57 protein-coding genes (2 of these 57 only partly in view) are annotated in these 55,148 nt (G+C 64.0%); 34 read left to right on the plus strand and 23 right to left on the minus strand.

The window, feature by feature from the left end:
* From EV686_RS10020 to EV686_RS10035, 4 genes are all read left to right on the plus strand, one after another.
* Window positions 1-515: the end of a sensor histidine kinase gene (locus EV686_RS10020; RefSeq protein ID WP_132476495.1), read on the plus strand. Its footprint begins 916 nt before the window's first position; only the last 515 of its 1,431 coding nucleotides appear in the window; its start codon lies off the left edge, out of view; its stop codon occupies window positions 513-515.
* Window positions 516-575: 60 nt separating this feature from the next.
* The gene (locus EV686_RS10025; protein ID WP_132476498.1) at window positions 576-1,109 is read left to right on the plus strand and encodes a GNAT family N-acetyltransferase; all 534 of its coding nucleotides are present in this window, start codon (window positions 576-578) and stop codon (window positions 1,107-1,109) included.
* 40 nt (window positions 1,110-1,149) lie between these two features.
* Entirely contained in the window at window positions 1,150-2,973 is a 1,824-nt protein-coding gene (recQ, locus tag EV686_RS10030; protein ID WP_132476501.1) for a DNA helicase RecQ, read from the plus strand.
* A 130-nt stretch (window positions 2,974-3,103) separates the two neighbouring features.
* On the plus strand, window positions 3,104-3,475 hold the full coding sequence (locus EV686_RS10035; RefSeq protein WP_132476504.1) for a DUF6746 family protein: 372 nt from the start codon (window positions 3,104-3,106) through the stop codon (window positions 3,473-3,475).
* An 88-nt stretch (window positions 3,476-3,563) separates the two neighbouring features.
* Here the strand turns inward: EV686_RS10035 and EV686_RS10040 are convergent, their stop codons facing one another.
* The 3 genes from EV686_RS10040 to EV686_RS18855 all read right to left on the minus strand — a co-directional run bounded on the left by EV686_RS10040 (window position 3,564) and on the right by EV686_RS18855 (window position 6,254).
* Window positions 3,564-4,538 (minus strand): tripartite tricarboxylate transporter substrate binding protein BugE, encoded by a 975-nt coding sequence (locus EV686_RS10040; protein ID WP_132476507.1) that lies wholly within the window; start codon window positions 4,536-4,538, stop codon window positions 3,564-3,566.
* Window positions 4,531-5,997: an N-acyl-D-amino-acid deacylase family protein gene (locus tag EV686_RS10045; protein ID WP_132476924.1), complete on the minus strand. Its 1,467-nt coding sequence runs from the start codon at window positions 5,995-5,997 to the stop codon at window positions 4,531-4,533. Before EV686_RS10045 ends, EV686_RS10040 begins: the two co-directional genes overlap by 8 nt.
* Window positions 5,998-6,104: 107 nt before the next feature.
* Complete coding sequence (locus EV686_RS18855) at window positions 6,105-6,254, minus strand: hypothetical protein (protein WP_243650857.1); 150 nt, start codon at window positions 6,252-6,254, stop codon at window positions 6,105-6,107.
* On the opposite strand from EV686_RS18855, the gene EV686_RS10050 reads away from it, so the two are divergent.
* Complete coding sequence (locus tag EV686_RS10050) at window positions 6,192-7,103, plus strand: LysR family transcriptional regulator (RefSeq protein ID WP_243650854.1); 912 nt, start codon at window positions 6,192-6,194, stop codon at window positions 7,101-7,103. The genes EV686_RS18855 and EV686_RS10050 overlap by 63 nt on opposite strands.
* A gap of 8 nt (window positions 7,104-7,111) precedes the next feature.
* On the opposite strand, the gene ruvB is transcribed toward EV686_RS10050, so the two are convergent.
* The 7 genes from ruvB to EV686_RS10085 all read right to left on the minus strand — a co-directional run bounded on the left by ruvB (window position 7,112) and on the right by EV686_RS10085 (window position 13,962).
* Window positions 7,112-8,182: a Holliday junction branch migration DNA helicase RuvB gene (gene ruvB / locus EV686_RS10055; protein ID WP_132476513.1), complete on the minus strand. Its 1,071-nt coding sequence runs from the start codon at window positions 8,180-8,182 to the stop codon at window positions 7,112-7,114.
* A 209-nt stretch (window positions 8,183-8,391) separates the two neighbouring features.
* Window positions 8,392-8,967: a Holliday junction branch migration protein RuvA gene (ruvA, locus tag EV686_RS10060; RefSeq protein WP_132476516.1), complete on the minus strand. Its 576-nt coding sequence runs from the start codon at window positions 8,965-8,967 to the stop codon at window positions 8,392-8,394.
* Window positions 8,968-9,116: 149 nt separating this feature from the next.
* The gene (gene ruvC / locus EV686_RS10065; protein WP_132476519.1) at window positions 9,117-9,662 is read right to left on the minus strand and encodes a crossover junction endodeoxyribonuclease RuvC; all 546 of its coding nucleotides are present in this window, start codon (window positions 9,660-9,662) and stop codon (window positions 9,117-9,119) included.
* On the minus strand, window positions 9,662-11,254 hold the full coding sequence (gene purH, locus EV686_RS10070) for a bifunctional phosphoribosylaminoimidazolecarboxamide formyltransferase/IMP cyclohydrolase (RefSeq protein ID WP_132476522.1): 1,593 nt from the start codon (window positions 11,252-11,254) through the stop codon (window positions 9,662-9,664). Before purH ends, ruvC begins: the two co-directional genes overlap by 1 nt.
* Window positions 11,255-11,347: 93 nt before the next feature.
* The gene (locus tag EV686_RS10075; protein ID WP_132476525.1) at window positions 11,348-11,590 is read right to left on the minus strand and encodes a helix-turn-helix domain-containing protein; all 243 of its coding nucleotides are present in this window, start codon (window positions 11,588-11,590) and stop codon (window positions 11,348-11,350) included.
* Window positions 11,591-11,628: 38 nt separating this feature from the next.
* Complete coding sequence (gene dusB / locus EV686_RS10080; protein ID WP_132476528.1) at window positions 11,629-12,651, minus strand: tRNA dihydrouridine synthase DusB; 1,023 nt, start codon at window positions 12,649-12,651, stop codon at window positions 11,629-11,631.
* Between the two features lie 66 nt (window positions 12,652-12,717).
* Window positions 12,718-13,962 carry an FAD-dependent monooxygenase gene (locus tag EV686_RS10085; RefSeq protein ID WP_132476531.1) on the minus strand — a complete coding sequence of 415 codons (1,245 nt, stop codon included), beginning with the start codon at window positions 13,960-13,962 and terminating at the stop codon, window positions 12,718-12,720.
* Between the two features lie 70 nt (window positions 13,963-14,032).
* Here EV686_RS10085 and EV686_RS10090 point away from each other — a divergent pair, with 70 nt between their 5' ends.
* The 3 genes from EV686_RS10090 (at window position 14,033) to EV686_RS10100 (ending at window position 17,039) form a co-directional block, all read left to right on the plus strand.
* Complete coding sequence (locus EV686_RS10090) at window positions 14,033-14,491, plus strand: NINE protein (protein WP_132476534.1); 459 nt, start codon at window positions 14,033-14,035, stop codon at window positions 14,489-14,491.
* A gap of 80 nt (window positions 14,492-14,571) precedes the next feature.
* A complete protein-coding gene (locus EV686_RS10095) occupies window positions 14,572-15,435 on the plus strand; it encodes a cytochrome c oxidase assembly protein (protein ID WP_132476537.1) in 864 nt (287 codons plus the stop codon).
* Between the two features lie 98 nt (window positions 15,436-15,533).
* Complete coding sequence (locus tag EV686_RS10100) at window positions 15,534-17,039, plus strand: M48 family metalloprotease (protein WP_243650834.1); 1,506 nt, start codon at window positions 15,534-15,536, stop codon at window positions 17,037-17,039.
* A gap of 95 nt (window positions 17,040-17,134) precedes the next feature.
* On the opposite strand, the gene EV686_RS10105 is transcribed toward EV686_RS10100, so the two are convergent.
* Window positions 17,135-18,226 carry a YheT family hydrolase gene (locus EV686_RS10105; RefSeq protein WP_132476540.1) on the minus strand — a complete coding sequence of 364 codons (1,092 nt, stop codon included), beginning with the start codon at window positions 18,224-18,226 and terminating at the stop codon, window positions 17,135-17,137.
* A gap of 19 nt (window positions 18,227-18,245) precedes the next feature.
* On the minus strand, window positions 18,246-18,458 hold the full coding sequence (locus EV686_RS10110) for a zinc-finger domain-containing protein (protein WP_132476543.1): 213 nt from the start codon (window positions 18,456-18,458) through the stop codon (window positions 18,246-18,248).
* A gap of 253 nt (window positions 18,459-18,711) precedes the next feature.
* Between EV686_RS10110 and EV686_RS10115 the strand changes: the two genes are divergently transcribed.
* The 3 genes from EV686_RS10115 (at window position 18,712) to EV686_RS10125 (ending at window position 21,309) form a co-directional block, all read left to right on the plus strand.
* Window positions 18,712-19,443 carry an AzlC family ABC transporter permease gene (locus EV686_RS10115; RefSeq protein ID WP_377748148.1) on the plus strand — a complete coding sequence of 244 codons (732 nt, stop codon included), beginning with the start codon at window positions 18,712-18,714 and terminating at the stop codon, window positions 19,441-19,443.
* Window positions 19,440-19,790 carry an AzlD domain-containing protein gene (locus EV686_RS10120; protein ID WP_132476549.1) on the plus strand — a complete coding sequence of 117 codons (351 nt, stop codon included), beginning with the start codon at window positions 19,440-19,442 and terminating at the stop codon, window positions 19,788-19,790. The genes EV686_RS10115 and EV686_RS10120 overlap by 4 nt, the downstream gene beginning before the upstream one ends.
* A 130-nt stretch (window positions 19,791-19,920) precedes the next feature.
* Entirely contained in the window at window positions 19,921-21,309 is a 1,389-nt protein-coding gene (locus EV686_RS10125) for a DEAD/DEAH box helicase (RefSeq protein WP_132476552.1), read from the plus strand.
* Between the two features lie 18 nt (window positions 21,310-21,327).
* Here the strand turns inward: EV686_RS10125 and EV686_RS10130 are convergent, their stop codons facing one another.
* Window positions 21,328-22,209, minus strand: a complete 882-nt coding sequence (locus tag EV686_RS10130; protein WP_132476555.1) for a LysR family transcriptional regulator — start codon at window positions 22,207-22,209, stop codon at window positions 21,328-21,330.
* Between the two features lie 157 nt (window positions 22,210-22,366).
* Between EV686_RS10130 and EV686_RS10135 the strand changes: the two genes are divergently transcribed.
* Window positions 22,367-23,230, plus strand: coding sequence for an amidohydrolase family protein (locus EV686_RS10135; RefSeq protein WP_279389463.1), 864 nt, complete (start codon window positions 22,367-22,369; stop codon window positions 23,228-23,230).
* Between the two features lie 129 nt (window positions 23,231-23,359).
* Window positions 23,360-24,337: a tripartite tricarboxylate transporter substrate binding protein gene (locus tag EV686_RS10140; protein ID WP_132476928.1), complete on the plus strand. Its 978-nt coding sequence runs from the start codon at window positions 23,360-23,362 to the stop codon at window positions 24,335-24,337.
* A 181-nt stretch (window positions 24,338-24,518) separates the two neighbouring features.
* Here the strand turns inward: EV686_RS10140 and EV686_RS10145 are convergent, their stop codons facing one another.
* From EV686_RS10145 to EV686_RS18585, 5 genes are all read right to left on the minus strand, one after another.
* Window positions 24,519-25,502 (minus strand): Bug family tripartite tricarboxylate transporter substrate binding protein, encoded by a 984-nt coding sequence (locus EV686_RS10145; protein WP_132476561.1) that lies wholly within the window; start codon window positions 25,500-25,502, stop codon window positions 24,519-24,521.
* Between the two features lie 166 nt (window positions 25,503-25,668).
* Window positions 25,669-25,992, minus strand: coding sequence for a class I ribonucleotide reductase maintenance protein YfaE (gene yfaE / locus EV686_RS10150; protein ID WP_132476564.1), 324 nt, complete (start codon window positions 25,990-25,992; stop codon window positions 25,669-25,671).
* Window positions 25,989-27,122: a class Ia ribonucleoside-diphosphate reductase subunit beta gene (gene nrdB / locus EV686_RS10155; protein WP_132476567.1), complete on the minus strand. Its 1,134-nt coding sequence runs from the start codon at window positions 27,120-27,122 to the stop codon at window positions 25,989-25,991. The genes yfaE and nrdB overlap by 4 nt, the downstream gene beginning before the upstream one ends.
* 90 nt (window positions 27,123-27,212) lie before the next feature.
* Complete coding sequence (nrdA, locus tag EV686_RS10160; RefSeq protein WP_132476570.1) at window positions 27,213-29,492, minus strand: class 1a ribonucleoside-diphosphate reductase subunit alpha; 2,280 nt, start codon at window positions 29,490-29,492, stop codon at window positions 27,213-27,215.
* Window positions 29,489-29,671, minus strand: a complete 183-nt coding sequence (locus EV686_RS18585; protein ID WP_165972569.1) for a hypothetical protein — start codon at window positions 29,669-29,671, stop codon at window positions 29,489-29,491. Before EV686_RS18585 ends, nrdA begins: the two co-directional genes overlap by 4 nt.
* A gap of 291 nt (window positions 29,672-29,962) precedes the next feature.
* Between EV686_RS18585 and EV686_RS10165 the strand changes: the two genes are divergently transcribed.
* Complete coding sequence (locus EV686_RS10165; protein WP_132476573.1) at window positions 29,963-30,910, plus strand: metal ABC transporter solute-binding protein, Zn/Mn family; 948 nt, start codon at window positions 29,963-29,965, stop codon at window positions 30,908-30,910.
* A gap of 127 nt (window positions 30,911-31,037) precedes the next feature.
* On the opposite strand, the gene EV686_RS10170 is transcribed toward EV686_RS10165, so the two are convergent.
* Window positions 31,038-32,297 (minus strand): MFS transporter, encoded by a 1,260-nt coding sequence (locus tag EV686_RS10170; protein WP_132476576.1) that lies wholly within the window; start codon window positions 32,295-32,297, stop codon window positions 31,038-31,040.
* A gap of 140 nt (window positions 32,298-32,437) precedes the next feature.
* On the opposite strand from EV686_RS10170, the gene trpB reads away from it, so the two are divergent.
* From trpB to accD, 3 genes are read left to right on the plus strand one after another with little or no spacing between them, the layout of a single operon-like run.
* Complete coding sequence (trpB, locus tag EV686_RS10175) at window positions 32,438-33,667, plus strand: tryptophan synthase subunit beta (RefSeq protein ID WP_207901734.1); 1,230 nt, start codon at window positions 32,438-32,440, stop codon at window positions 33,665-33,667.
* A 17-nt stretch (window positions 33,668-33,684) separates the two neighbouring features.
* Window positions 33,685-34,527, plus strand: coding sequence for a tryptophan synthase subunit alpha (gene trpA / locus EV686_RS10180; RefSeq protein WP_132476582.1), 843 nt, complete (start codon window positions 33,685-33,687; stop codon window positions 34,525-34,527).
* Between the two features lie 49 nt (window positions 34,528-34,576).
* Entirely contained in the window at window positions 34,577-35,452 is an 876-nt protein-coding gene (gene accD, locus EV686_RS10185; RefSeq protein WP_132476585.1) for an acetyl-CoA carboxylase, carboxyltransferase subunit beta, read from the plus strand.
* 163 nt (window positions 35,453-35,615) lie between these two features.
* Here the strand turns inward: accD and EV686_RS10190 are convergent, their stop codons facing one another.
* The gene (locus EV686_RS10190; RefSeq protein ID WP_132476589.1) at window positions 35,616-36,035 is read right to left on the minus strand and encodes a winged helix-turn-helix transcriptional regulator; all 420 of its coding nucleotides are present in this window, start codon (window positions 36,033-36,035) and stop codon (window positions 35,616-35,618) included.
* Between the two features lie 119 nt (window positions 36,036-36,154).
* On the opposite strand from EV686_RS10190, the gene EV686_RS10195 reads away from it, so the two are divergent.
* Window positions 36,155-36,766, plus strand: coding sequence for an NAD(P)-dependent oxidoreductase (locus EV686_RS10195; protein ID WP_132476592.1), 612 nt, complete (start codon window positions 36,155-36,157; stop codon window positions 36,764-36,766).
* A 94-nt stretch (window positions 36,767-36,860) separates the two neighbouring features.
* Here EV686_RS10195 and EV686_RS10200 read toward each other — a convergent pair whose 3' ends face one another.
* Window positions 36,861-39,962, minus strand: coding sequence for an Rne/Rng family ribonuclease (locus EV686_RS10200; RefSeq protein ID WP_132476594.1), 3,102 nt, complete (start codon window positions 39,960-39,962; stop codon window positions 36,861-36,863).
* Window positions 39,963-40,466: 504 nt separating this feature from the next.
* Between EV686_RS10200 and EV686_RS10205 the strand changes: the two genes are divergently transcribed.
* The 4 genes from EV686_RS10205 (at window position 40,467) to EV686_RS10220 (ending at window position 43,790) form a co-directional block, all read left to right on the plus strand.
* Window positions 40,467-41,438, plus strand: coding sequence for an RluA family pseudouridine synthase (locus tag EV686_RS10205; RefSeq protein WP_132476597.1), 972 nt, complete (start codon window positions 40,467-40,469; stop codon window positions 41,436-41,438).
* Complete coding sequence (locus EV686_RS10210; protein WP_132476600.1) at window positions 41,435-42,094, plus strand: HAD family hydrolase; 660 nt, start codon at window positions 41,435-41,437, stop codon at window positions 42,092-42,094. Before EV686_RS10205 ends, EV686_RS10210 begins: the two co-directional genes overlap by 4 nt.
* A gap of 72 nt (window positions 42,095-42,166) precedes the next feature.
* Window positions 42,167-43,126, plus strand: a complete 960-nt coding sequence (msrP, locus tag EV686_RS10215) for a protein-methionine-sulfoxide reductase catalytic subunit MsrP (protein WP_132476603.1) — start codon at window positions 42,167-42,169, stop codon at window positions 43,124-43,126.
* A gap of 10 nt (window positions 43,127-43,136) precedes the next feature.
* A complete protein-coding gene (locus tag EV686_RS10220) occupies window positions 43,137-43,790 on the plus strand; it encodes a protein-methionine-sulfoxide reductase heme-binding subunit MsrQ (RefSeq protein ID WP_243650836.1) in 654 nt (217 codons plus the stop codon).
* 9 nt (window positions 43,791-43,799) lie between these two features.
* Here the strand turns inward: EV686_RS10220 and EV686_RS10225 are convergent, their stop codons facing one another.
* Window positions 43,800-44,543 (minus strand): SAM-dependent methyltransferase, encoded by a 744-nt coding sequence (locus tag EV686_RS10225; protein WP_132476606.1) that lies wholly within the window; start codon window positions 44,541-44,543, stop codon window positions 43,800-43,802.
* 71 nt (window positions 44,544-44,614) lie between these two features.
* Window positions 44,615-45,211, minus strand: coding sequence for a Maf family nucleotide pyrophosphatase (locus EV686_RS10230; protein ID WP_132476609.1), 597 nt, complete (start codon window positions 45,209-45,211; stop codon window positions 44,615-44,617).
* Between the two features lie 197 nt (window positions 45,212-45,408).
* Here EV686_RS10230 and EV686_RS10235 point away from each other — a divergent pair, with 197 nt between their 5' ends.
* From EV686_RS10235 to EV686_RS10290, 12 genes are all read left to right on the plus strand, one after another.
* A complete protein-coding gene (locus EV686_RS10235) occupies window positions 45,409-45,930 on the plus strand; it encodes a YceD family protein (RefSeq protein ID WP_165972570.1) in 522 nt (173 codons plus the stop codon).
* A 62-nt stretch (window positions 45,931-45,992) separates the two neighbouring features.
* On the plus strand, window positions 45,993-46,175 hold the full coding sequence (rpmF, locus tag EV686_RS10240) for a 50S ribosomal protein L32 (protein ID WP_132476615.1): 183 nt from the start codon (window positions 45,993-45,995) through the stop codon (window positions 46,173-46,175).
* A 56-nt stretch (window positions 46,176-46,231) separates the two neighbouring features.
* Window positions 46,232-47,299 (plus strand): phosphate acyltransferase PlsX, encoded by a 1,068-nt coding sequence (gene plsX / locus EV686_RS10245; RefSeq protein WP_132476618.1) that lies wholly within the window; start codon window positions 46,232-46,234, stop codon window positions 47,297-47,299.
* Between the two features lie 38 nt (window positions 47,300-47,337).
* Window positions 47,338-48,312, plus strand: coding sequence for a beta-ketoacyl-ACP synthase III (locus tag EV686_RS10250; protein ID WP_165972571.1), 975 nt, complete (start codon window positions 47,338-47,340; stop codon window positions 48,310-48,312).
* A gap of 150 nt (window positions 48,313-48,462) precedes the next feature.
* Window positions 48,463-49,395: an ACP S-malonyltransferase gene (gene fabD, locus EV686_RS10255; RefSeq protein ID WP_132476624.1), complete on the plus strand. Its 933-nt coding sequence runs from the start codon at window positions 48,463-48,465 to the stop codon at window positions 49,393-49,395.
* Between the two features lie 5 nt (window positions 49,396-49,400).
* Window positions 49,401-50,144, plus strand: a complete 744-nt coding sequence (gene fabG / locus EV686_RS10260) for a 3-oxoacyl-ACP reductase FabG (RefSeq protein ID WP_132476932.1) — start codon at window positions 49,401-49,403, stop codon at window positions 50,142-50,144.
* 166 nt (window positions 50,145-50,310) lie between these two features.
* Window positions 50,311-50,547: an acyl carrier protein gene (acpP, locus tag EV686_RS10265; protein WP_132476627.1), complete on the plus strand. Its 237-nt coding sequence runs from the start codon at window positions 50,311-50,313 to the stop codon at window positions 50,545-50,547.
* 157 nt (window positions 50,548-50,704) lie between these two features.
* Window positions 50,705-51,934: a beta-ketoacyl-ACP synthase II gene (gene fabF, locus EV686_RS10270; protein ID WP_132476629.1), complete on the plus strand. Its 1,230-nt coding sequence runs from the start codon at window positions 50,705-50,707 to the stop codon at window positions 51,932-51,934.
* A gap of 161 nt (window positions 51,935-52,095) precedes the next feature.
* On the plus strand, window positions 52,096-52,695 hold the full coding sequence (gene rpoE / locus EV686_RS10275) for an RNA polymerase sigma factor RpoE (protein WP_132476632.1): 600 nt from the start codon (window positions 52,096-52,098) through the stop codon (window positions 52,693-52,695).
* Window positions 52,696-52,709: 14 nt separating this feature from the next.
* Entirely contained in the window at window positions 52,710-53,231 is a 522-nt protein-coding gene (locus EV686_RS10280; protein ID WP_243650837.1) for a sigma-E factor negative regulatory protein, read from the plus strand.
* Window positions 53,228-54,295: a MucB/RseB C-terminal domain-containing protein gene (locus EV686_RS10285; protein WP_132476635.1), complete on the plus strand. Its 1,068-nt coding sequence runs from the start codon at window positions 53,228-53,230 to the stop codon at window positions 54,293-54,295. Before EV686_RS10280 ends, EV686_RS10285 begins: the two co-directional genes overlap by 4 nt.
* 15 nt (window positions 54,296-54,310) lie before the next feature.
* Window positions 54,311-55,148 carry the 5' portion of a DegQ family serine endoprotease gene (locus EV686_RS10290; protein ID WP_132476638.1) on the plus strand. 650 nt of this gene lie beyond the right edge of the window, so only the first 838 of its 1,488 coding nucleotides appear in the window; its start codon is at window positions 54,311-54,313; the stop codon falls past the right edge of the window.

Consider the following 55,148-nt stretch of genomic DNA (forward strand, 5'->3'; position numbering starts at 1 on the left):
ACCAGTTCATAGGATTCGTCCGCGGCTCGGATCCCGGCGCCTATCAACTGGCGCCATTGGCGCTGAACGACTGGCTGGAAGAGCAGGTGTCGTCCTGGGAGACCGCCGGGTGCGATGTGAGGCTGCGGCAGCAATGCCGCCGGCCGCTCGAGCTCATGGCCGATGCCCATGCGCTGTCGCGCCTGCTGGACAACCTGGTGACCAATGCCTTGAACCACGGCGCGCCGCCGGTGGAAATCTCGCTGGCTGAAGACGATGGCCATGCGGTTCTGACGGTCGACGATCATGGCGGCGGCATCAGCCGGGAGCGCCGGGCCGAGGCCCTGAGGCCGTTCTCCCGGCTGGACGATGCGCGCACGCTGACCGGATCCGTAGGCCTGGGACTGGCCCTGGCCGGCGCGATCGTCAAGGCCCACCAGGGGACGCTGGCGCTGCAGGACGCGCCGTCCGGCGGGCTGCGCGTCGAGGTACGCCTGCCTTTGCGGGCCGGCGCCGCAGGGCCGGACGCGGTATGATGCGGTCTGCGCAGGACAATCGCCTCATCGGTCCCGGATGAGCGTCCTGCAAGTGTTGCTATGTTCGAATACCGTCTTCTGAGCCCTGCCGATATCGGCGAAATCTGCAGGCTACAAGAGGTCTGCTACAGCGCGGACTTCCATGAATCCCCCCGATCGCTGCTGGCAAAGGTTCTCGCCGCGCCGCAGAGCTGCTTCCTGGCATGCCGGGAAGGCAGGGCGGTGGCCTATATTCTCGCGCTGCCATGGAAGGCCGGGGAGCCGATCGCGCTGGACAGTGCCTGCTGCAGCATTCCCCAGGCCGCCGATTGCATGTATATCCACGACATGGCGGTCGGCCCCTCCGCGCGGGGCGGCGGGGCCGGCAGGCAGTTGCTGGAGCGCGTGCACGCCGTGGCCGAGCGCCTGTCGCTGCGGCGGCACTGCCTCGTCGCAGTGCAAGGCGCAGCATCCTTCTGGGAGCGGCATGGGTTCCGGCGGCAGGAGGCCGGCTCGGGAATCGACAGTTGTCTTGCGCGCTACGGCCCCGATGCGCTCTACATGGAACGCATTGTCCCGCAGGCCGCATACGGCGGACCGCCTGATATGCTATAAGCACTGGCTTCATCCCCGCACTTTCCCCTGGTTGTTCCGCATGTCCCGTAACCCCCTCGATGTCCTTCAGCAGGTCTTTGGCTATGACGCGTTTCGCGGCAACCAGCAGGCCATCATCGAGCACGTGGTCGCAGGGGGCGATGCGCTGGTGCTGATGCCGACCGGCGGCGGAAAATCCTTGTGCTACCAGATCCCGGCGCTCGTGCGGCCGGGCACGGGAGTGGTGATCTCGCCTCTGATCGCCCTCATGCAGGATCAGGTCGATGCCTTGCTGGAACTGGGGGTGAAGGCCGCCTTCCTGAATTCGTCCCAGGACTGGCAAAGCGCGCGCGAAGTCGAGCGGGAGTTCCTGAACGGCGAGCTGGATCTGCTCTACGTGGCTCCGGAGCGCCTGCTGACCGAGCGCTGCATGAACCTGCTGTCGCGCGGGCGCATTTCCGTATTCGCAATTGACGAGGCGCATTGCGTGTCGCAGTGGGGACACGATTTCCGCAAGGAGTACCTGGGCCTCTCCGTGTTGGCCGAGCAATGGCCCGACGTGCCGCGCATCGCCCTGACGGCGACGGCGACCACGGCGACACGCCAGGAGATCGCCCAGCGGCTGCAACTGGAAAGCGCCGCGCACTTCGTGGCCAGTTTCGACCGCCCCAACATCACCTACCGCATCGTCGAGAAGAACGAGGTGCGCAAGCAGCTGCTGTCCTTCATCCAGGCGGAGCACAAGGGGGATTGCGGCATCGTCTATTGCCTGTCTCGCACCAGGGTCGAGGAAACGGCGGAATTCTTGTGCCGCAACGGTATCGAGGCCTTGCCCTACCATGCGGGCCTGACGCAGGAAATCCGTGCTTCGAACCAGGCGCGCTTCCTGCGCGAAGACGGCCTGGTCATGGTGGCGACGATTGCGTTCGGCATGGGCATCGACAAGCCGGATGTGCGCTTCGTGGCGCACATCGACCTGCCCAAGGCGGTCGAAGGCTATTACCAGGAAACCGGCCGCGCGGGCCGTGACGGACTGCCGGCCACGGCGTGGATGGCCTATGGCCTGCAGGACGTGGTACAGCAGCGGCGCATGATCGATTCCTCGAACGGCGATGACATGTTCCGGCGCCGCCAGGGGTCCCAACTGGATGCCATGCTGGGGCTGTGCGAAACGGTATCCTGCCGCAGGCAGCGCCTGCTGGCTTATTTCGATCAGGAGATCGAGCCTTGCGGCAATTGCGATACCTGCCTGTCTCCTCCTGAGTCCTGGGACGGTACCGTGGCCGCGCAGAAAATCCTGTCGGCGGTCTATCGTTTGTGGAAGGAGCGCGGCCAGCGCTATGGCGCGGCGCATCTCATCGATATCCTGCGCGGCAAGCTGACCGAGCGCGTGCAGCAGTCGGAGCATCAGTCGCTGTCGGTATTCGGCATTGGCCAGGATCTCAGCGAGAATGCATGGCGCGGAGTGCTGCGCCAGTTGCTGGCCCAGGGCATCCTGATGGTGGATCAGGAAGGATATGGGACCCTGGCCCTGACCGAGGCCAGCCGTTCCGTGCTCAAGGGCGAGCACAAGCTGATGATGCGGCGCGAATCCGAAAAGGCGCGCAGCCGCTCGCGTACGTCGGGAACCGGCAAGAAGCCGGTGCTGGAAGACCTGCCGCCCAAAGCTCAGGCAAGATTCGAGGCCCTGAGGGCATGGCGCGCCGAAGTGGCGCGCAGCCACGGCGTGCCTGCCTATGTGGTGTTCCATGACGCCACGCTGCGCGAGATCGCCGTCATCCATCCCGAGACGCTGGAAGACCTGCGCCACATCAGCGGCGTGGGCGTGCGCAAGCTGGAAGCGTATGGCGACGATATCCTGGAGTGCCTTGAAGCGGTGGCATGATCCGGATCCCGACCGATGCATTGCCGGCCGAGGGCGCCGGCAGCAGCGCCCGCATTGCGGAAAATCATGGAAAAGTCAGGCAATTGGTAAGATAATAATGGTTCTCATTATTTTTCTGGGGGAGTGACGCATGAAGATACAGATGATGTCCATCCTGATGGCCGGCATGCTGGCGGTGTCGTCCGTCACGGCCAACGAGCGCGTCGATCATGCGCAGGGCAAGCCGGCCGAAACGCTGGAGCAGGCCGTCGCCAACTTTTCCGAGGGCAACAGACAACTGTCCGAACTGCTGGCGACCAAGCCGATGACGCCGGATGTGTTCCATGAAATCCACATGCTGTCCTACACGCTGGAAAACGCCCTGAAGAAGATCAACGAGGAATTCGCGGCGCTTGCGGATACGCTGGAGGAAGTCCACCTGGGCTCCGAGCGCATGGACGAGGGCGCCGTGGTCATGAACGGCGAGGACTACCTGGCCGTGGCGGGCAAGGTAGTCAAGTAGGTTCTACCCGGCGAGGCAAGCGGGCGCTGCCGTAGTGCCGCAGCATCCAGGCAGGATTGGGGAGTCTGGATGCTGTATCGCGTACGGCTTACTGCAGCTTGAAATTTCCCTTCTGGATGACATCGCGCCAGAGATTCAATTCCCTTTCGATCTGGGCGCTGAATTCGTCGGAGGTATTGCCGATGGGAAAGGCGCCGGCTTCCGCCAGCTTCTGCGCGGTCTCGGGATCGTTCACCGCATCGGCAAAGACACGGGAAAGCGTCTGTGTGACGTCGGCGGGCAGGCCGGCAGGCGCTACCAATCCGTACCATGAAGTGACGTTGTAGTCCTTGTAGCCCTCTTCCTGGAAGGTCGGCAGCGAGGGCAGTTGCGGATTGCGTTCCGTTCCTGTGATGGCCAGGGCCCTCAGGCGTCCGCTTTGAATGTACGGCAGCGAGGAAGGATAGTTGTCGAATATGACCGGAATGGTTCCTCCGATCGTATCCGTCAGCGCAGGTGCGGAGCCGCGATAGGGCACGCTGACCATGCTGCCGCCCATTTCCTGCAGGAACCAGATCATGCCCAGGTCATTGACGCCGCCCGCGCCCGCATTTGCGTAGCTGTATTTTCCCGGATTGCTTTTGATGATCCCGGCAAATTCCTTCAGTGTTTTTGCCGGGAAATCGGGGTGCACGCTGAGGATGTTCGGACTGCCGGCCAGATTGCTCAGCGGGGTGAAGTCCTTGATGGGATCATAGGCAAGGTCCGCATATAAATGAGGCGCCGTGCCATGCGTGCTGACGGTCGCCAGCCCGACGGTATAGCCGTCAGGCCTTGCTCGCGCGATTGCGGATGCGCCGATGGCTCCGGCGGCTCCGGCGCGGTTTTCCACCACGATTTGCTGGCCCAGCAATTGGCCTGCTTTGTTTGCCGCGACTCTGGCGACAGCATCGGTCGGGCCTCCAGGCGGGAATGGAACGATCATGGTGATGGGTTTGTCAGGAAATGCCGCAATGGCGGGTCGGGCGCCGATACAGCCCAGCAGGGCGATGGCGGCAAACAGGGTTTTTGCGGATTTACGCATGGGCTTGTCTCCTTTGCGGTTTGAGTATGTGACCCGGCCTTGCTGCCGGAGTGCTCGGGTATGCGGGCATACCATTGATGAATACGTGTTCGATACCTACGGACTTCAGCGTGGGTTCTTCCCAGTTGGCCCTGTCTGCGACAGTATCAGCGTCGAAGACGACGATATCGGCCTGGGCGCCGGGCGCCAGGATTCCGCGTCCGGTCAGCCCGAATGTCCGGGCGGGAAGTGATGTCATCTTGGCGATGGCGGCCTCGAGCGTCAGCAACCGGCATTCGCGCACGTAGCGACCCAGGATGCGGGTGAAGCTCCCCCATAGCCGGGGATGAGGGTTGGCATCATTGGGCAGGCCGTCGGAGCCCACCATGCAGCAGGGATGCGCCAGGATGCGCTGGACTTCGGCTTCGTCCATGGCGAAATAGATAGCTCCCGCGGGGCTCAGCCGCTGAGCAGCTTCGGCCTTGCTGCATTGCCAGTGGCGGGCAATGTCGGACAGGTATGCGCCGGCCTGGTCCGGGTGAGGAGTTGACCAGGTGATCTTGATGTCGTCGATCTTTTCCGCCCGTTCGGGGATCAGGATGGTGGAGCTGGCGTTGTAGGGATAGACATCGAGCGCGACGGACAGGCCTGCGCGCCGGCTGTCATCGATATTTTTCAGTGTGCGGGCGCTACGCCCCCAGTTGCCGGGCATGAGGCATTTGTGATGGGACAGTACGGTGCTGCACCGTGCCCGGCGGCCGATGTGCAGAACCTCTTCGACGGCGGCCTCTACGTCATCGCCCTCATTGCGGATATGGCTGGTATGGACGGCGCCGTGTTCGGCAAGCACCGCGGCAAGGCCAAGCAGTTCATCCGTCTGGGCCACGGAGCCTGGCGCATAGGCCAGGCCCGTGCTCATGCCGATGGCGCCATCTTTCAGCGCATCGGCCAGTAGCGCTTCCATATGATGCTGTTCTTCCTGTGTCGGTATGGGGGCATGCGGATCGCGCATGGCGCTCAGCCGGAGGTTGGCGTGCCCGACCAGGACGGCGACATTGATCATCGGCTGAAGCCGGGCCACTTGGTCGAAATAGGCCTGGAAGGATGGGAACAGCGGGGAGTCTCCCAGCAATGCCAGCGCTTCCGCCGTATTGCCGGGCAAGGGCCTGGGCGCGGCGCTGATGCCGCAGTTACCCACGACGACAGAGGTCACGCCCTGGCTGGTTTTCCACAGCATGTCCGGGCGCTCCACGAACATGAGGTCGTCATGGCCGTGCGTATCGATGAATCCGGGAGATACGATTCTATCGGTGGCATCGATGAGGCTTGCCGCATGGAAGCGGGACGAAAGGGATGGCCCCATTGCCGCGATCTTTCCGTCGCGGATGCCGATATCTCCTTGCCATCGGGCCAGTCCCGATCCGTCGATGATGGATCCGTTGCGGATCAGAATGTCCAGAGTGTTGTTGTTGCCTGTCATGCCATTCATGTCTCGGAGCTTGCTTTGTGTAATTCTGGCAGCCGCATTGCGACTGTGCAGCGCCATTATGCGTTGGTCTATCAATCATTTAAAATTATTTAATATGATCAATTGATCGTTTTTTTAGATTGATGAAGAGAGTCAGGGGGAAGGGCCGGGTGAATCGCTTGCCGAAACATGTCACGCTCAAGCACTTGCATGCTTTTGTTGCGGTCGCGCAGGAAGGCAGCTTCACCTTGGCCGGAGAGCGCATGCATCAGACGCAATCCTCCATTACGAGCTTGGTGCAGCAACTAGAGCAGGCGCTGGGCTGCCAATTGTTCGAACGTACGAGCCGGCGTGTCCTGCTGACGCATGTCGGCAAAGAGTTCCTGCCGCGTGCAAACCAGATACTCAAGAGCTTCGAAAGCGCGGTCAACGATGTCATACGTTACGGCAATCTCGAAAGAGGGCAGGTGACGGTTGCAGCGGCGCCGTCCGCCATTACGGAGCTGCTGGCGGCCGCCGTCCTGGAGTTCAGCCAGATCTATCCCGGAGTGAGGGTATGCCTCAGGGACGAGAATTCCCGCAAGATCCAGGAGCAGGTCAGCCGCCAGGAAGCCGATTTTGGATTGACGGGCCGGTGGATGGAGGCGCCGGACCTGTATTTCCGGCCATGCATGACGGACGAGTTCGGCGTTCTCTATCCTGATACGTCGCAATGGTGCGAACAGTTCGGGGAACGCGTCTCATGGAGCCAGTTGATGGGTCACAAGCAGATCGGACTGATCGGGGACACCGGCATCCTGAGCGTATTGCGCAGCCATATCGAGCTGCCCAGCGAGGTCACGGCGCCTTTTTACGAAGCGTCCAGCACCACATCGCAAGCTGCATTGGTGCAATCCGGGATGGGTCTGGCGGTTCTGCCCGCTTTGGCTGCCGCACGGTTGCTGGGCCGCGGCTTGCGCTTTTCCTTGCTTGAAGCGCCTGTCATTAACCGCACGTTGTCATTCATCACGCATGCGCACTATGGACTTTCGCCCATGGCCGCGGCGCTGATGGACATCGTGCTGACGCATATCGGGAAGGCTGCACTGCCGGATGGTTGCACCCGGCTGCCTGGTTGAACAGGCTCTCAGCCGAACAGGTCCCCGCTGCCGCCCTGGGCGCCGGGCGGCGGCGTCAGGCCCAGGTGCCGCCAGGTGGTCTGCGTTGCGATGCGGCCCCTGGGCGTGCGCTGCAGGTAACCGTGCTGGATCAGGTAGGGCTCGATCACGTCTTCGATGGTGTCGCGTTCTTCGCCGATGGCGGCCGCCAGGCTGTCCACGCCGACCGGCCCGCCGTCGAACTTGTGCACGATGGCATCCAGCAGCTTGCGATCCATCAGGTCCAGGCCCTGCGGATCGACTTCCAGCATGGCAAGCGCGGCGCCGGCGATGTCGGCGTCGATATTGCCGTTGGAACGCACCTCGGCGTAGTCGCGCACGCGACGCAGCAGGCGATTGGCGATGCGCGGCGTGCCGCGCGCGCGGCGGGCGATCTCGGCGGCGCCGTCCTGCGTCGCATGTGCATTGAGCAGACCCGCACTGCGGGCCACGATGTGCGTCAGGTCTTCCGCGCTGTAGAACTCCAGCCGCGACACGATGCCGAAGCGGTCGCGCAGCGGGTTGGTCAGCATGCCGGCGCGCGTGGTTGCGCCCACCAGGGTGAAGGGCTGGAGGTCGATCTTCACGCTGCGGGCCGCCGGGCCTTCGCCGATCAGGATGTCGATCTGGAAGTCTTCCAGCGCCGGATAGAGGATTTCCTCGACCACGGGCGACAGCCGGTGGATTTCGTCGATGAACAGGACGTCGTTGCGTTCCAGGTTGGTCAGCAGCGCGGCCAGGTCGCCGGGGCGCTCCAGCACGGGGCCCGAGGTCTGGCGCATCTGCACGCCCATCTCGTTGGCGATGATGTGCGCCAGCGTGGTCTTGCCCAGGCCGGGAGGGCCGAACAGCAGGACGTGGTCCAGCGACTCCTGGCGCTTGCGCGCGGCCTGGATGAAGATTTCCAGCTGTTCGCAGACGCGCCGTTGCCCCGTATAGTCGGCCAGGCTGCGCGGGCGCAGGGCGCGCTCGATCGAATCCTCGTTGGGCGAGGCGCTTTGCGGCGTCACCAGGCGGGCGGACGCGGGAGAGCTGGTCAGGGATTCGGAGTGTATGGCCATGGTCGTGAGGTCGATGCGCGGGAATCCAGTCGTATATTACGCCGCCAGGTGACGGACCCGCCGGCCATCGGGCCGGAGGTCGCGCTTGTGGGCGTGAGGGCGCCGCACTGAAAACCGGGCGCTGTGTATTTATCCAGCATTATAGGGTGGCAATGCCGCCCGCGCCATCCTTTGCCGGCCTGGAAGGATTGACGCGCGATCGGATCGGATCAATGGCGCGACAGCGACTTCAGGGCCAGGCGTATGCCTTCGGCGACGTCCACGCCTTCGGGCAGGGTCTTGAGCGCCGATTGGGATTCCGCGCCGGAATAGCCCAGGGACAGCAGGGCGTTCAGGATGTCGTCCCGGCCGGAGGAGACCGTGCCGGGAGCCGAGCCGAAGTCCGCGCCCAGCTTGCCGCGCAGTTCGAGCAGCAGGCGTTCCGCCGTCTTCTTGCCGATGCCCGGTACGCGGGTCAGCATGCCGGTTTCCTGGCGGGTGATGGCGTCGGCCAGATCCTGCACGCTCATGCCCGACAGCACCGCCAGCGCGGTGCGGGCGCCGATGCCCGTGACCTTGATCAGGGCGCGGAAGGCGCTGCGGTCCTGCGCCGACAGAAAACCGTACAGCACGTGCGCATCCTCGCGGATGGCCAGATGCGTGTACAGCGTGACCTTGCCGCCGGTTTCCGGAAGATTGTAGAGCGTGGTCATGGGAACGTCGATTTCATAGCCTACGCCGCCGACGTCGATGCAGACGGTGGGGGGCGTTTTTTCCAGAAGCGTTCCGGTGATGCGACCGATCATGAATGAATCCTGTGGAGAGACTTGCGCCCTGGGCGCGTGGATCGTGCAACTCTGCTGCGTATGGCATTCTAGGCCAGATTGCGCCGGCAAGGACACAGCGGGAGGATCGGAGCGCGCGTCCGATGCCGGGGGAGGCTGGAAGAGGCCGGTCAGCCCAGGATGCGCCCGCCGCGCATGCGGGCGCGGGTCTTGCCCGGCAACTGTCCGGCCGCCTGTAGGCGCTGCGATATCGGGCTGAAATGGGCATGGCAGATGGCGCATGCCAGCGCGTCCGCCGGATCGCTGGCCGGCGCGCGATTCAGGTTGAGCAGGTATTGCACCATCTTCTGCACCTGCTCTTTCTGGGCGTGGCCGTTGCCCACGACGGACTTCTTGATTTGCAGCGCCGTGTATTCATGGACTTCCAGACCGGCATCCGCCAGCGCACACATGGCGGCGCCCCGCGCCTGGCCCAGCAGCAGGGTGGAGGTCGGGTTGGTGTTGACGAACACCTTTTCCATGGCAGCGATTTCCGGCTCGTGCATGCGGGCCACTTCGCGCAGATTGTCGAGGATGACTTTCAGGCGCTGGGCCAGCGGCAGATCGGTGGGAGCGACGATCACGCCGCTGGCCACGTAGTGCGGCGTGGCGCCCTGGATGTCGATGACGCCGAATCCAGTGCGCCTCAGGCCGGGATCGATGCCGAGAATGCGCATCAGTGGCGGAAGTGGCGCACGCCCGTGAACACCATCGCAATGCCGCGTTCGTCAGCTGCCGCGATGACTTCATCGTCGCGCACGCTGCCGCCGGGCTGGATCACGCAGACCGCGCCGGCGTCGGCGACCACGTCCAGGCCGTCGCGGAATGGGAAGAATGCGTCGGACGCCACGGCCGAGCCCTTCAGGCTGAGGCCGGCGTTTTCCGCCTTGATCGAGGCGATGCGGGCGGAGTCGATGCGGCTCATCTGGCCGGCGCCGACGCCCAGCGTCATGCCGTTGCCGGTGAAGATGATGGCATTGGACTTGACGTGCTTGGCGACTTCCCAGGCGAACTGCAAATCGCGCATCTGCTCGGGCGTGGGCGCGATGCGGGTCACGACACGCAGGCTGGAGACGTCCAGCGGCAGGTTGTCGGGTGTCTGGGCCAGCCAGCCGCCGCCGACCCGCTTGAGATCGAAGGGGTTGGCGCCGTCACCCATGGCGACCTTGAGCACGCGCACGTTCTTCTTGGCCGCGAGCAGTTCCAGCGCCTCGGCGGTGTAGTCGGGCGCCAGCAGCACTTCCAGGAACTGAGCGCTGACGGCCTGGGCGGTGGCCAGGTCGACCGTGCGGTTGAAGGCGATGATGCCGCCGAAGGCCGAGGTGGGGTCGGTCTTGAACGCCTGCTGGTAGGCGGCCAGCGTGTCGTGCGAGATGGCCACGCCGCACGGATTGGCGTGCTTGATGATGACGCAGGCGGTCTCCTGGAAGCTGCGCACGCACTCCCACGCGGCGTCCGCGTCGGCGATGTTGTTATAGGACAGTTCCTTGCCCTGCAACTGCGCGTAGTTGCCCAGCAGGCCGGGGCCGCGGGTCGGGTCGACATAGAAGGCGGCGGTCTGGTGGGGGTTCTCGCCGTAGCGCAGCGTTTGCTGGCGCTGGATCTGCAGGGTCAGCGTGCGCGGCCACTCCTCGCGTTCGGCGGGCGCGTCCTGCGCAGGCTCGGCCTGGACCAGGCTGGTCAGGTAGGAGGAGATGGCGCCGTCGTAGGAGGCTGTATGGGCGTAGGCCTTGGCCGCCAGTTCCAGGCGCAGGCCGTAGGAGGGCGTGCCGGCTGGGCTGTCGATGCCCGCGAGCACGCGCTCGTAGTCGGCGGGATCGATGACGACGGTCACGCCGCCGGCTTCCGTGCCGTGGTTCTTGGCGGCGGCGCGCAGCATGGCGGGGCCGCCGATGTCGATGTTCTCGACGGCGTCGGCAAAGGAGCAGCCCTTGCGGGCGACGGTTTCGCGGAAGGGGTACAGGTTGACGACCAGCAGATCGATGCGGGCGATGTCGTGCTGCTCGATGGTCTGCATGTGTTCTTCGCTGTCGCGGCGCGCCAGCAGGCCGCCGTGGATCTTGGGGTGCAGGGTCTTGACGCGTCCGTCCAGGATTTCCGGGGAGCCGGTGTGCTCGGCCACCTCGGTGACGGCCAGGCCGGACTGGGCCAGCAGCTTGGCGGTTCCGCCGGTGGAAAGCAGGCGGATGCCGCGTTGCGCCAGGGCGGTGGCGAACTCGACGATACCGGTTTTGTCGGAAACCGAAAGGAGGGCAGTCTGGATTTTCATGTCGATGAATGGAGGGAAAGTAAGAAAGCGGTTCGGCGGGGATCCGGGTCCGGCGCTGGCGGCGGGGCAAGTGCCCGGCGCAGGCCGGCCGGTTCAGTGCTGGTGATGCATCTGGATTTTCTTGCGCAGGGTGCTGCGGGTGATGCCCAGCATCTGGGCGGCCTTGGTCTGGTTGCCCTGGGCGCGTTCGAGAGCGACGTCCACGACGATGCCTTCGACCCGGTTCACGACCATGGCGAGCATATCGTTGGGCTCGGCGTCGCCCAGATCCTTGAAGTAGTCGTCCAGGCGTTCCCGTACGCAGAGTTCCAGGGAGGAAATGGTTGGTTTATTCATGGTGATGGATAGCTTCTCTTCTCTGTATTCTGTCTTGTTCAGGCGGCCGCCACTTGTGGTTCAGGACTGCCGCCAGCCGCCGTATGCTCGTCATGGCTGTCGAACCACCGCAGGATGGCCGACATCTGCTCGCCGGTGCTTTCAGCCCGGTTGATGGCGGGCAGCAGGCTGCCGCCATCGGGCACATTGGCCATGTACCAGCCGATGTGCTTGCGCGCCGAACGCACGCCGGTCGTCTCGCCATAGAAACGGTAGTGGTCTTCCAGGTGCCCGGTCAGGCAGTCGCGCAGTTCGCCGTAGGTGGGCGGAGCCAGGTGCCGGCCTGTTTCCAGGTAATGGGCGACTTCCCGGAAGATCCAGGGGCGGCCCTGCGCGGCGCGTCCGATCATGACGGCATCGGCGTTAGTGTAATCCAGGACGAAGCGCGCTTTCTCGGGCGAATCGATATCGCCGTTGGCGATGACCGGGATTTCCAGCGCCTGCTTGACTTCGCGGATGGTATCGTATTCCGCCTGGCCCTGGTAGTGGTCGCAGCGGGTGCGCCCGTGCAGGGTCAGCGCCGCGATGCCGATGTCCTGGGCCAGAAGGCCGATGCGCATGGCGTTGCGGGATTGAGCGTCCCAGCCCGTGCGTGTTTTCAGCGTGACGGGCACGCCCAGCGGACGGCAGGCGTCCACGACGCTGCGCAGGATGGCCAGCAGGCGGGGCTCGTCGCGCAGCAGCGCCGAGCCCGAAGCCACGTTGCAGACTTTCTTGACGGGGCAGCCCATGTTGATGTCGATGATGCGCGCGCCCTTGCGGATATTGAAGAGCGCCGCCTCGGCCATCATGCCCGGATCCGCTCCCGCGATCTGGACGGCGACCGGGTCCGGCTCGCCCTCGTGGTCCAGGCGCCGGGATGTCTTGACGCTGTCCCACAGGCGTGGATTGCTTGCCGCCATCTCGGATACGGCGTATCCGGCTCCCAGCTGCTTGCAGAGCCTGCGATAGGGACGGTCGGTGACGCCGGCCATGGGCGCGACGAAAACACGGTTGGGAAGTTGCCAGGAGCCGATACGCATGACGGGGATTTTAACCCCGTCGCGGCCGCGGGAACGGGGCGGATCATCCCTGAAACATTTTCCGGGCTAGGCCCGCAGCCCCATCAGCAGTTGGGATGCCAGCGGCGCTCGCGCGATGCGCAGAAGATCCAGCGTCAGCAGGCCCAGGCCGCCCATGTGCTGCACCAGCGGGTTGCGGGTGGCGAAAAAGCGCGGCAAGGTATCGGTGATGCCCATGGTCAGCCAGCGGTCGGCGCGGCGCATGCGCGCATACTGCCGCAGCGCGGGCTCGGGCGACAGGGCGGGATTGCGCAGCCACGGCGCCAGCGCCTGCGTCAGTTGTGCCGCGTCGCGCAGGCCCAGGTTGAGTCCCTGGCCCGCCACCGGATGCAGCGTTTGCGCGGCGTTGCCGATGGCGACGGTTCCCGGCGTCGGCAGCACCGGACCGGCGTGCAGGGACAGCGGAAATACGGTGCGCCCGTCCAGGCTGCGCAATTGCCCGAGACGCTCGCCGAACATGGATTGCAGCGCACCGTCGAAATCGGCGGCTGTCATGGCAGCAAGGGAGGCGGCCCGTTCGGGCGTGGTGCACCACACCAGGCTGTAGCAGCCGTCGTGTGCGGGATGGGGCAGCAGGGCGAGCGGTCCTTGAGCGGTGAAACGCTCGAATGCCCAGTGCGGCAGAGCCCGGCCGGCCTGCACCGTGCAGAGCAGGGCATGCTGGCCGTAGGTGCGCTGCAGCCCCTTGGGCCTGGCGCCATCGGACTGCACGCGCAACTGCGCTTCGGGCGGGGGGGCATCCTGCGAGGCCGAATGCAGTTGAATGCCGCTGCGGCGCACTGCCTCGTGCAGGGTCCGGAACAGGGCGTCGTAGGTGACGACGCTGCCCAGGCGCGGCACGCCCAGCTCTTCGTGGCGGATCAGCGTGCGGCCGAGCCGGCCGCGCTGGGATACGTGCACAGTCAGTATGTCGGCAGCCTTGTCGGGCCATGCGCGCAATTGCTCCAGCAGCACGCGGCTGCCATGGTTCAGGGCCAGGGCGCGGGGATCGAGCCGCGTCTCCCCGCCAGCCGCTCCGGCGGCCGGAAATACGCCGCTCAGGCAGATACGCGAGGGGTCCGCGGATTCGGCGGCGAGCAGCAGCGCCAGGGAGCATCCTACGGGCCCCGCGCCGGAAATCAGGATCCCGCCCTGGGCCGCGCAGACCGAAGCCGCGTCGGCCCCGGCGTGCTCTCCGGGGATTGCGGCATCTTCCCGCCGGGAGTGGCGTGAGGGCCTGGAGGCTGAGCCATCGGCGGCGTCGCCGGAGGGCAGGGAAACGGAACTGTCCATGGAGTGTCTCTACTACAATGCGCCAATGCCCACATCATAAACAATACAGGAGACCAGGACAGTGCGCGTCATGCCGGAAAACAATCTTGCGCAATCCCGGGCCGGACGGCGGCAGCCGCATCGCAGCAAGCTGCTGGCGGCGCTGCTTGCCTCCGTGCTGGGCGTGTTCGGAGCGCACTGGTGGTATCTCGGCAGGCGCCATGCCTGGCTGCCGGCCCTGTTCAGCATCTGCATGCTGGCCTGGGCGCAGACGTTCGACAGCTGGTGGGACAATCCGGCGTTCCTGGCGCTGATCATTCCCATCCTGGATGGCTTCATCGAGGCGCTGGTGTTCGCGCTGAAGCCTGACGAATGGTTCGACGGGCGCTACAACCCCGGCTCGGGAAGGAAGAACGAGACGGGATGGGGGCCGGTGCTGGTGGCCATCCTGACCACGTTTCTCGGCGGCACGGTATTCGTCTTCTGGATCGCCATGATCGTGGTGCACGTGTATACCGCCATGGGCTGGCTCGACGGGCTGGCGATATGAGTGCGGCGATGGCGGGGCGCCGATGCTTTACACTAGGACGGCACATGCCGTCACCCCCGTTTTCGTAATCCGGAGCCGCTATGGATGTCCTGGCCTGGCTGATCCCCTGGGAGTTTTCCCCGGCCTTTCTCCTGCTGTTCTTCGCAGGGGCATGGTTGTTCGCGCGCGGCGCCGGCGTGCACCACGTGACGCGCGCGCGCCAGTGGCTGTTCTGGTCCGGCATGGTCATTCTTTACCTGTCGATGCATACGCGGGTCGATTACTACGCGGAGCGCCTGTTCTTCGCCCACCGGCTGCAGCATCTGGTGCTGCATCACCTCGGGCCGCTGTTGATCATGGGCGCCTATCCGGGGCAGGTCATGCGGGCCGGCCTGCCCATGGCCTGGCGCATCCGGCTGCGGGACTGGCGCCTGACGCGCCCGGCAAGGTTCCTGGAATACCTGCTGACGCACAAGATCCTGGTGCCGGTGGCGTTCGTCGTGCTGGTCGTGGGCTTTCTCATCCCGACGGTGCAGTTCTACTCCATGCTGGACTGGCGGCTGTACCGCCTGATGAACTGGTCGGTGGTCATCAGCGGATTCCTCTACTGGAACCTCATCCTGGATCGCAGGCCCAGCCCGCCCGCCGCCATGTCGCCGGGCTACCGCATCCTGTCGCCCGTCATTACGATGGTCCCGCAGATGATCACGGGGGCCGTCATCACATTCACGGAGCGTGACCTGTATCCTCTGTTCGACCTGTGCGGCCGCGCCATTCCCGGATTGTCCGCCACCACGGACCAGGCCATTGGCGGCCTTACCATGTGGGTGCTGGCGGGCTTCGTGGAGGTGTTCGGCCTGTTGTACGCCCTTGCCACCTTGATGCGCCTGTCCGGGAAGGGACGCCTGCCGGAGAAGAGAAGGCCCGGCAAAGGAGTGCCGGCGACGTCGGCGACGTCCTCCTAGGGCATGGGCCGGGCCTCCGCATGGATCGTCCGCGGTCGTTCATGCGCGGATCGTGCCCAGGACACGGAACCATTTCCATCGACTGGAATCGTAATGGCATGACCACAGATTCACCTTTCCGCATCGAATCCTCATGGCGCAGGCTGCGCCGTTCGGCGACGGCCGTGCTGTTGTCGTCCAGCCTCCTGGCGCCGGGCCTGCCGCAGGCCCAGCCGGCGGGCATTCCCAGCATGGGAGCGGCCTCCTCCACCGAGCTGTCGCCCGCGCTGGAAACCTTGCTGGGCAAGGCCATCATGGAGCAGGGCAGGCGCGACCCCACTTACATCAACGACCCGGATGTTCGCCAGTATCTGGCGGCGATGGGCGCAAAGCTGTCGGGGCAGGCTTCGGGCCTTGGGCAGCCGGTCCAGGTGTTCGGCGTGCGGGATCCGCAGATCAATGCCTTCGCGCTGCCCGGCGGCTATGTCGGCGTCAACAGCGGCCTGGTCGTGCAGTCGGAGTCCGAATCCGAGCTGGCCTCCGTGGTGGCGCACGAAATCGCGCACGTGGCGCAGCGTCACATTGCCCGAGGCATGACCCAGGGCTCGCAAAGCAACACCATCATGATGGCTTCCATTGCCGCTGCGCTGCTGGCGGCGATGGCCGGCAGCGGCGACCTGGCCATGGGAGTGGCGGCGTTCGGGCAGGCGGCGGCCATAGATCAGCAGTTGGGGTTCTCGCGGCAGGCCGAGCAGGAGGCCGATCGGCTGGGGCTGGAGATGATGCGCAAGGCTGGCTTCGACCCGCGCGGCATGGCGCGCATGTTCGGGCGGCTGTCGAGCGTCTCGCGACTGAACGAGAGCATGTCGGGCGGCGGCTATCACAGCACGCACCCGCTGTCGGTGCAGCGCATGTCCGATATCGAAAACCGCGTACGCGAACTGCCGCAGCAGTCGCGCGAGGACGGTGGCGATTATCTGTTCGTCAGGGCCAAGCTGCGCGTCATCCAGGCTAAGGATGCGAGGTCGCAGCGCGAAGTGCGCGAGACCTTGCAGCATGAGGCGTCCACGCGCAGCGGCGCCGCGCAGGCCGCAGCATGGTATGGCCTGGCCTATGCGGAACTGGTGCGCGGCGAACTCGATGCCGCGGACAAGGCGCTGGCGCAGGCGTCGGTGGTGAAATCGCCGCACATGGCGCAGATGCGGATACAGCTTGCGCTGCGCCGTGGAGCGGATGCCGTGCAGATGGCCCGCGATGCCTGGCGCGACTGGCCGCAGAGCCAGGGCGTCGCCCTGCTGCTGGCCGAAGCCCTGCAGAAGGCCGGCAAGGACGGCGAGGGCGTTGCATTCCTGGAGGAGCGCGTCGGACAATGGCCGGAGGAGCCCCAATTCCACGAACGACTGGCACAGGGCTATGAGCGGCTGGGCGAGGCCGTGAAGGCCAGGAGCACCATGGCGACCTACTACGAAATGGTCGGCGCGCTGCCTACCGCCGTCCAGCAATTGCGCCAGGCACGCAATCTGACGGACGACTTTTATCTGCAGTCGGAGCTGGATACCCGCATCCGCGAATTGCGCGAGCGGCAGGATATGGAGAGGGAACTGCTCAAGCGGTTCAAGACCTGACCCGCTGTCGCGCCGCCGATTCCGTGCCGTAGGAGCCCTCGTATTGGAGCGGGGAAACCCCCGGCTTCAGGAGGGAGCAGCCAAAAGGCGCAGCATTATTGCCCGGACTCGAAAAAGCGCGCGATGCGCTGCGGCAGCCAGCCCACGTGTCCGGGAAATCCTCCCGTGGTGAACCCCGCATGGCCGCCTTGGGCGGGCTGGTGCAGCAGCACGCTGCCGGAGGCATCGCGGCTGCCCGGCAGCGAAGGCGCCGGGACGAATGGATCGTTGCGCGCGTTCAGGATGAGCGTGGGAGTCAGGATGGATGGCAGCAGCGGCAGGCTGGAGGCCTGGGACCAGTAATCGAGCGCATTCAGGTAGCCGTGCAGCGGCGCTGTGTAGCAGTCGTCGAAGTCGCGTATCGTCCTGGCCTGAGAGAGGCGCAAGACATCGATGGCGCCGGGAAAGCGCCGGGCCTTTTCCATGACCTTGCTGCGCATGGTGCGCAGGAAGTAGCGGCAATAGATCTGGCGGCCCATCGTTGTGTTGGACAGCGCATTGCCGCAGGCGACGAGATCCATGGGAACCGAGACGGCCGCGGCGGCGGCGAGCCATTGCGAGGCTTCGGCGTTTTCTCCGAGGAGGCGCAGCATGGCATTGCCGCCCAGCGATACGCCCACGGCATGCCACTTGCCGTTGGGCAGGCGTTCGCGGGCATGGGACAGCATGAAGGCGACATCGGCGGAATCGCCGGAGTAGTAGGCCCTTGCCATGCGATTGGGAAATCCCGAACAGCTGCGGAAGTGGGCGATGATCACGACCCAGCCGCGCGCGCGGAAATGCTGGGCGATGGCCTGGGCGTAGTGGCTGCGGCTGCTGCCTTCCAGTCCGTGGAACAGGATCAGCGCGGGAGTGTCGGCGACCTTGGGCAGGGTGGGCCAGTCTTCTTCCGTGAACCACCGGTGCGCAGCGGTACCCGACAGGCCGGGATCGAGTTTGGCCAGCTCGCCGGATGCCAGACGGTCGGCGAACAGGCCGGGGCCGGCCCAGTCGAGGTCGACGAAATCGCCGTCCGGCGTCGTGACCCGTTCGCGCACGAACGCAATACGGTGATGGCGCGCAACCAGCGCACTGTATTGTGTCTGCAGGTGCCCGCCCGGAAGCCAGAATGGCGCCGGACATGGCGAGGTATCGACTTGCGCGGTCACGGAAGGCGGCTCTGGTCGCTTAGTGGCTGTGCGCTTTGGCGCCTTCTTCCAGGCGGTATTTTGCGCCACAGTACGGGCAGGCGGCGGAGCCGTCCTTGGACAGGTCGATATAGACGCGGGGATGCATGCTCCAGAGCGGAGCCTGGGGGCCGGGGCAATACAGCGGCAGGTCGGCGCCTTTCACGGTGATGACTTCGTCCTTTGGGGTTGCAACGTTGGAAACACGGCTCATGTTGGATCCTGAGAAGGAAATGCGGACGGGAAGCGTGCTGCGCAACGGTTTCCAGCCCTGTGCCTTGGCACGCCCGTCGAGGCTGCCTGGAATTTGGCGCTATTGTAGCAAGCGCGGCGCTGTGAAAGATCGTAGGCGGCAAACCGGGCATTTGCGTACAATTCGCATGCGAAATGGCAATGGGCGGACGGGCTGCGCAATGGTCTGCCGATTGCGCATCGCAAGGCTGAAGCAAGGGAGCGGGGAAGTGTTCGTGAAAAATTGGCCAGGCTTGCCCGGCCTGCAGGAAAGGCAATGGTTTGCCGATGGGGCAAAGGCTATTGCGCCGGCGACGGTTGCCGTCGGGCTCTGGGGATTCGTGACCGGCGTGGCCATGGTCAAGGCGGGCTTGACGCAATACGAGGCGATTGTGATGTCGCTGGTGGTCTATGCGGGTTCCGCGCAGTTGACGGCACTGCCTCTGATCATGAGCGGAACTCCCGTCTGGCTCATCTTTCTCGCCGGAATGATGGTGAACATCCGCTTCGTCATTTTCGGCGCGGCGATGTTTCCGTATTTCCGCAGCCTGTCCTGGCCTCGCAGGCTGTGGGCGGGCTTCTTCAATGGCGATCTCGTTTTCGTCATTTTCATGAAGCGCTTCGGCGATGACCCCGTCAAAGGCAGCAGCGAGCAGCGCTGGTTCTATGGCGGAGCGGCCGCCACGACCTGGTTCGGATGGCAGTTACCTTCGATTGCGGGCATATTCCTGGGCGCCACGGTGCCGGAATCCTGGTCCCTGGATTTCGCCGCCACGCTGGCGCTGCTGGCCATTGTCGTGCCGCTGGTGACGACGCGGCCAATGGTGATCGCCGTCACGGTGGCCAGCGTCGTGGCATGGTTCGGGCAACTGCTGCCGTTGCGGCTCGGACTGGTGGCGGCCGTGCTGGCCGCCGTGGCGGCGGGCGTCATGGCGGAGCAATATGGCACGAGGAGAAAATCGCGATGAGCAGCGACGCATTCGATCCCTATATTCTCGCCGTCATCGCGATGCTGCTGCTATGCAGCGTCCTTACTCGGGTGGGCTTCTTCCTGTTCGGTGATCATGTGCCTCTGAGCGAAGGCGTGCGACGTGCATTGCGCTACGCGCCCGCCGCCGCGCTGGCGGCCATCATCGTCCCGGGCATGCTGCCGCTGGCGCCGGGCGGCACCATGACCATTGCCGCGGACCAGTTGTTGGCTTCCCTGGTGGCCATATTCGTCTGCCTGCGTACCAGGAACGCGATTCTGGTCATCGTGGTGGGCATGGCCGTTTTCTGGGGCTTGCGCCTGTTTTTCAGCGGATTTGGCGGATAAATCGTGGACTTTTAACGACACTTGGCAGGCGCGGCAAGGGCTTTCACCGTGGCCCGACCGGGCGGTGCGCTAAAATGTACGGGTTATCAATGCTCGGCGGGAGACCTCCTGCCAGGGCGCCAACGACTCAATGACTTCTACTACACCAGATACCGCTACCGCCACGACATTCGCTGATTTCGGTCTGCATCCGAATATTCTGACGGCCATCGCCGAAACAGGCTACACCACGCCAACGCCGATCCAGGCGCAGGCCATTCCGGTCGTCCTCAACGGCCGCGACGTCATGGGCGCCGCCCAGACAGGCACGGGCAAGACGGCGGCGTTCACGCTGCCCATCCTGCACAGGCTCATGCAGTTCGCCAATACCAGCGCGTCTCCGGCGCGCCATCCTGTGCGCGCATTGATCCTGACGCCGACTCGCGAATTGGCCGATCAGGTGTCGGACAACGTCATCCGTTACGCCAAGCATATTCCCCTGCGCTCGGCCGTGGTGTTCGGCGGCGTGGATATCGGGCCTCAAAAAGAAGCCTTGCGCCGCGGCTGCGAGATATTGATCGCGACGCCGGGCCGGCTGCTGGATCATGTCGAACAGAAAAACGTCAACCTCGGCCAGGTGAACGTGCTGGTCCTCGACGAAGCCGACCGCATGCTCGACATGGGCTTCCTGCCGGATCTGGATCGCATCGTACGGCTGCTGCCGGCTCAGCGCCAGGGGCTGCTGTTTTCGGCCACCTTCAGCAACGAGATCCGCAAGCTGGCGCGCAGCTTCCTGACGAATCCCGTGGAAATCTCCGTGGCGGCCAACAATGCCACGGCGGATACCGTCACGCAGATCGCCTATCCCATGTCCAGCGAGGACAAACGGGCGGCGGTGGTGCATCTGGTCAAGTCCAAGGGGCTGAACCAGGTCATCGTGTTCTCCAATACCAAGATCGGCACGGGGCGCCTGGCACGCCAACTGATTCAGGACGGCGTCAAGGCCGAGTCCATCCATGGAGACAAGAGCCAGGCCGACCGCATGAAGGCGCTTGAAGCCTTCAAGGCCGGCGATCTCGAAGTCCTGGTGGCGACCGACGTGGCCGCCCGCGGGCTGGATGTGGCCGGCGTGCCGTGCGTCATCAACTACGATCTGCCGTTCAACGCCGAGGACTACGTGCACCGCATCGGCCGCACTGGCCGTGCCGGTGCTTCGGGCGAGGCCATCGCGCTCTACACGCCCGACGAAGAGCGTTTCCTGCTCGATATCGAAAAGCTGATCAAGGCCAAGGTGCCGCGCGGCACGCTGTCCGTGCCCAAGCTGCCCAGGCAGCGCAGTTCCTCGCATGACCGCGACCGCCGCCACGGATCCTCCCGCTACGAGCCCGCGCCGTCCCGCCCGGTGGACGACTTCTTCTTCAAGCCCTACGAGCCTTCCAGCGCGCCATCGTCGTCCGCTGGAAAAACTCCGGCGTCCAGGCCGTCCACAGTTGCGCCCAAGCGCTCGGTCGGCGTTCTGCTGGGCGGCGGACGCGGCTGATCGCGCTGTCCGTTTCCCTTAGAAATCCAGCGAAGCGAACAAATCCGCCAATGTCGGTTGCGACCTGGCGGGCCAGATGGCGCTGAGGTTGAATCCAGGAAGCGTCTGCCCATCGCGCACATCGCAAAAGCGCACACCTTCGAAGTTCATCGTCCGGATCCAGGTTGGCAGTAGCGCAACGCCTGCGCCGGAGGCGACGCAAGCCAGGATGGTCAGCGTGCGGTTGGCATGCTGATGGACTTCCGTGCGGTAGCCCGCCTTGCGAATGGCATCCAGTATTCCGGCATTGAAAGCGGGCAGCTGGCTGTCCGGAAACATGACAAGCCCGGAGCTGGAAATGTCCTGGAGCGTGGTCGTTCCGTCTTCGTCAATATCGAACTCTGCGGGAACCGCCGCCAGAAGACGCTCTTCCTTGATGAGCCGTTCGCGCATGTGGCTGCCTCCGATGGCGACCGGGGTGTGCATCAACCCCAGGTCTATCGTGCCATCACGCAGTGCCTCGGCTTGTTCCGCATTGCTCATTTCCTTCAGGATAAGTTTGACATTCGGCGCCTGCTCGCGCAGCGCGCGCATGGCCTTGGGCAGGCAACCGAACAGCGCGGATGACACCAAGCCGATGGTCAATTGGCCCGCATGGCCCCGGGATATCTGGACGGCGCGCTGTTGCGCCGCGTCCAGGCGCGCCAGGCTGATGCGCACATCATCCAGGATGGCCAGGGCGGCGGGAGTGGGGGCCGCGCCGCGCCTGCTGCGGATGAAAAGCCGCACGCCAAGGTCTTTTTCCATGCGCGCCAGGGTCTGGCTCAGCGCGGGCTGGGCGATGCCCAACTGATGGGCCGCCGTGGTGATGCTGCCATGGTCTATGACGGCCAGGAAGTAGCGCAGGTGGCGTGTTTCCATATGGAAAAATCCATATTGAATGTATATGAAAGATTATTATTTTTATAATAGATCATTATATATCCGCTACCTATAATTTCCAGAAGATGTCGTGCCCCGGCGCAAATGCAGGTACTGAAGCCTGTGGACGGGGCATGCCGGTTCAGGAGCGGACAAAGTGGCGAAGAGCGGTATTTTTCAGATAGCGGGAAGCGTTGATACGCATGCGCATGTTTTCCGCCATGACCTCCCCATGAAGCCGGACCGCAGGCACAGCCCGGATTTCGACGCATTGCCGCAGGATTATCTTGCGCATCTCGACAACGCGGGTGTGCAGTTCGGCGTGTTGGTGCAGCCAAGTTTTCTTGGCACCGACAACAGCTACATGCTTCAGACGCTGGCGTCGCATCCGGAGCGCTTGCGCGGCGTGGCTGTCGTGGATGCCGCATGCACAGAGGACGAACTAGATCGCCTAGCCCTTGCTGGAGTGGTGGGAATTCGCCTGAATCTCGTAGGACTGCCGCTGCCCGAACTGGGAAATACGCAATGGCGGTCTTTGTTGAGTCGGGTGGCCGCGCGTGGCTGGCACGTGGAAGTTCACCGCGCAGCCGCGGATCTTCCGCTGCTCATCCCCCATATCTTGAAAACCGGTGGCCATGTGGTGGTCGACCATTTCGGCAGGCCGGACCCCGTTGCAGGCGAAGAGGATCCTGGTTTTCGTTATCTGCTGTCGCAGGCATCCGAAGGCCGGGTGTGGGTAAAGCTCTCGGCTTCGTACCGTACCTGGAAGCCCGAGGATGGAAATGCTGGCCTGCGTTCCACGGCGCTTGCCCGATTGCTGCTGCAGTCTTTCGGTCCGCGGCGCCTGCTTTGGGGAAGTGATTGGCCGCATACCGAGAATCGGCAGGTTGCGGGATATGCGCGATCCAGGCAATGGCTGGATGAATGGGTGCCGGAGGCGGAAGACCGCGAGCGGATTCTGGTCAGCAGCCCGGCGGAATTGTTTGGATTTCAAGCGTTGCCGGAGCGCTCGTCCGGTTGATGTTCAGGCCGGATTTCGGCGGGAGCGACGCCCAAGGCTGTCGCGGAAGAACTCCTGCATGGAGCGTCTCGGAGATTCATGCAGGTATTTTCATAACTACACAGGTGTCAGGAGATTTCGATGAACAAGATGCGAATGCTGCATTCCATGACGGCCCGCCTGGCGGCGGGGATCCTATTGATGGCAGGCGCAGCGGCGGCTGCCGCTGCTGATTGGCCGACGCGGACCGTTACTTTGGTGGTTTCTTATCCTCCGGGCGGGACAGTCGATGCCGTGGCGCGCATCATCGCTCCCCGGCTAGGTGAGAAGCTGGGGCAGACCGTAGTGGTGGACAACCGTGGCGGCGCGGGCGGCATGATCGGAGGCGCAGCGGTAGCGCGCGCCAAGCCGGATGGTTATACATTTCTTCTGGATGCATCAAACCATACGCAGAATCCGGCGCTGCGCAGCAATATGCAGTTCGATACCCTGGCGGACCTGGATGCGGTGTCTCTGCTGCTGCGTGTGCCGACGGTTGTTGTCGTGACGCCTTCGTATGATGAAGTGCAATCCGTCCAGGATCTGGTCAAGCTCGGACGCGAGCGCGACGATATCCATTACGCGTCGAGCGGTCCCGGTTCGTCCACGCATCTGGCGACGGAACTGTTCAATCTGTCGGCTGGAACCAGGTTGATTCATGTTCCCTACAAGGGAGGCGGTCCGGCCATGGTCGATGTCATGTCCGGGCAGGTGCCGCTCATGTTCGCCAGCCTGGGGTCTTCCATTCCCCACATCAAGTCCGGGAAAATGCGGCCAATCGCGTTGGGCGGCAGGACACGTTCCAGCGCGTTGCCGGATATCTCCACGCTTGCCGAATCCGGCATCGAGGGCTTCGAGGCCTATGAGTGGAATGCGGTATTCGCGCCCAGCGGCACGTCCAAGGCTATCGTCGATAGGTTTTCGCAGGTATTGGCGGACGTACTGAAAGATCCTGAAGTGATAAAGACTTTATCCGGGTTGGGGGCGGAAATCATCGGCTCCACGCCGGAGGAGCTGGAGCAGTTCCGTCGCGACGATATCCGGAAGTGGAGCGAAGTTGCGAAAAAGGCGAATATTTCGCTGGAGTGATGCATTGTAGATAGCCCGCTCCCGTGACCACGCGCCAACGCGCAAGCCTCGCCGTTCGCGGCGAGGTCAGGCGGGGCGGTTTCCATCTGGAGCCGCAGGCTCCTCCGAATTAGAAGCGGAAAAGCTCCGGCCCGGGGGCCGGGGTTCTTCACAGGCAGCCGGCGCAGTTGTATCCGGAGAATCAATCAGCCGAGATATTGGCGGTCTTGATGACCTCGGCCCATTTTCGGGTCTCGCTGTCGATGAACTTGGCGAAGTCTTCCGGAGTTCCGCCGCCCACCTGGCCGCCGGTGGCATCGAATGCCTTGACGACTTCGGGCTTCTTCAGCACGCGGTTGGTGGCTTCGTTCAGCTTGGCCACGACTTCGGCGGGGATGCCGGCCGGGGCGATGATGCCTTGCCAGTTGTATGACTCGAAGCCGGGCAGGCCGGACTCGGCCAGGGTGGGCACGTCTGGCAGCAGAGCCAGGCGCTGGGCGCTGGTGACGGCCAGGGGATGCACCTTGCCCGACTCGATGGCGGGCATGGCGGCATAGCCCATTTCGAACATCATGGAGATATGGCCGGCCATCAGGTCGGTGGCTGCGGGAGCGCCGCCCTTGTAGGGCACGTGCGACATCTTGACGCCAGCCTCGTGGGCGAACAGCTCGCCCGACAGATGGTGCGCGCCGCCCACGCCGGAAGAGCCGAAAGTGATGGAGTCCGGATCCTTCTTGGCCAGTTCGATCAGGTCCCTGACGGTCTTGACCGGCAGACTGTTGTTCACGTTCAGGATCAGCGGCGCTTCCTCGACCAGGACGATGGGCGTCAGGTCGGTCTTGACGTTGTAGGAAACCGTCTTGGGCACCAGGGTGGGGTTGACCGCCAGCGGAGCCAGGTGGCCGCTGCCGATGGTGTAGCCGTCGGGCTTGGCCTTGGCGATGTGGGCGGTGCCGATGACGCCGCCGGCGCCGGCCTTGTTTTCCACCACGATGGTGGCGCCCAGCTCGTCGGCCAGCTCACGGGCGATCAGGCGCATGCGGGTGTCGGCGAAGCCGCCGGCGGCATAGGGAATGACGAAGGTGATCGGCTTGGAGGGCCAGGCGTCCTGGGCCTGGGCGGCGGGGAAGACGATGCCGAGGGTGCTGGCCAATGCCAGGACGCGAAGGGTGCTCGATAGTTTCATGGTGTCTCGCTTGACTTGCTATGGATGATACGGAGGCATCGCGCCGGCCGCCCATGGGGGCGGCAGCGGGAGTGCGGCAATGGCTATTATGGTGCAATCCCGCGGATTGCTGTGATGGGGATATCCAGGGGAAGGGTTGTTATTGCGGAGGATCCGTCCGCGTGGCCTATGCCTTCGAGGTTGCCTGCAGGTCGAACAGATCGGTCGGGAACAGTTCGCCCTGGCTGTCCAGGTCGGCGCGCAGATGGCAGTCCACGGCTACGGCGCCATTGAGCTCGCAGCAGCAGGGAAGGATCTCGTTGGGGCCGACGAAAGCCAGCGGAGGCGAGGCATAACTGACCTCGCCGTCCATGAGTTCCAGGCGGCACATGCCGCAGTAGCCGCTGCGGCATTGGTATTCGACATCATGCCCCGTGCGTTCGAGGCCTTCGAGCAGCGTTTCCCCGGGCAGCAGATTGAACTGCTTGTCCCTGGTGATGACGACGCTCATAGTTCAAAGTCGTTCAGGTCGTCGGCAGAGACTTCGGCGTCGATCTGGCCGACGAGATAGGAGCTGAGCTCCACTTCCTGGGGGGCGACCTGCACGGTGTCCGATGCGAGCCAGGTGTTCATCCACGGCAGCGGATTGTGCTTGGCGTCGGGGAAGGCGGGCTGCAGGCCTACGGCTGCCATGCGGATATTGGTGATGTACTCCACGTACTGGCACAGGATGTCCTTGTTCATGCCTATCATGGAGCCGTCGCGGAACAGGTAGTCCGCCCAGCGCTTTTCCTGCTCGGCCGCGTCGCGGAACATGTCGAAGCATTCCTGATGGACCTCGGCGGCGATCCCGGCGAAGTCGGGGTCGTCGGCGCCGGAGCGCAGGATGTTGAGAATATGCTGCGTGCCGGTCAGGTGCAGCGCCTCGTCGCGCGCGATCAGGCGGATGATCTTGGCATTGCCTTCCATCAGCTTGCGTTCCGCGAAGGCGAACGAGCAGGCGAAGCTGATGTAGAAACGGATCGCTTCCAGGATGTTGACGCTCATCAGGCACAGGTAGAGCAGCTTCTTCAGGTTGCGCAGGTCGACGACGACGGTCTTGCCGTTGATCTCGTGGGTGCCCGGGCCGAGCTGAGAATACAGCATGGTCTGCTCGATGAGATCATCGTAGTACGAGGCGATGTCGTTGGCGCGCAGCTTGATGTTCTCGTTCTTGACGATGTCGTCGAAGATGACGGATGGATCGTTGACGATGTTGCGCAGGATGTGCGTGTACGAGCGCGAGTGGATGGTTTCCGAGAACGCCCAGGTTTCCACCCAGGTCTCGAGCTCGGGAATGGAAACCAGCGGCAGCAGCGCGACATTGGGGCTGCGTCCCTGGATGGAGTCCAGCAGCGTCTGGTACTTGAGGTTGCTGATGAAGATGTGCTTTTCGTGATCCGGCAGGTTCTGGTAGTCGATGCGGTCCTGCGAGATGTCGATTTCTTCCGGGCGCCAGAAGAATGACAGCTGTTTTTCGATCAGCTTCTCGAAGATGGGATATTTCTGCTGGTCATAGCGTGCGACGTTGACGGGCTGCCCGAAGAACATGGGTTCCTTGAGCTGGTCGTTGTCGTTCCGGGAAAAGATGCTGTATGACATAGTGGGTTGCCGTCAGATGTTACGTTGGCGCCGCTTGCCTGCCGATCGGGCCCGGCAAGCGGCTGGGAAGCATGATCCGCGCGTATGGCGTCAGATCTTGCATGCGCCGCCGGCGCAGCCGTCATCCTCCGCTTCGGCACTGGCGTCTTCCGCACCGTCGCGCGTGTTGTGGTAGTACAGCGTCTTGACGCCGTACTTGTAGGCCTGCAGCAGGTCCTTGAGCAGTTGCTTCATCGGAACGCGGCCGCCCTCGAAGCGCTGCGGGTCGTAGTTTGTGTTGGCCGAGATGGACTGGTCCACGAACTTCTGCATGACGCCGACCAGCTTGAGGTAGCCGTCGTTGTTGGGCATTTTCCAGAGCAGTTCGTACTGGTCCTTCAGGCGCTCGAACTCGGGCACCACCTGGCGCAGGATGCCGTCCTTGGACTGCTTGACCGACACCAGGCCGCGCGGCGGCTCGATGCCGTTGGTGGCGTTGGCGATCTGGCTGGAGGTTTCGGAGGGCATCAGCGCGGTCAGCGTGGAGTTGCGCAGGCCGTACTGCTGGATGTCGCGGCGCAGGGACTCCCAGTCCAGGTGCAGGGGCTCCTTGCAGTACGCGTCGATATCCTTCTTGTAGGTGTCGATCGGCAGGATGCCCTTGGCATACGTGGTTTCGTCGAAGGCCTTGCAGGAGCCGTATTCGCGCGACAGCTGCATGGAAGCCTTCAGCAGGTAGTACTGGATGGCTTCGAAGGTGCGGTGCGTCAGGCCGATGGCGGCGTCGTCGGAATAGCGCGTGCCGTTCTTGGCCAGGTAGTAGGCGTAGTTGATGACGCCTACGCCCAGCGAACGGCGCTTCTCCGTGGCGTTGAAGGCGGCGCGGACGGGGTAGTCCTGGTAGTCGAGCAGGGCGTCGAGCGCGCGCACGGCCAGGTCGGCCAGGCCTTCGAGCTCGTCCAGCGATTCCAGCGCGCCCAGGTTGATGGCGGACAGCGTGCAGAGCGCGATTTCGCCGTCGGGGTCGTTGACGTCGTTCAGCGGCTTGGTGGGCAGCGCGATTTCCATGCACAGGTTCGACTGGCGCACGGGGGCGACGGCCGGATCGAAGGGGCTGTGCGTGTTGCAGTGGTCCACGTTCTGGATGTAGATGCGGCCCGTGCCGGCGCGCTCCTGCATGACCAGCGAGAACAGTTCGGTGGCGGGCAGGGTGCGCTTGCGGATGGACGGATCGCTTTCGTACTGCACGTACAGGCGCTCGAACTCGTCCTGGTCGGCGAAGAAGGCATCGTACAGGCCGGGCACGTCGTGCGGCGAGAACAGCGTGATCTGCTGGCCCTTGATCAGGCGCTGGTACAGCAGGCGGTTGATCTGCACGCCGTAGTCCAGGTGGCGGATGCGGTTTTCCTCGACGCCGCGGTTGTTCTTGAGCACCAGCAGCGATTCGACTTCCAGGTGCCACAAGGGGTAGAACAGCGTGGCCGCACCGCCGCGTACGCCGCCTTGCGAGCACGATTTCACGGCGGCCTGGAACATCTTGTAGAACGGGATGCAGCCGGTGTGCTGCGCCTCGCCGCCGCGGATTTCGCTGCCCAGGGCGCGGATGCGGCCGCCGTTGATGCCGATGCCGGCGCGCTGCGATACGTACTTGACGATGGCGCTGGTGGTGGCGTTGATGCTGTCCAGGCTGTCGCCGCACTCGATCAGCACGCACGAGCTGAACTGGCGCGTGGGCGTGCGCACGCCCGACATGATGGGCGTGGGCAGGGAGATCTTGAACTGCGAGACGGCGTCATAGAAGCGCTTGATGTAGCCCAGGCGGGTATCGGCCGGGTACTTCGAGAACAGGCTCATGGCCACCAGGATGTACAGGAACTGGGGGCTTTCGAAGATCTGCTTGGTGACGCGGTTCTGCACCAGGTACTTGCCTTCCAGCTGCTTGACGGCGGCGTACGAGAAGTTCATGTCGCGCCAGTGGTCGATGTAGCCGTTGATCTCGTCGTATTCGGCTTCGGAATAGTCGGCCAGCAGGTGCTCGTCGTACTTGCCCATGGCGGTCAGCTTGCGCACGTGCTCGCGCAGGTGCGGCGGCTCGAAATCGCCGTAGGCGATCTTGCGCAGGTGGAAGATCGCGAGGCGGGCGGCCAGGTACTGGTAGTCGGGCGTTTCCTCGGAAATGAGGTCGGCAGCCGACTTGATGATGGTTTCGTGGATGTCGTCCGTACGGATGCCGTCGTAGAACTGGATGTGCGAGCGCAGTTCGACCTGCGACACGGACACATTGTTCAGGCCTTTGGCAGCCCAGTCGATCACGCGGTGGATCTTGTCCAGGTTGATCGGCTCCAGGCGGCCGTCGCGCTTGGTGACTTTCATTTGTTCGTATTTCGTCATGAAACGTCCTTGCGGGTGGTTCTGTACGGCGCAGCCGCGCCCGTGGCGCGGCTGGCTTCGATGAAACGGGCGGGTGGCAGCGCGCGGTTGTTGCGGCACATTTGCGACGATGCGCACCATGAAAACAGTGTTTGCCGATAGGCGAGTGTCCGGCGGTTTTCCTGAAAAATGAACGACATAGCGTAGTTCGATGCAAGATAAGCGGATTAGGAAAACCAACAATATACAGCGGTTGGTGATGTGGCCGGACACTATATGTTGATAATCGGCATAGACGCTATCTTACCAAGACTGGAGAAAAACGGGGAGAAAAATACACAAGAATTTGCCTTTCCGGAGGCTGCCTGAGTTGCATCCAAATGCAACTTGATCGCATTTCCATCAAAAGGATTGGAAAAATATAGCAATTGCTATATTCTTTGGGCTTCACGCCCTCCAATCCTCCATTCGAGACAAAACACAGGAAAGCTATGATGACGACTCGACGATCTTTTCATGCCTGGCTTGGTCGTTCCGCGGCGGCCGCGCTTCTGCTGGCGGCGGGTTTCGGCACTGCCGCCTCGGCGCAGGACAAAACGCTGAATGTCGTGGCGACCACAGGCATGCTCGGCGATACGGTCCGGCAGGTCGGAGGGGAGCGCGTCAAGGTCACGACCCTGATGGGAGTCGGAGTGGATCCGCATACCTACCGGCAGACGCGCAGTGATATCGCCAGGCTGACGCGCGCGGATCTCGTCGTCTGGCACGGCCTGCGTCTGGAGGCGCAGCTGGAGTCGCTGTTCCATGACCTGGCCCGCCGCAAGCGTGTCGAGGCCCTGGCGGAAGCCATCCCGAAGGACAGGCTGCTCGGCGACGAGGATGACAAGGCGCTGTCCGATCCGCACGTATGGATGGATCCTGCGCTCTGGCAGTTCGTCATCGCCCGGGCGCGCGATACGCTGATCGAAGCCGATCCCGAGGGCAGGGAGGTCTACGAAGCCAACGCAAAGCGCTATTCCGAAGAGGTATCGGCGCTGGAGGGGCGGGTCAAGACGCTGCTGCAGTCCGTCCCGGAAAAGGATCGCGTCCTGGTGACGGCGCACGACGCCTTCCGCTATTTCGGCCGGGCCAACGGCTACGAGGTCCTGGGGATCCAGGGTATTTCCACCGAGAGCGAGGCCAGCCTGCATCGCGTGGAGGCGCTGGTGAAGCTGCTGGTCGAGCGCAGGATCAAGGCCATTTTCGTGGAGTCTTCCGTGTCGGACCAGAACATCCGGGCGCTGATCGAGGGCGCTGCCGCGCGCGGGCACAAGGTGGTGATAGGCGGCGAGCTGTTTTCCGACGCCATGGGAGAGCCGGGTACGGTGGAGGGTACCTACATCGGCATGATCGAGCACAACGCAAAGACTGTGGCCAGGGCGCTGAAAGGCGATGAATGAGGCGTGGACCGCCCCCGCCTGAGGCCGGGAGATTCCTCGCCGCGATACGGGGGGGTCTGAGGCGCCGCATGAACACTGCCTCGCTTGACCTCGGCCTGAAGGCCGGGGCTTGCGCGTGGGCGCGTGTTCAGGCCGGCGCTCGCGTGTCCCTGGTTTTCAGCGCAAGCAGCATGCCGAGCATGGTCAGCGCCGCCGTCATGGCGACGACGGCGACCCAGCCTCCGTGCTCCCATACCCAGCCGCCGGCGGAGCCGATGATGCTGGATCCCAGGTAGTAGAAGAGCAGATACAGGGAGGCGGCATGCCCCTTGTTGCCGCCCGCCTGCGGGCCGACCGCGCTGCTGGCGACGGCGTGGGCGATGAAGAACCCCGTAGTCAGCACGGCGATGCCGCCCACGATGGCGGGCCACGGGCCCAGCAGGGTCAGCAGGACGCCGCCGAGCATCAGGGCCAGGCCGGCCATCAGCAGGCGCCGCCGTCCGTAGCGGTCGGCCAGCGTGCCGGCCACGGAAGATGAAACGACGCCGAACCCGTACACCAGGAAGATCAGGCTGATGACGGTCTGGCTGAAATGGTAGGGAGCGCCCGACAACAGGAAAGTCGCGTAGTTGAACAGTGCGACGAAAACGCTCATGATCAGGAAGCCGATGGCGTAGATGCGCAGCAGGCCGCGATTGCGCAGGTGCTGCTTCCAGGCGCGCAGGTGGAACTCCAGGCTGAAGCCGGGCCGCAGGATGAAGTTGCGTGATGGAGGCAGCAGCTTCCAGAATGCGATGGCGCATGCCAGGCACATGATGCCCAGCAGGAACATGGCGATGCGCCAGGATGTGATTTCTGCCACCAGCCCCATGCCCACCCGTCCGGCCATGCCGCCGAAGGCCGTGCCGGCCACGTACAGTCCCATGCTGCGGCCCAGGTGGGAGGGATGTATCTCCTCGGCCAGCCAGGCCATGGAGATGGCGGGCACGCCGCCCAGCACCAGGCCTTCGAGGGCGCGGGCGGCCAGCAGGCCGTGCCAGCTGGGCAGCAGGGAAGCAATGATGTTCAGGACGGCGGCCATCAGCATGGATCCGAAAATCATGCCGCGCCGTCCCAGGGCCTGCGAGAATGCGCCCGCCAGGACGATGGAAATGGCGAGCAGGCCGGTGGTCAGCGACAGCGCCAGCGAACTGGATGCGGGGCTGACGTTGAAACTGGCGGCAAACGCCGGCAACAGGGGCTGGACACAATAGATCAGCGCGAAAGACGAGAACCCCACGAGGAACAGCGCCAGTCCGGCCTGCCGGTATTCGGCGTTTCCGGGGCTCAGGCCCTCGAAGCCGCCGGCTTGCGGCATGTGCGTGGAGGAGGATTGCTGGGAAGCGGTATTGCCGGCAGGGGCTGTCATGATGCGCGCGGATGGGGTCTTAACCGGCAATTTAGTGGCGTCCGGCGAATTTGTCCAATGAGGGAAGGCCGGGACGGCACTGCCAAGATAGCCGCACACTGGTAAAATGCCTGATTATTCCGAACGTTTGTGTCTGTATCATGGCATCGGACGTATCATTCGAGGCAATCTTGGAAACTTACAATCTGCCCGATAAGCAGGGCCATTTCGGCCGTTATGGCGGTTCTTTCGCCGCCGAAACGCTCGTCCACGCGCTGGACGAACTGCGCGACGCCTACGAGAAATACCGCAACGATCCTGAGTTCCTGCGCGAGTTCACGTACGAGCTGAAGCATTTCGTTGGTCGTCCCAGCCCCGTATACCACGCGCGCCGCTGGTCGGAGCAACTGGGCGGGGCGCAGATCTGGTTCAAGCGCGAAGACCTGAACCACACAGGGGCGCACAAGGTCAACAACTGTATCGGACAGATCCTGCTGGCGCGCCGCATGGGCAAGCCGCGCATCATCGCCGAAACCGGCGCGGGCCAGCACGGCGTGGCAAGCGCCACGGTGGCCGCGCGCTACGGGCTCGAGTGCATCGTCTATATGGGCAGCGAAGACGTTCGGCGCCAGGCGGCGAACGTCTACCGCATGAAGCTGCTGGGCGCCACGGTCGTGCCGGTCGATTCCGGTTCACGCACCCTCAAGGACGCCCTGAACGAAGCCATGCGCGACTGGGTTACGAACGTGGACAATACGTTTTATATCATCGGCACGGCGGCGGGCCCGCACCCGTATCCGATGATGGTGCGCGATTTCCAGAGCATCATTGGCAAGGAATGCCTCACGCAGATGCCCGAGGCCGCGGGGCGGCAGCCCGACGTGATCGTGGCCGCGGTGGGTGGCGGATCCAACGCCATCGGCATTTTCCACCCCTATATCGATCATGCGGATGTCCGCCTGATCGGCATCGAAGCTGCCGGCGAAGGGCTGGACAGCGGCAGGCATTCGGCCTCGCTGACCCGTGGCGCCGTGGGCGTGCTGCATGGCAACCGTACCTACGTGCTGCAGGACGACAACGGCCAGATCCAGGAAACCCACTCCATTTCCGCCGGCCTGGATTATCCCGGCGTCGGGCCGGAACATGCGTGGCTCAAGGATTCGGGCAGGGTCGCCTACGAAGGCATTACCGACCAGGAAGCGCTGGACGCATTCCATACCTGCTGCCGCACCGAAGGCATCATGCCCGCGCTGGAGTCCTCGCACGCACTGGCCTACGCGGCCAAGCTGGCTCCTACGTTGCCGGCCGACAAGATCATCCTGGTCAATCTGTCGGGCCGCGGAGACAAGGACATGCATACGGTCGCCGATTTCAGCGGCATCACCCTGTAAGGACGCAAGGAAACATCATGAGTTCTTCGAATCCGCGCCTGCAGGCCGCCTTTGCAGGATTGCAGGGGCGCACCGCTCTCATCCCCTATGTCGCGGCGGGAGATCCTTCCCTGACCGCTACTGTACCGCTGATGCATGCCATGGTGCGCGCCGGGGCCGATGTCATCGAGCTGGGCGTGCCGTTTTCCGACCCTATGGCCGACGGTCCAGTCATCCAGAAGGCCGCCGAACGCGCCATCGCCAACGGAACCGGCCTGGCGCAGGTCCTGGAAATCGTCGCCGACTTCCGCCGCGACAACCAGACGACGCCCGTCGTCCTCATGGGCTATGCCAATCCCATCGAGCGCATGGGTCAGGAAGCCTTCGTCGGCCGCGCGCAGCAGGCCGGCGTCGACGGCCTGCTGGTCGTCGATTATCCCCCCGAGGAAAGCGTCGAGTTCGCCGCGCTTCTGGGCAAGGCCGGCATTGACCCGATCTTCCTGCTGGCGCCCACGTCCACGGACGATCGCATCCGCCAGGTGGCGCGGATGGCCCGGGGCTATGTATATTATGTATCCCTGCGCGGCGTTACCGGCGCGGGCAATCTGGATACCGACGAGGTGGCCGGACGTCTGCAGGCCATCCGCCGACATGTCTCGATTCCGGTAGGCGTCGGCTTCGGCATCCGGGACGCCGAAAGCGCGCGCAGGCTGGCGAGCGTGGCCGATGCCGTCGTCATCGGCAGCAAGCTGATCCAGGTCATGGAAGAAGCGGTTGGCAGTATCCCGGGAGACGATCAGGCCGCAAAGGATGCGGCTGCGGCGCAGGCTGCCGCGTCATGGCTGGGCGGAATCCGGGCAGCCTTGGATCAGACCTGCTGAATCATTGAACGTACCGCATGATGCGCATGCGACTGACGGAAACAGAATTATGAGCTGGATTGAAAAACTACTCCCTCCGCGTATCAATCGCACGGACAATGGCTCCCGCAGGGTGCCGGAGGGGCTGTGGGTCAAGTGCCCCGCCTGCGAAGAGGTCCTCTACAAGGAAGATCTCAAGGCCACGCTGAATGTCTGCCCGAAATGCAGCCATCATATGCGTATCGGAGCGAGGGCTCGCATCGATGCGTTGCTCGACGAAGAGGGCCGCGTGGAAATCGGCGCCACGACCCGTCCGGTAGACCCGCTGAAATTCCGGGATTCGCGCAAGTACCCGGAACGTGTTTCCGAAGCGGTCAAGCAGACCGGCGAAACCGAAGCGCTGGTGGTGGTCAGCGGACGCATTTTGTCCGTGCCCGCCGTGCTGGCCTGCTTCGAGTTCGAATTCATGGGCGGTTCCATGGGCTCCGTCGTGGGCGAGCGCTTTGCGCGCGGCGTCCAGGAAGCCATCGATAACCGCACGCCGTTCATCTGCGTTTCGGCGTCCGGCGGCGCGCGCATGCAGGAAAGCCTGCTCTCGCTCATGCAGATGGCCAAGACCAATGCCATGCTGACCCGCCTGTCGGCGGCCGGGCTTCCTTTCATCAGCGTGCTGACCGATCCCACCATGGGGGGCGTGTCCGCCAGCTTCGCCTTCATGGGCGATGTGGTCATGGCCGAGCCCAAGGCGCTGATCGGTTTTGCCGGTCCGCGCGTGATCGAGCAGACGGTGCGCGAAAAACTGCCGCCCGGCTTCCAGCGTTCCGAGTTCCTGCTGGAGAAGGGGGCGATCGATATGGTGGTGGATCGCCGCCAGATGCGCAAAGAGCTTGCCCATCTTATGGCATTGCTGACGCGGCAGTCCGCGGAGTCCGTAGCGACCGTCTGATTCATTGTCGTTGCCGCCTGAGTTGTTTCGATGGCCTGCGCAATGCAGGCCTTTTTGCCGCCGGGCCGCTCCCTAGGCAAAAAGCGCCCCCTTGGGGGGGCAGCAAGCCGAAGGCGCAGCGTGGGGGTATTTTTTGGCAGTGCATTGGCGGCCGCCTTGTCCTTCAGGAGTCGGAAGCGATGTCGCGGGCCTGCCTGCGGGACTGGCGGATCTGCGCATGATGCGTGTCGGCCCATTCCACCAGCGCCTGCATGGGCGACAGGAATGACCGGCCGAGTTCCGTCAATGTGTATTCCACGCGCGGCGGTACTTCGGCGAACAGTGTCCTGCGCACAAAGCCGTCCGTCTCCAGCCGCTTGAGCGTACGTGAAAGCATTTGCCGGGAGATGTCATCGATCTCGCGGCTGAGCTGGTTGAAGCGCAGCGTGCGCTGCGCGAGCGCCTGAAGGATCAGCAAACTCCATTGATCGCCAATGCGGTCCAGCACATCCCGGATCGGGCAAGGCTGGTCCTGCATTTCCATGTCTTCATCGATGCGTGATGCGCCGGGTTTCGGTGGGGGAACAAGGCTGGTATTGGTCATCTCGGTGTGACTGAGTAAGTGTGGCGTGACTTCTTGGCAGAGTCGCGAAATCTGTATAGCATTTGTTTTACAGTCTATTTTTATGACTTGGTCTTGATTTAACCACACAAGGAATTGATATGTCTCGCATTGCATTGATAGGTGCCTCTGGCGCAGTGGGCTCGCGCCTTCTGAAAGAACTCTCGGATCGCGGCCATACGGTCACTGCGATTGCCCGTCATCCTGAAAAAATCGCCGGCTTTCCAGGCGTGGCTGCCATTCAGGGCGATGCGGCTGATCAGGGCGGCCTGGCCCGGCTGCTTGCCGGGCATGATGTCGTGATAAGCGCGGTCAGATTTGCGGGGATCGAGCCGAGCGCACTGATCGAGGCTGTGCGCGCCTCCGGGGTCAAACGCTATCTGGTGGTCGGCGGCGCCGGCAGCCTGGAAATCGCACCGGGCAAGCGCCTGGTCGATCAGCCGGACTTCCCCGAAGCCTATCGCGAGGAAGCCTTGCGCGGCGCGGCGTTCCTGGATGAGCTAAGAAAGGAAAGCGAGCTGGATTGGGTGTTTATTTCGCCATCGGCCATGTTCGGACCTGGCGAGCGTACAGGCAACTTCCGCCTGGGGCAGGATGCGCTGCTGAGCACGGAGCAGGGCAGCCATATTTCCTATGAGGATTATGCCGTTGCCCTGGTCGATGAGATCGAGCATCCGGCGCATTCCCGTCAACGGTTCACGGTCGGCTACTGAGAACGCGGTTCGCCAGAATATGGCGTGGCATCTGGTGTTTCAATGCAACGGGGGCGCATATGATGCGCCCCCGTTGCATTGCACAACTTGCTGATTACAGATTGGTGGTTTCCACCTGCTGCATGGGCTGATCGGCAGTCGAGGCTACCGGTTTGCGCGCGCGCCCCAGCTTGGGGGTGGGAGCTGCCGGCGTGGAGACAGCCGCGCCAGCCCGCGTTTCCACCAGTTCGATACCTGCGGAAGCCAGCATCGCGGCGAGAGGCGCATTGTCGGCGAGCGGGGCTGTGGACACAGGTGCCGGGGCAGCGGCAGGCGCTGGCTGTTCCGGCGTTTGCACGTCTGCCTCTGTTGCGTTTTCCGCAGCGACAGCGGACTCGGTCACGCTGCTTGCGGCAACCCCGACAGGGTGCGCGGCAACAGCTTCGGAGACTGTCTCGACGGCTTCGGCTTCGATGGCAGCCGGCGCTTCCGGAGTGAAAGCGTTGGCATCGACTGCCGCGGGCGTTGGCTCGACGGGTTCCGCAACAACAGGTGCAGGCGCTGGCGCGGCCTCGGCGACCGGTGACAGTTGCTCTTCTGCGTCAGCAGTCTGCAGGCTGTCTGCAGACGCAGATGCTGTGGCTTCAGGCTGGCTGGACTCGGTGGCGGGCACGGTTTCCGGTGCTTGCGCGGCCTCGATGACAGGGCTGGCCGAGGTATCGATTGCCGCTTCAGTTGCAGGAGTTGCCTGGAGATCCGTCTGGCCCATGGTCCAGGCCTGCTCCACGGGGATGCGCGGCGCTGGTGCTGCCGGGATATCTTCCGCGCCCTCGTCGGAGGATTCGGCAGTATCGTCGCCGGCGTCCAGTTCCGTACTGCTTCCGTCAGCGGCGATGGTTGCGCCATCGCCGGAACGGCGGCCGCGGCGGCTGCGACGGCGGCGGCGCTTGCGCTCGGTATCCTGCGTATCGGCCTCGCCTTCGACAGCTTGAATCTCATCGCCGGAGAAGGATGCCTGATCGATGGCTGCGGGCGCGGGCTCGGCGACCAATGCTTCCACGGCAACGGCTGCGGGCAGCAGCGTGGTATCTTCGACCGCGACGGATTCCGTCACTTGGTTTTCGTCGCGCCGGTTGCGTCCGCGTCCGCGGCGGCTGCGGGGATTGCGGGCTTCGCCGTTGTCCGCGCCAGCCTCAGCGGCAGGCAATTGGGCCTCGACACGCTTGTCGGCATGCGCCGGCATATCGGCAACGGGAGCGGCGGCATTGCCACGGCGGCGCTGTTGCTGGCGGCCTGCCTGCGGGGCGTCGGCTGTTTTGGCTGCGGTTTCGCCGCGGTTATCGGCACGGCCATCGCCGGTGCGCGCTTCATTGCGGCGTCCGCGTCCGCGCTCGCCCTGGGGGCGTTGCTCGCGCTTGTCGCCCGGCTGGCCGCTGCGTCCGCGATTGCGGTTCTGCTGGCGCGACTTGGCGGCGGCGCCTGCGCTGGTGGCTTCGGCGGCGGCGTTGCCGGCGCCCGTCAGCCATTGCCACAGGCGTGCGAGCAGACCTGTCTCGGCCTTTGCCGATGCGGCGGCCTTGCGGGGAGCCGGAGTCGAGGAGATGGGAGCAGGCTGCGCGGGGGTGATGCCCTTGACGAGGGCTTCGGGGCGCGGCTTGGCTTCCGTTTCCTTGTTTGGTTTCCAGGCGGCCTGGGTTTCGGGGTGCTGGATCAGCTGGAAACTGTTCTTCAGGTCTTCCAGGCGCGGATCGTCGTAGCGCAGGCGCTCGATGTGGTGATGCGGCGTTTCCAGGTTCTTGTTCGGGATGAGAACCAGGTTGACCTTCAGGCGGGATTCCAGCTTGGTGATGTCGCTGCGCTTTTCATTCAACAGGTAGGTGGCGACGTCCACGGGGACCTGGGCGTACAGGGCGGCCGTGTTTTCCTTCATGGCTTCTTCCTGCAGCAGGCGCAGGACGTGCAGGGCGCTGGACTCGGAATCGCGGATGACGCCGGTGCCGGTGCAGCGCGGGCAGGTGACGTGCGAACCTTCGCTCAAGGCCGGGCGCAGGCGCTGGCGGGAAAGTTCCATCAGGCCGAAGCGGGAGATCTTGCCCATCTGCACGCGCGCGCGGTCCAGATGCAGCGAGTCGCGCAGGCGCTGTTCGACGGCGCGCTGGTTCTTGCTTTCTTCCATGTCGATGAAGTCGATCACGATCAGGCCGCCGAGGTCGCGCAGGCGCAACTGGCGAGCGGCCTCATCGGCGGCTTCCAGGTTGGTGCGCAGGGCGGTTTCCTCGATGTCGGCGCCGCGCGTGGAACGGGCGGAGTTGACATCGATGGCGACCAGGGCCTCGGTGTGATCGATGACGATGGAGCCGCCGGACGGCAACTGCACGGTGCGCGCGTAGGCGGTCTCGATCTGGTGTTCGATCTGGAAGCGCGAGAACAGAGGGACGTCGTCGCGGTAGAGCTTCACGCGCTGGACGTTGTCCGGCATGACCACGCTCATGAAGGCCTTGGCCTGCTCGGCGATGTCGTCGGTGTCGATCAGGATTTCGCCGATGTCGGGCGAGAAGTAGTCGCGGATGGCGCGGATGACCAGGCTGGATTCCAGGTAGATCAGGATCGGAGCCTTGTTTTCGCGCGCGGCGGTATCGATGGCGGTCCAGAGCTGCATCAGGTAGGACAGGTCCCACTGGAGCTCTTCGACGCTGCGGCCGATGCCGGCGGTGCGCGCGATGATGCTCATGCCGGAGGGCACTTGCAACTGGTCCATGGTCTCGCGCAGTTCCTGGCGGTCCTCGCCTTCGACACGGCGCGATACGCCGCCGCCGCGCGGATTGTTGGGCATCAGCACCAGGTAGCGGCCCGCGAGCGAGATAAAGGTGGTCAGCGCGGCGCCTTTATTGCCGCGCTCTTCCTTTTCGACCTGGATGATGAGTTCCTGGCCTTCGTGCAGCGCATCCTGGATGCGGGCGGTGCGGACGTCGACACCTTCCTTGAAGTAGCTGCGGGCAACTTCCTTGAAGGGAAGAAAGCCGTGGCGCTCTTCGCCGTAGCTGACGAAGCAGGCTTCCAGGCCGGGTTCGATGCGAGTGATGACGCCTTTGTAGATATTGCCTTTGCGCTGTTCGCGCCCGGCGGTTTCGATGTCGAGGTCGATCAGCTTCTGACCGTCGACAATGGCGACGCGTAATTCTTCTTGGTGCGTCGCGTTGAACAACATGCGTTTCATGAGCAAGATTCTCCGTAGTCATGGCGCACCGTTCATCGGTACGCGACCTTGGATCACTTGGTGTGCAACGCTTGGTCTGGCAGGGGGGCGGGTTGCGGCCGGCAGGCCAGGCGAAACCCGCCCGGTATTTCAGGCAGGCACGCTGCGCCGGTGGGCGCGAGGTTCAGTCAGCAGGATGGTCAGGTTCACGGTAGGTGTGGTTAGACGGTAGATTGCTGTTTTCTGGAACGGCAGACGCGCGGATGAGGGCGCGGCTGGTGCATATGCGATGACAATAACGTTGCTAGACTTTCGGCGTCGCACGCGGTTGGCAAATGTAGGGACGTGTTAGCGGGCCGAATGTGCCACACCTCTAACCGTATCAGCCTGGATTGCACCGGCGACCTCGTGACCCGGAAACTGGAAATGGAACGGTACAATGTGCCTTTTTCGACCAGACGGAGACGCATCCATTGCATCTCTACGCTTGGGTGTTTTCCAGTATCCACAGGCTGCCGCAATTATATGCCGCTTTTCCCGTCGCGCAAAGCAATATCCCCCGAACCGCGCTCCCCTGCGGCCAGTATTGTCCAGGTAGGCCCGGAGCATGCCGGGCAGCGCCTGGATAATTTCCTGCTGCGCCTGTGCAAGGGAGTGCCGAAAAGCCATCTTTACAAGGCGATTCGCGGCGGGCAGGTAAGGGTCAACAAGGGCAGGACGTCCGCCGACTACCGGCTGGAGGAGGGCGATGCCGTGCGCATACCGCCGCTGCGCCTGCCGAGCCCGGGCGAAAAGCCGCCCGTGCCCAAGGCGGCGTTCCCTATTGTCTACGAGGACGATGCGCTGCTGGTCATAGACAAGCCGTCCGGAGTGGCTGTGCACGGCGGCAGCGGCGTGTCGTTCGGCGTCATCGAGCAGCTCCGGGCATCTCGGCCCCAGGGCGCATTCCTTGAGCTGGCGCACCGGCTGGACCGCGAAACCTCGGGCCTGCTGCTGGTGGGCAAGACCCGCAAGGCCTTGCTGGCATTGCACGATATGTTCCGCGAAGGCGCGGGGCGCAAGCACTATCTGGCGCTGGTCGAGGGCGACTGGGTGAACGACCGGCAGCACATACGCCGCCCCCTGCTGAAGTGGCTGACGGCATCAGGGGAGCGCCGCGTCAAAGTGGATCCGCAGGGCAAGCCGGCGCACACCATTGTTACATTGCGGCAACGCTACGGGCGCTACAGCCTGGTCGATGCGGAATTGCGCACGGGACGCACCCACCAGATCCGCGTGCATCTGCGGTCGGAAGGGTTTCCCATCGTCGGCGACGACAAGTACGGGAACGATGCGACGCGCGAATATTTCGCGCGGCGGGGCTTCGGGCGCATGTTCCTGCATGCTTGGCGGCTGGATATCCCGCATCCATCGACGGGGGGATTGCTCGAATTGCGCGCGGAACTGCCGCAGGACTGCGAGCGTCTGCTGGCGCAACTCGGGGAGGGAGATAAATGAAGCGGTACAGCGCGGTTGTGTTCGATTGGGACGGCACGGTCATGGACTCGACGCATTCCATCGTGGTATCCATACAGGATGCGTGCGCCGACATCGGCCTGCCCGTGCCGCCCGTGGAGCAGGCCCGGTGGGTGATCGGCTTGTCGCTGGAAAGCGCGCTCTACAGGGCCGTGCCCGATCTCACTGCGGCGCAGTTGCCACTGTTTGTTGAGCGTTTTCGTACGCATTACCTGCAAAAAGATGGTGAATTGCATCTATTTGACGGTATTACGGACGTATTTTCGGAAATTCGGCTGCGTCGGGCGGATCTGGCGGTGGCTACGGGCAAGAGCCGCAAGGGGCTGGATCGCGCACTGGACCGCTTGCAATTGAGAGACTGTTTCCGCGTCACGCGATGCGCGGACGAAACGGCCAGCAAGCCGGATCCCGCCATGCTGCTGGAAATCATGGATGCCTTGTCGCTGCCGCCCGAGCGCGTGCTGATGATAGGCGACACGACGCACGATATCGAAATGGCCAGCCGTGCCGGGGTGGACAGCGTGGCGGTCACCTATGGCGCGCACGATCGAGCCACGCTGCTGTCGGCCTCGCCGACAGCCATGGTTTCCGATGTGGCGCAGCTGCGTTCATGGCTGCTGCCCCGGCTGGAGGAGTAGGGCGGGAGCAGTTTTTTTTCAGTGGGACGCGGCCCGGCAGTAGAATACATAAAGCGTCCAGGAGGCACTCCCATGGCAAACCTGAATCCTTCCCCGCCCATTCTTCCGTCCGCCATTACGCCCGAGCCTGTCTGGCGCTCGCGCAGGCAGTTGCTGGCCGCGGCCGGGCTTGCGGCAACGGGACTAGGCTGGAGCGGCGCATCGCGGGCGCAGTCCCAGCCGGACAAGCCCGCCCTGGCGGGCAAGCGCAATGCGGCCCTGAGCGTGTCCGAAGACCTGACGCCCGAGCGCGATATCACGACCTACAACAATTTTTATGAATTCGGCCTGGACAAGGAGGATCCCTTCCTGTTCTCCGGACCCATGAAGACGGAGCCCTGGACCATCGAGGTCGAGGGAGAGGTGGCCAGGCCCAAGGTGTTCGGCCTGGACGAACTGCTGAAACTGGCGCCCATGGAAGAGCGCATCTATCGCCTGCGCTGCGTCGAGGCCTGGTCCATGGTGATCCCCTGGATGGGATATTCGCTCTCGGCGCTGTTGCGCAAGGTGGAGCCCACGGGCAATGCCAAGTACGTGGAATTCGTCACGGACATGCAGCCCGAAGCCATGCCCGGGCTGCGCAGCCGCATCCTGCGCTGGCCGTACCGGGAGTCGCTGCGCATGGACGAGGCCATGCATCCGCTGACCATGCTGGTCTATGGCCTGTACGGCAAGCAACTGCCCAATCAGAACGGGGCGCCCGTGCGGCTGGCAGTGCCCTGGAAATACGGCTTCAAGTCGGCCAAGTCCATTGTGCGCATCCGTGTCGTGGAGCATTTGCCGATGTCGAGCTGGATGGAAGTGGCGCCGCACGAGTACGGGTTCTACGCCAATGTGAACCCCGACGTGCCGCATCCGCGCTGGAGCCAGGCCATGGAGCGCCGCATCGGCGGCTCCGTGTTCGCTCCCAGGGTGCGGACGCAATTGTTCAATGGCTATGCGGACCAGGTGGCTTCCCTGTATGCGGGGCTGGACCTGCGCCAGAATTATTGAGCCGGGCGGCATGAAGGAAGCTGGAATGGGGGGAGGGTCCAGACGGGGAGCGCGTGCGGACACGAGCGGCCGGGCTGCCGGGCGCTACACCTTTTCCCTGCAATGGTGCCTGGTGTTCCTGGCGTGCCTGTTTCCGGCATGGCGCTGGGTGTGGCTGGGCTATGCCGGGCAACTGGGCGTCAATCCGCCCGAGTTCCTGATACGCTCGTCCGGCATCTGGAGCCTGGTCGCCCTGGGGGCGGTGCTGGCGGTATCTCCGATGCGGCGCTGGGCGGGCTGGACGGCCCCGCTGCGCTACAGGCGCATGCTGGGGCTGTTCGCCTTCTTCTATGCCACCCTGCATGTGCTGGGCTGGGCGCTGTGGGAATGGGGTTTTGCCCTGGCGCCGATGTGGCAGGACATATTGCAGCGCACGTTCCTGCAGGTCGGCGCCTTGGCGTATGTGCCGCTGATCTGGATGGCGCTGACTTCCACCAGGGGCTGGCGCTTGCGCCTGGGGGCGTGGTGGCAGCGGCTGCACTACGCCATCTATCCGGTCGCGGCGCTTTCGCTCTGGCATTTTTGGCTGATGCGTTCCGGCAAGACGGACTACGCCGACGTCTGGTGGGCGATCGCGGCCGCGCTGGTCCTGGGGCTGGCCCGCTTGCGGCGCGGTGCGAAGTAGGGATCCGGACTACGTCGCCAGGAACAGGAAGACCGTCGGTATCTTCGACAGGTCGGGGTGTGCGGCGTTCTTCCATTCCGCCACGCTCAGCGTGCGGATGAACTCATCGGGCGTGGTCAGGCCGCGCGCTATGCACAGGCGGGTCGTACCCTTGAGCGCCTGCAGCAGGGTCTGCAGCATGGCCGTGTTGCGATAGGGCGTTTCGATGAATATCTGGGTCTGGTTGTGCTTGCGCGATTCGTTTTCCCAGGTGCGCAACTGCGCGGCCCTGGCGTTGGGCTCGACAGGCGCATAGCCGTGGAATGCAAAGCGCTGTCCGTCCAGGCCGCTTGCCATCAGGCCCAGCAGGATGGAAGAGGGGCCCGTCCATGGGCGAACCGGCAGGCCCAGCGCATGCGCGACGGATACGACTTTTGCACCGGGATCGGCCACCGCAGGGCAGCCCGCCTCCGAGACCAGGCCTATGTCCGCGCCCTGGCGCAAGGGTTGCAGCCATTCCCGGATTTCCCGGGCATCGGTCCTGGCGTCGAGCGTGTGTATGGTGATCTCGCGCAGCGGCGTCGCGGCCTGGATGGACTTCAGGAATGCGCGGGCGGTCTTGGCGTTTTCCGCGATGTAGATCGTGAGCCCGGCAGCCAGCCGGCGCACGTCTTCGGGCAGCCAAAGGCTGGAGGGCGCTTCGCCCAGGGAGACGGGGATCAGGTGCAGGGAGCCGGAGGATCCGGCGGGTTTGGCTTGTGTCTGGTCGTTCATGTCAGGTTTTGTGAGTATCGATACATCCGGGAGAGCCGGGGCGCATAGGCGGATGAGGCGTCGCCGCTTCCTCAGCCTTCCGCCGGCACGCTGCCCGGAATCAGCGGGTCGATGCCGAACTGGCGCAGCATCTGCGACAAGGCGATGAGAGGCAGGCCGATGATGGCGGTGGGGTCGTCGGACTGCATGCTGTCCATCAGGGTGATGCCCAGGCTTTCCGCCTTGGCGCTGCCCGCCGTGTCGTAGGGCTGCTCCAGGCGCAGGTAGGTTTCGATCGCTTCTTCCGACAACTGGCGGAAGCGGCAGAATGTCACCACGTCGCGTGTTTCCTGGCGCCGTCCATCGGTGACGCACAGCGCACTGTGGAATTCGACAGTCTGGCCGCTGAACGACAGCAACTGCTCGCGCGCCTTCTCGAAGCCGCCCGGCTTGCCGATCTTGCGGCCCTGGAACGTGGCGACCTGGTCGGAGCCGATCACGACGGCGCCCGGATTCCGTTCGGCGACCGTCAGCGCCTTGGCGACGGACAGTCTCAGCGCCATGGCGGCGGGAGTTTCGCCTTCGCGCGGGGATTCGTCCACGTCGGGGGATATGGTACGGAACGGCAGGCGCAGGCGCGCGAGCATGGCTTTGCGGTAGGGGGAGCCGGAGGCGAGAATCAGGGACATGGCGGGCGCCCGCTGCGGGGCAAGTGGAACAAAAGCGGTATTATCGACGATAGTGGTGCGCGAAGGCCACGCCATGTCGGTTTTGTCGCAGTCTTTATTTGACTGATGAGGGTCGAGTGGTACATAATCGAATGTTTTCTTCTGTCTGTGATTTCACCTATGGGTGCGGCGCAGCCAGACGGCAGGTGGACAGAATCATGCATATCGATACATTCGCGCTTGCGCGCTCCGGCGAAGATCGCCAGGGGGATGTCTCGCTGTCCGGATTCGAACGCCTGCTCGACGGATTGCCCGGGCAGCCGGAAGGCAGTCGTGTCGCATGGAAGGTTTCCGGCGAAAGCGATGCCGGCGGGCGCATGTTCATGCGCCTGCAAGTGCAGGCGGTCGTCATGCTGGAGTGCCAGCGCTGCATGGAGCCGATGCTTCATCCGGTGCAGGTTGATACGAGACTGGAGATCGTGCCGTCCGAGTCCGCCCTGGCGGACGAAAGCGACGCCGATGCCATGGCGGACGACGATGCTCCCGACCAGATTGTCGGGTCGCATCGGTTCGACATTCTGGAACTTGTCGAGGACGAGCTCATCATGGCCGTCCCCTACGCTCCAAGGCACGACGTCTGCATCGCATTGCCGGGTCAGGATGACGGCGATGCGCCGGACGACACGCAAAACGCCAGGCCTTCGCCGTTCGCGGCGCTGGCCGGGTTGAAGAAAATTTGATTTCAAGCAACTTAATTCGCAGGGCCGCGCTTACAATAGCGCCTTGCATTCAGGAGTCCATCATGGCCGTTCAGCAAAACAAGAAAAGCCCGTCGCGTCGCGGCATGCACCGTTCGCACGATGCCATCTCGGCGCCGGCAACCGCAATCGAGCCGACGACCGGCGAACTGCACCTGCGTCACCACATCAGCCCCAACGGCATCTACCGCGGCCGCAAGGTTCTGAAGACCAAGAACGACGAGTAATATCCATCCCGCCCGGCAACGGGCGCCGATGCGCTACCACACATAACACGTCACACATGCCACACAATCCAATTTGCATCGCCATCGATTGCATGGGTGGCGATGCCGGCTTGCCGGTGACGGTGCCTGCCGCGCTGCAGTTTGCCAGGCGCAATCCAGATACAAAACTCCTGCTGGTAGGCGACTCCACCGCGATTCGGGCGGCCCTGAAGGACCAGGGCGGCCTGGGCCGCGACTGGTACGAGATCATTCATGCCTCCGAGGTCGTCGCCATGGACGACCCGGTCGAAGTCGCCCTGCGTCGCAAGAAAGACTCATCCATGCGCGTAGCCGTCCAGTCCGTCAAGGACGGACGAGCGCAGGCCTTCGTGTCCGCCGGCAATACCGGCGCGCTCATGGCCATTTCGCGCTACGTGCTCAAGACGCTGGATGGCATCGACCGCCCGGCGATCGCCACCGTCATCCCCAACCAGAAGGGCGGCGGCACCACCGTGCTCGACCTGGGCGCCAATGTGGACTGCACCGCCGAACACCTGCTGCAATTCGCCATCATGGGAACGGCGCTGGTGTCTGCCGTCGAGCAGCGCAACCGGCCGTCGGTCGGCCTGCTCAATATCGGCGAAGAGGTCATCAAGGGCAACGAGGTGGTCAAGCGCGCGGCCGAGCTGCTGCGCAGCAGCGGCCTCAATTTCCACGGCAATGTCGAGGGCGACGATATCTGCAAGGGTACCGTCGACGTCGTGGTCTGCGACGGATTCGTGGGCAATGTCGTGCTGAAGTCCATCGAGGGCCTGGCGCGCATGGTGTCCAGCATGATGCGCGAAGAGTTCCAGCGTTCGGCTCTGTCGAAGCTGGCCGGGCTCGTCGCCATGCCCGTCCTGCGCCGCTTCCGTGGCAGGGTGGATAATCGGCGCTACAATGGCGCGGCCCTGTTGGGCCTGCGCGGCATCGTCATCAAGAGCCACGGCTCCGCCGATGCCTATGCGTTCGGCTGCGCCCTGCAGCGCGCGCACGAAGCCGTGCAGAACGGCCTGCTCGACGACACCGCCCGTACGGTGGACAGCCTGCGGCAATACATGCAGGCGGCCAAGGAACAGCAGGACTCCCCTCAACCAGCGGTATAACAGTCCGCGCTCCAGACGCGGGCATCAGGAAGTCGATCATGTCCCATGCCAGGATAATCGGTTCGGGCAGTTATCTGCCGCCTCGTATTGTTACCAATGACCAGTTGGCGGCCGATCTGGCGCAGCGCCAGATCGAAACCTCCGATGCCTGGATCACGGAGCGCACGGGCATCCGGCAGCGGCACCTGGCCGACGACGGCGTGACCTCCAGCGAGCTTGCCGCCGAAGCGGGCCGCGCCGCGCTGGAAAACGCGGGCGTCGGCCCGCAGGACATCGATCTCATCATCGTGGCCACCTCCACGCCGGACTTCATCTTCCCGAGCACGGCTTGCCTGGTGCAATCCAAACTGGGCATCAAGGGCGGCCCCGCATTCGACGTGCAAGCGGTCTGCAGCGGATTCGTCTATGCGCTGACCACGGCCGAAGCGCTGATCCGCGCGGGGCGCGCACGCACGGCGCTGGTCATTGGCGCCGAAGTCTTTTCCCGCATCCTGGACTGGAACGATCGCAGCACCTGCGTGCTGTTCGGCGACGGAGCGGGCGCCGTGGTGCTGCAGGCCAGCGAAGAGCCGGGCATTGTGGGCGCCAAGCTCCATGCCGACGGCAGCTATGCCGGCATCCTGAACACGGCGGGCAGCGTATCGCATGGCTGCGTGGTCGGCGACCCGTTCCTGCGCATGGACGGCCAGGCCGTATTCAAGCTGGCCGTGACGGCGCTCACCAAATCGGCCGCCGAAGTCTGCGCGCAGGCCGGCGTGCCTGTCGAATCCATCGACTGGCTGGTGCCTCACCAGGCCAATGTCCGCATTCTAAGCGCCATCAGCCGCCGTCTCGGCGTGCCCGACGAGAAAGTCATCGTCACGCTGGACAAGCATGCCAATACGTCGGCCGCCAGCGTGCCGCTGGCGTTCGATGCCGCGCGCCGAGACGGGCGCATCAAGGCCGGCGACCTAGTCCTGATGCAGGGCGTGGGCGGCGGCTTCACCTGGGGCAGCGTGCTCGTCCGCATGTAGGCAGAGCCGGCCGTGGCGCGGGCGCTGCCGGGGTTTTCCCTTGTCCCGGCATGACGGCGGTCCGGCCCGGTTATCATCTGAATTCCTCCGGGCATGGCGGCGCCGGTGCCCGTATCCCTCTGAATCCTCTGAATCAACCGAACTGACACAATGAAAGTTGCCTTTGTATTTCCCGGCCAGGGTTCGCAATCCGTCGGCATGCTCGACGCATGGAGCGGAAATGCCGCCGTGGCGTCCACGCTGGCCGAAGCCTCCGACGCACTGGGCCAGGACCTGGCCGCGCTGATCTCGGGCGGCCCTGCCGAAGACCTGAACCTGACGACGAATACGCAGCCTGTCATGCTGGCGGCGGCGGTGGCGGTGTACCGCGCCTGGATCGATGCCGGCGGCAAGGAGCCGGCGTTGGTGGCGGGCCACAGCCTGGGCGAGTATTCCGCGCTGACGGCGGCAGGTTCGCTGGCGCTGGCCGATGCCGTGCGCATCGTGCGCGTGCGCGCCGATGCCATGCAGACAGCCGTTCCTGTCGGAACCGGCGGCATGGCTGCCGTCCTGGGCCTGGATGACGCCGCTGTGCTGTCCGTCTGCGAGCAGGCGGCGCAGGGCGAAGTGGTCGAGGCCGTCAACTTCAATGCTCCCGCGCAGGTCGTCATCGCGGGGCACAAATCCGCCGTCGAACGCGCCTGCGAACTGGCCAAGCAGGCTGGCGCCAAGCGCGCGCTGCCGCTGCCGGTATCCGCGCCGTTCCACTCCAGCCTGCTGCGGCCGGCCGCCGAGGTGTTGCAGCGGGCCCTGGCGGGTGTGACGCTGTCCAGTCCGTCCATCCCCCTGATCAACAACGTGGACGTCGCCAGCCCCTCGGATCCGGAAGGCATCCGCGACGCCCTCGTGCGCCAGGCATGGCGTCCGGTGCGCTGGGTCGAAGTCGTCCAGGCCATGAAGGCGCAGGGCGTGACGCATGTGGTCGAGTGCGGCCCAGGCAAGGTCCTGACCGGCCTGACCAAGCGCATCGACGGTGATCTGACCGGGCTTGCGATCACGGACCCGGCCTCCATGCAGGCCGCTTTGGAAACACTACAGGGATGACAAGCATGCAAAAGACACTGGAAGGCAAGACCGCGCTGGTAACCGGCGCTACGCGCGGCATCGGCAAGGCCATTGCCCAGGAACTGGCGCAGCAGGGCGCGCGCGTCGTCGGCACGGCGACCAGCGAATCCGGGGCAGCCGGCATTTCCGAGGCCCTGGCTCCGCTTGGCGGCAAGGGCGTCGTGCTGAACGTCAATGACGCCGCAGCGGTCGAGGCCCTGGTGGCGCAACTGGCGGCGGAGGACGGCGGCCCCCATATCCTGGTGAACAATGCAGGCATCACTCGCGACGGCCTGTTCATGCGCATGAAGGACGAAGACTGGTCGGCCGTCATCGACACCAATCTGAATGCGGTATTCCGCCTGTCGCGCGCTGTGACCAAGCCCATGATGAAGGCTCGCTGGGGCCGCATCGTCCACATCACGTCCGTCATCGGCAGCAGCGGCAACGCGGGCCAGGCCAATTACGCGGCATCCAAGGCGGGCGTGGCCGGCCTCGCCCGCGCCCTGGCCAAGGAGCTCGGCAGCCGCAACATTACGGTCAACTGCGTGGCCCCGGGCTTCATCGAAACCGACATGACGCGCGTGCTCAGCGAAGACCAGACCTCGGCCATCCTGACTCAGGTGCCCCTGGGACGCCTTGGCAGGGCCGAAGACGTGGCGCATGCGGTCGGCTTCCTGGCTTCGCCGAATGCCGCTTATGTCACGGGCGTTACATTGCACGTCAATGGCGGCATGTATATGGAATGACGGGTCATAGTAAAATCCGTCTTGTGTAGTTGGCAGCATGGGTGGCGGATGTCCAGAAAAACCCTGACCTTCGCCTCTGTTTTGCCGTTTTTTTGTCGTGGCCAGCACCAATAATTTTTTCGTTTGGCTATAATTCGCGGGAATTTTTCCCTAATTGGAGATCTGCATGGAAAGCATCGAACAGCGCGTCAAGAAGATCGTCGCTGAACAACTTGGCGTCAACGAAGCCGAGATCAAAAACGAATCTTCTTTTCTTGACGACCTCGGTGCCGATTCGCTCGACATGGTCGAGCTCGTGATGGCACTCGAAGACGAATTCGAAACTGAAATCCCGGATGAAGAAGCCGAGAAGATCACGACGGTGCAACAGGCTGTTGACTACATCGAATCGCACAAGCAGTAATCCGATTCTCGATGGCAGGCTCTGCCGTCATGAAGACAGAGCCGTGTTATCCGTACGGCATCCTGCCGGATGCCGTGTCATGCCAGATCATGAACTGGTTTGGGGGCGGCAGTGTGTTAATTCACTTCTTGCCGCCTTTTCATTTTAGGAGTCATCCGTGAAGCGACGCGTCGTCATTACCGGTCTCGGTATAGTCTCGCCGGTAGGCAACGATATCGATAGCGCCTGGAACAATATCGTCAATGGCCGTTCCGGCATCGGGCGCATTACGCGCTTTGATCCTTCCGCCTTGAATTCGCATATCGCGGGTGAAGTCAAAGATTTCGATATCACGCAGTACATTTCCGGCAAGGAAGCCAAGCAGATGGATACTTTCATCCATTACGGCCTGGCTGCCGGCCTGCAGGCATGGCGCGATTCCGGCCTGGAGTCCACGGACGCCACGGCCGACCGCATGGGCACCATCATCGGTTCCGGCATCGGCGGCCTGCCCCGCATCGAGGAAATGCAGAAGGAATACCTCGAACGCGGCGCGCGCCGTATTTCCCCGTTCTTCGTTCCCGCATCGCTGATCAACCTGATTTCCGGCCAGTTGTCCATCCTGCTGAACCTGAAGGGCCCCAGCTATGCCGTGGTATCCGCCTGCACCACGGGCCTGCACTCCATCGGCGACGCGGCGCGCCTGATCGAATACGGCGATGCCGACGTCATGGTCGCCGGAGGCGCCGAGGGCACGGTATCTCCGCTGGGCGTGGGCGGCTTCGCCGCCATGCGCGCGCTGTCCACGCGCAACGACGATCCCGAAACCGCATCGCGTCCCTGGGACCGCGATCGCGACGGCTTCGTGCTGGGCGAAGGTGCAGGCGCCGTCGTACTGGAAGAATACGAGCACGCCCGCAAGCGCGGCGCGCGCATCTACGGCGAATTCGTCGGCTACGGCATGAGCTCCGATGCGCATCACATCACGACGCCGGACAGCGACGGCCCCCGCCGCGGCATGGTGCATGCCATGCGCAGCGCCGGCATCAATCCGGACCAGATCCAGTACGTCAACGCGCACGGCACGTCCACGCCGCTGGGCGACAAGAACGAAACCAACGCCCTGAAGCTGGCTCTGGGGGATCACGCCTACAAGACGGTCGTCAATTCGACCAAGTCCATGACCGGCCACTTGCTGGGCGCGGCTGGCGGCATCGAGGCCGTGTTCACCACGCTGGCGGTATATCACCAGGTGGCGCCTCCCACCATCAATATCTTCAATCAGGACCCCGAGTGCGACCTCGATTACAACGCCAACCAGGCGCGGGATCTGCAGATTGAATACGCCCTGTCCAACTCCTTCGGTTTCGGCGGAACCAACGGTTCCATGATCGTGAAGCGGGTGTAAGCGGGAAGCCGCGTGAGGGAACTACCATCGTACCGCCGCCCGGCAGCCCTGGCGGAGATACGCTGCGATGATCCGGTTCCGGCCTGGGGGCGCATGCCCCGGCCGGGCGCCCGGGTCGGCATGATCGTTTCAGTGCGGCCAGCCTGCACGAAGGAATGCGCATGAGCGAGCGCGATGTCGATGCCGAACTGGTAGCCAGGGTGCAGCGCGGCGACAAGCGCGCATTCGATCTCCTGGTGCTGAAGTACCAGCGCAAGATCATGCGGCTGCTGTCGCGGATGATCCGCGATCCGGCGGAAATCGAGGACGTTGCCCAGGAAACCTTCATCAAGGCCTACAGGGCCCTGCCGCAATTCCGCGGGGAAAGCGCTTTTTATACCTGGCTGTACCGCATCGCCATCAATTCGGCGCGCAACTGGCAGCAGGCCAGCGGCAGGCGTCCGGTGAGCCTGTCCGCGCTCGAAAACGAGGACGGTGAAACTTTTAGCCAGATCGACACACTAAGCGATATCGGCACTCCTGAATCCATGATGGTAAGCCAGCAGGTGGTTCAGGCTGTCAATGATGCAATCAAGGATTTGCCCGAAGACCTGCGCACGGCCATCGTGCTGCGCGAGATCGAAGGCATGAGTTACGACGATATTGCCCAGACCATGGGGTGTCCCATCGGAACGGTGCGTTCGCGCATTTTCAGGGCGCGGGAGGCCATTGCGTCCCGTCTGCGCCCCGTCATGGATACCGACATGGACCGTCGCGGTTAAGGAGCAACCAAAGCATGGAAGCAGCCCGTCAGACAATGCAGCAAGCAGATCCCGAAGTTCCCGCTTCGCTCGAGGCGGCTGTCTCTGCCTGGGTCGATGGCGAAGAGGATATCCGTACGGAAGACACGGAGACCCCTTATGGCCGCCATCTTTGGGAAACCTACCATCTCATCGGCGATGTCATGCGCAACGAGAGCCTGGCCATCCGTCCCAGCGAATTCTTCTACGCCCGCCTGTCGCACGCCATCGATGAAGAACCCTCCATCGTCGCGCCGATCGCCTGGCACAGGCGGCGCCAGACCGTACGCCTGGGGCTGTCCGGCGTCGCGGTGGCCGCGGCCGTGGCCGCGGTGGCATGGGTGGCCCTGCCTTACCTGTCCGGCGCGGGCTCCCAGCCCGCCGCGGACATGCCTCCCATGCTGGCGACGGCAGGCGAGGAAACGCGCATGCAGGATTACCTCGAGGCGCATCGCGAACTGACCGGCTCGGGTTCCGTCATGCGCGCTTCGTTCAGCGCAGGGGAAGCCCGGCCATGAGCGTAATGGCGGTGCGGGCGCGCCAGGGAGCGTCCTTCAAAAGAGCGCTGGCGGCCCTGTGGATGGGGCTGGCGGCCTGTGCCGGCCAGGCCTGGGCGCAGGCTCCGGCCGCGGACGCGTCCGAGCAGGGACGCGCCGTGGTGGAATTGCTGACACGCATCCAGGACGCGGCGCGCGAGCTTGATTACGCAGGCGTATTCGCGCACCAGCAGGGCAGCGCCCTGATGTCCTCGCGCATCGTGCACGTCGTCGATGGTACGGGCGAGCGCGAGCGGCTGGAACTGCTGGACGGCGAGCCGCGCGAATTCCTGCGCCACAACGAGACCGTGCAGTGCCTCATCCCGGAACAGAAGATCATCATCCGCGAACGCAGCCGCGGCGACCGCTTCCCCGCCATCATGCTGGGAGACGGGCAGGACCTGGACCAGTATTATCGCGTGCGCTCCCATGAGGCTGTGGGCAGGGTGGCCGGGCACGAATGCCATGTCCACGAGCTGATTCCCGTGGACAGCCTGCGCTATGGCTACAGGCTGTGCACTGATGCGAAGACGCACCTGCTGCTGAAGCTGCAGGTGCTCAGCCCGGAGCATGGCGTGCTGGACCAGATCGCCTTCACCAGCCTGCAATTGGGCAAGGACGTCACGCCGGACCAACTGGAGCCCTCCTGGGATACTGCCGGCTGGCAGGTGCTGGAGCCGCGCAAGACGCATGCCGATTTCGCGCGCAAGGGCTGGCGCATTTCCGTTCCGGCCGGATTCAGAACTATTACACAGCTCTCCCGTCCAATGTCGGAAAGCCGGCGGGTGGAGCAACTCGTCCTGTCCGACGGGCTGGCCGCCATTTCGGTCTTCATCGAGCCTTTCGGCGACGGAGAGCCGGGACGGTCCGCCGGTTCGGTCAGCAAGGGTTCATTGAATATCCAGAAGCTGCGCATCGGCGATTTCTGGATGACGGCGGTCGGCGACGTTCCCTCCGCCGCCCTTCAGGATCTGATCGAGCGCACACAGTTCGTTCCGCCCGCGGGCAACCAGACGCCCGGCGAGCGCACAGGTTCAACCGAGTAATTGAAGGAGTCCTATATGCAATCCTCACACAAGGCACAGTATCGTGTCCGGAGCATGCTTGCTCGCGTGATGCTGGGGGCGGCGCTGGTACTGCCCGCGGCAGTGCCCGCGCAAGGCAGTGCGGCGGAGCCTACCCTGGCGCTGCCCGACTTCACGGAGGTCGTCGCCAGGACCGAGGCGTCCGTGGTCAATATCCGCACGACGGAAACCGTCCGCATCCGCAATTCCGGATTCGGACGAGGAGGCTCCGGGGACCCCTATGAACTCTTTCGCTGGTTCTTCGGCCCCGATTTCGCGCCGCCCGGCTTCGAGGGGCCGCAGGGCCGCGGCGCGCCGCAGCAGCCAGCACCCGAGGAACGCACCGTTCCGCGCGGCGTCGGTTCCGGCTTCTTCATTTCCGACGATGGCTACGTGCTGACCAACAACCACGTGGTCGACCGCGCCAGCGATATTTTCGTCACGCTGACGTCGGGCAAGGAGTACAAGGCGACCGTGGTCGGCACGGATCCCCGCACCGACGTGGCCCTGCTGAAGATCGACGCCAAGAACCTTTCTCCGCTGCCGATCGGCGACTCCACCAAGCTGCGCAAGGGGCAGTGGGTGCTGGCCATCGGCTCCCCGTTCGGCCTGGACTCCACGGTAACTTCCGGCATCATCAGCGCCATCAACCGGGAGACGGGCGACTACCTGCCGTTCATCCAGACCGACGTGGCGGTCAACCCGGGCAATTCCGGCGGTCCGCTGATCAACCTGGCGGGCGAGGTCGTGGGCATCAACTCGCAGATCGTTTCCCGCAGCGGCGGCTTCATGGGCATTTCCCTGGCCATCCCCATCGACGAAGTCATGCGCATCG

The sequence above is a fragment of the Paracandidimonas soli genome, from assembly GCF_004342005.1.
GTDB classification, from domain to species: Bacteria; Pseudomonadota; Gammaproteobacteria; order Burkholderiales; family Burkholderiaceae_B; genus Paracandidimonas; species Paracandidimonas soli.

Bases quoted from the DNA above. Each gene is read 5' to 3' on its own strand.
- ruvB (WP_132476513.1), bottom strand. From the start codon at position 8,182: ATGGCCATACACTCCGAATCCCTGACCAGCTCTCCCGCGTCCGCCCGC.
- EV686_RS10200 (WP_132476594.1), bottom strand. From the start codon at position 39,962: ATGAAACGCATGTTGTTCAACGCGACGCACCAAGAAGAATTACGCGTC.
- EV686_RS10195 (WP_132476592.1), top strand. From the start codon at position 36,155: ATGTCTCGCATTGCATTGATAGGTGCCTCTGGCGCAGTGGGCTCGCGC.
- EV686_RS10250 (WP_165972571.1), top strand. From the start codon at position 47,338: ATGTCCCATGCCAGGATAATCGGTTCGGGCAGTTATCTGCCGCCTCGT.
- EV686_RS10045 (WP_132476924.1), bottom strand. From the start codon at position 5,997: ATGACAGGCAACAACAACACTCTGGACATTCTGATCCGCAACGGATCC.
- nrdB (WP_132476567.1), bottom strand. From the start codon at position 27,122: ATGTCATACAGCATCTTTTCCCGGAACGACAACGACCAGCTCAAGGAA.
- EV686_RS10145 (WP_132476561.1), bottom strand. From the start codon at position 25,502: ATGAAACTATCGAGCACCCTTCGCGTCCTGGCATTGGCCAGCACCCTC.
- EV686_RS10040 (WP_132476507.1), bottom strand. From the start codon at position 4,538: ATGCGTAAATCCGCAAAAACCCTGTTTGCCGCCATCGCCCTGCTGGGC.
- yfaE (WP_132476564.1), bottom strand. From the start codon at position 25,992: ATGAGCGTCGTCATCACCAGGGACAAGCAGTTCAATCTGCTGCCCGGG.
- EV686_RS10210 (WP_132476600.1), top strand. From the start codon at position 41,435: ATGAAGCGGTACAGCGCGGTTGTGTTCGATTGGGACGGCACGGTCATG.
- EV686_RS10035 (WP_132476504.1), top strand. From the start codon at position 3,104: ATGAAGATACAGATGATGTCCATCCTGATGGCCGGCATGCTGGCGGTG.
- EV686_RS10225 (WP_132476606.1), bottom strand. From the start codon at position 44,543: ATGAACGACCAGACACAAGCCAAACCCGCCGGATCCTCCGGCTCCCTG.
- EV686_RS10165 (WP_132476573.1), top strand. From the start codon at position 29,963: ATGATGACGACTCGACGATCTTTTCATGCCTGGCTTGGTCGTTCCGCG.
- EV686_RS10025 (WP_132476498.1), top strand. From the start codon at position 576: ATGTTCGAATACCGTCTTCTGAGCCCTGCCGATATCGGCGAAATCTGC.
- fabD (WP_132476624.1), top strand. From the start codon at position 48,463: ATGAAAGTTGCCTTTGTATTTCCCGGCCAGGGTTCGCAATCCGTCGGC.
- EV686_RS10085 (WP_132476531.1), bottom strand. From the start codon at position 13,962: ATGGACAGTTCCGTTTCCCTGCCCTCCGGCGACGCCGCCGATGGCTCA.
- EV686_RS10090 (WP_132476534.1), top strand. From the start codon at position 14,033: ATGCCGGAAAACAATCTTGCGCAATCCCGGGCCGGACGGCGGCAGCCG.
- ruvA (WP_132476516.1), bottom strand. From the start codon at position 8,967: ATGATCGGTCGCATCACCGGAACGCTTCTGGAAAAAACGCCCCCCACC.
- EV686_RS10120 (WP_132476549.1), top strand. From the start codon at position 19,440: ATGAGCAGCGACGCATTCGATCCCTATATTCTCGCCGTCATCGCGATG.
- EV686_RS10075 (WP_132476525.1), bottom strand. From the start codon at position 11,590: ATGAATAAACCAACCATTTCCTCCCTGGAACTCTGCGTACGGGAACGC.
- EV686_RS10190 (WP_132476589.1), bottom strand. From the start codon at position 36,035: ATGACCAATACCAGCCTTGTTCCCCCACCGAAACCCGGCGCATCACGC.
- purH (WP_132476522.1), bottom strand. From the start codon at position 11,254: ATGAAAATCCAGACTGCCCTCCTTTCGGTTTCCGACAAAACCGGTATC.
- EV686_RS18855 (WP_243650857.1), bottom strand. From the start codon at position 6,254: ATGCATGCGCTCTCCGGCCAAGGTGAAGCTGCCTTCCTGCGCGACCGC.
- EV686_RS10205 (WP_132476597.1), top strand. From the start codon at position 40,467: ATGCCGCTTTTCCCGTCGCGCAAAGCAATATCCCCCGAACCGCGCTCC.
- dusB (WP_132476528.1), bottom strand. From the start codon at position 12,651: ATGCGTATCGGCTCCTGGCAACTTCCCAACCGTGTTTTCGTCGCGCCC.
- EV686_RS10230 (WP_132476609.1), bottom strand. From the start codon at position 45,211: ATGTCCCTGATTCTCGCCTCCGGCTCCCCCTACCGCAAAGCCATGCTC.
- EV686_RS10140 (WP_132476928.1), top strand. From the start codon at position 23,360: ATGCGAATGCTGCATTCCATGACGGCCCGCCTGGCGGCGGGGATCCTA.
- EV686_RS10220 (WP_243650836.1), top strand. From the start codon at position 43,137: ATGAAGGAAGCTGGAATGGGGGGAGGGTCCAGACGGGGAGCGCGTGCG.
- recQ (WP_132476501.1), top strand. From the start codon at position 1,150: ATGTCCCGTAACCCCCTCGATGTCCTTCAGCAGGTCTTTGGCTATGAC.
- ruvC (WP_132476519.1), bottom strand. From the start codon at position 9,662: ATGCGCATTCTCGGCATCGATCCCGGCCTGAGGCGCACTGGATTCGGC.
- EV686_RS10110 (WP_132476543.1), bottom strand. From the start codon at position 18,458: ATGAGCCGTGTTTCCAACGTTGCAACCCCAAAGGACGAAGTCATCACC.
- trpA (WP_132476582.1), top strand. From the start codon at position 33,685: ATGAGTTCTTCGAATCCGCGCCTGCAGGCCGCCTTTGCAGGATTGCAG.
- EV686_RS10285 (WP_132476635.1), top strand. From the start codon at position 53,228: ATGAGCGTAATGGCGGTGCGGGCGCGCCAGGGAGCGTCCTTCAAAAGA.
- trpB (WP_207901734.1), top strand. From the start codon at position 32,438: ATGGCATCGGACGTATCATTCGAGGCAATCTTGGAAACTTACAATCTG.
- EV686_RS10235 (WP_165972570.1), top strand. From the start codon at position 45,409: ATGCATATCGATACATTCGCGCTTGCGCGCTCCGGCGAAGATCGCCAG.
- rpoE (WP_132476632.1), top strand. From the start codon at position 52,096: ATGAGCGAGCGCGATGTCGATGCCGAACTGGTAGCCAGGGTGCAGCGC.
- rpmF (WP_132476615.1), top strand. From the start codon at position 45,993: ATGGCCGTTCAGCAAAACAAGAAAAGCCCGTCGCGTCGCGGCATGCAC.
- accD (WP_132476585.1), top strand. From the start codon at position 34,577: ATGAGCTGGATTGAAAAACTACTCCCTCCGCGTATCAATCGCACGGAC.
- EV686_RS10170 (WP_132476576.1), bottom strand. From the start codon at position 32,297: ATGACAGCCCCTGCCGGCAATACCGCTTCCCAGCAATCCTCCTCCACG.
- EV686_RS10100 (WP_243650834.1), top strand. From the start codon at position 15,534: ATGACCACAGATTCACCTTTCCGCATCGAATCCTCATGGCGCAGGCTG.
- EV686_RS10280 (WP_243650837.1), top strand. From the start codon at position 52,710: ATGGAAGCAGCCCGTCAGACAATGCAGCAAGCAGATCCCGAAGTTCCC.
- msrP (WP_132476603.1), top strand. From the start codon at position 42,167: ATGGCAAACCTGAATCCTTCCCCGCCCATTCTTCCGTCCGCCATTACG.
- acpP (WP_132476627.1), top strand. From the start codon at position 50,311: ATGGAAAGCATCGAACAGCGCGTCAAGAAGATCGTCGCTGAACAACTT.
- EV686_RS10095 (WP_132476537.1), top strand. From the start codon at position 14,572: ATGGATGTCCTGGCCTGGCTGATCCCCTGGGAGTTTTCCCCGGCCTTT.
- EV686_RS18585 (WP_165972569.1), bottom strand. From the start codon at position 29,671: ATGTCGTTCATTTTTCAGGAAAACCGCCGGACACTCGCCTATCGGCAA.
- nrdA (WP_132476570.1), bottom strand. From the start codon at position 29,492: ATGACGAAATACGAACAAATGAAAGTCACCAAGCGCGACGGCCGCCTG.
- EV686_RS10130 (WP_132476555.1), bottom strand. From the start codon at position 22,209: ATGGAAACACGCCACCTGCGCTACTTCCTGGCCGTCATAGACCATGGC.
- EV686_RS10125 (WP_132476552.1), top strand. From the start codon at position 19,921: ATGACTTCTACTACACCAGATACCGCTACCGCCACGACATTCGCTGAT.
- fabG (WP_132476932.1), top strand. From the start codon at position 49,401: ATGCAAAAGACACTGGAAGGCAAGACCGCGCTGGTAACCGGCGCTACG.
- plsX (WP_132476618.1), top strand. From the start codon at position 46,232: ATGCCACACAATCCAATTTGCATCGCCATCGATTGCATGGGTGGCGAT.